We start from the raw sequence: 57,505 nt of genomic DNA on the forward strand, positions 1-57,505 counted from the left end.
CGTGTCGAAACACGGATATATCCGTATTGTGCCATTTCATCACCTCCGTTCCATGTTGCTGTCTGGCAGTTCGAACCAACTCTATCTCAAAGAGCCATATACCCATATTAAACGGCAAACGTGCAGAAAGGCATTAAACCCTTCCCTTTCCGGTCAATTTTAATCTCTTTCAACCCCCTTCTTATATCTATAGCACAATAGAATATATCATGTAAAATATACTTTTCATTCCAAACGTTTACAGATCATATACTGATATAGTTCCATTTGATTTTATATCTTATGACACCTGGCTATCTGATCTTCTCATATTATTCCATTAGATATTGACAATCGAATACCATCAGTATATAATTCTTATTGAAAATATATATGATTAAGGATTTTATTCTATGAGAGAACGTAATACAATCCAGAGGCGATTGGTGCTGAATGCTTTGAATCAATTCAAAGGCCACGCTACCGCCGATGAAATCTACCATATCGTTTCCCGTGAACATCCCAATATAAGTCGGGGAACCGTTTACCGTAATTTGCAGCGCTTATGCGACATGGGAGAGATTCGTAAGGTTGAGGTTCCCAGTGGCGCCGACTGTTATGACCATATGCTCACGGCGCATTACCACGTCAGATGTGAACAGTGCGGCCGTGTATTTGATGTAGATATGGCATATATGCCTGAACTGGAATGTTCCATTCGAGATAGGCAGGGCTTCGTCTTGACCGGGCATTCCATTATGTTCAGCGGTATCTGTCCCGAATGTCAAAAGAAACAGGATACGGAATAAGGCAAGCTGTCAGGCTTTTCTTATAAAATAATAGAGATGGAGGATAATAATGTGAGGTATGTTTGCCAAGTCTGCGGCTATATCTATGATGAGGCGAAAGAAAAAACTCTTTTCAGCGAGCTACCGGATGACTGGAGATGCCCTTTGTGCAATGCGTCCAAAGATAATTTCCAGCCGGCTGAGAAGAAGTTTGAGGATCGGCCGGAATCTGCTGCTCCCGCACAAGCGAATACAATCCAGACGAATATGGATGTGCATGGAGACAGCCTGTATTCACTGTCTATGGGACAGCTTGCGGCGCTATGTTCTAATCTTGCGCGGGGTTGCGAAAAACAGTATAAGGAACAGGAAGCAGGACTATTCCGGGAGCTTGCCGCCTACTTTACAAAGCATGTACCTGCGGTTGAGGATGCTGCCGTGGAACAGTTGGCCGCCAGATTGCAGGAAGATATCGACCGCTACCCCGCTATTCGTAGTACAGTAGATGCTGCAAAGGACCGTGGGGCCGCCAGGATCTGTGTCTGGGGCGAGAAAGTTACACGAATGCTCTCGTCGCTGGTGGAGCGCTATCTGAAAGAAGGCGAGTCCCTGTTAGCAGATACAGATATCTGGGTCTGCTCTGTTTGTGGGTTTGTATATATCGGGGAAGCCCCGCCGGAATTGTGCCCGGTCTGCAAAGTCCCAGCCTGGAAATTTGAGAAGATCGAAGGGAGGGTGTCGGCATGAAAAAACTTGCTGTCAGAAATTTGAGGCTCTGTACAAAGGACTGCCTGTGCCTGTATGTCTGCCCGACAGGCGCCACAGACACCGAGAACAGTATCATTGATGTGGATAAATGTATTGGTTGCGGCGTATGTTCCGGGGCTTGCCCCAGCGGAGCCATTAGCATGGTACCTGTAGAATATCCGCCCCAACAGCCGAAAATCGAAGCGGTCACTTCTACACTCTATGCTTTGGTGCAAAATAAAGCAGAGCAGGAAAAAATTGCTTTGCAGCTTACACAGGAAACGAAACAGGACGGTCTTTACCGGCTGATGTCAGCAGCCGCCAAATCGGAACGCCTGGTGGAAGAAGATATTATGAGGGAGGCCGGTTTTATGCTTCCCCAAAGCGGCAATGCGCACAGGTTGCTGGAAAGACTAAGGGAAAATCCTCCGTCATCGGATTTTCCGCTGGATACGGTGCAGAAACTGCTTTCACTCATTCCAAATAACGATAAACAAGGAGAGAAAAGTATGGATCAAAAGAAAAATCCCTATGCAGGTACACAGACAGAAAAGAATCTGGAGGCTGCTTTTGCCGGAGAATCCCAGGCAAGAAATAAGTATACATATTTTGCTTCCAGGGCAAAAAAGGACGGCTTTGAGCAGATCGCGTCTTTATTTGAAAAAACTGCCAATAATGAAAAAGAGCATGCCAAGATGTGGTTCAAGGAACTGGCTGGGATCGGCGATACTGCCGGCAACCTGCTGGCTGCCGCGGAGGGCGAGAATTATGAGTGGACGGATATGTACGACGGTTTTGCCAATACCGCCGATGAAGAAGGGTTCCATGAACTTGCGGAAAAATTCCGTATGGTAGCTGCCATTGAAAAGCATCATGAAGAACGGTACCGCGCCCTTCTGCATAATGTTGAAACTGCCGCGGTATTTCGGAAAAGTGAAGTCAAAGTATGGGAATGCCGCAACTGCGGGCATATCGTAACCGGCACCAACGCACCGGACATTTGTCCTGCTTGCAGTCATCCGCAGAGCTACTTTGAACTGCATGCAGAAAATTATTAATAGGCGGTCCATGACATTCCCTATCGTATCACATAGCCCTTGGAGAGGGGCTTTAATCACTACTACTTTATATCATACGAGGTAGAAAATATGAGAAGCATTACGACATTAGACCTGCAATATGCACACAGATTTTATGGATTTAAGGGTGAGGCCCAGTATTTACATGGCCATACCGGCGTCTTGACGATTGAGGTAGAGGATTCCGTCAACGATGGAGTAAACATGGTCTTCCCTTGCAATGAAATTCAGAAAACGGCATGGGATGTACTGAAGAATTTTGATCATGCTTTAGTTCTGCGGGAAGATGACCCACTGCTTCCGGCAATTCTTGATGTTTATGATAAGCAGGGCATCAAAAATGGTGCACCGCAGAACCAGATGAAAGGTGAGGCCTTCAAAACCGGTCTTGCTACTGCCTATCCCGATTGCCGTTTGGTTGTCACCAAGGAGACCATGACGGTTGAGGGCATGATCAAGATCGTTTATGACTTGCTGAAAGATAAGCTGAATATTGCAAAACTTACCTTCACCAGCGGCGTCAACGCAGCGACTGCTGAATTTGAGACGAAGAACCAGATTGACCGTTGTCCGTTATGCGGTATTGCATTGGATGAAAATGGTGTTTGCCCTAAATGCGGATACAGAAAATAACCGACTGAAACATTCTGTCTATCTACGCAAAAGGCATCTCCAACCCATTAAGGCTGGGGATGCTTTTTGATTCGTGCATCAATCATTTATGGTTATGTTTCAAATTCTGCCTGTACCCTGGTTCCAATATTTCTAAATATTCCTTACAGGTATTTATCCATGATAGCGCTTAGATTGCCCAAATCCACAGGCTTTGCAATGTGCTCATTCATCCCCGCATTCTTTGCGTGGTCAACATCTTCGGCAAAGGCGTTCGCCGTCATCGCTACAATTGGCAGTTTTCGGACATCTTTTCGATCCATATTCCGGATTGCGGCTGTCGCCTCATATCCATTCAGGTAAGGCATTTGCACATCCATAAAAATAATGTCATAATATTCTTCTTCGGATGCGCCTACCATTTCCACTGCTTCCTTGCCATTATGCGCCCATTCCACGCGTATACCGGACATTTTGATAATCTCACTCATAATTTCCGCATTGATTTCATTGTCTTCCACCAGCAAGGCACGCTTGTCCTCAAGGTGCATGTCACTGATCGTCTCCGGCTTAGCGACCAGGTGATCGTCGGTAATTTCAAGTATTTTTTTAAAGCAACGGATGACCCTGCTTTTGAATAATGGTTTGGAAATAAAGTGGTCTACTCCTGCCGCACGCGCCTCGGCTTCTATTTCAGACCAATCATAGGCGGATAAAATAATGATCGGGATATCCGGTCCCACCTCTTCCCGAATTCTTTTCGCAGTCATGAGCCCATCCATTCCGGGCATCTTCCAATCCAGTATCACAGCAAAATAATCTTCCTGGACTTGATGCCTGACGCAAATGCGCTTCACTGCTTCTTGCCCGGAGAGACACCACTCGCCTATCATTCCAATTTCATTCAGAACAAGGCTTGCGCTTTCCGCCGTAGCTTGTTCATCATCCACAACCAATACCGGCAGCCCGATCAGTTCTTCCATATATTCATGCTGTTCCTTGAGTAATTTCAAATGTATTGTAACCGTAAAACGTGATCCCCGTCCGTATTCGGATTCCACCTTGATGTCTCCGTCCATCATACGGATCAGGTTGCGGGTAATCGTCATTCCAAGGCCAGTGCCCGTTTGTTTCTGCACATCGCTGTCTTCCGCGCGGGCAAACGGCTCAAAGATCATTTTCTGAAATTCTTCCGTCATTCCAATCCCGTTGTCTTCAAAAATAAATTCATATTCTCCGTATTCCGGATTTTTCATTGGTTTTTCTTGTATACGGACATTTATTTTTCCGCCGTCCGGCGTATATTTGGCGGCATTGCCAATCAGGTTCACAAACGCCTGCTGAATCCGCAGGCTGTCCCCAATAACACATTCATGTTTGATGTCCACTACATTGACTTGTAGTTCGTGCCCATGTTCATTGATCTGCGGCAATACCATTGCAATCATATTGTCGATCAGGTCGGCCAAATTGAATTCTTCATCCTGCAGTTCCACCTTTCCCGCTTCAATCTTGCTCATATCCAGCACTTCATTGATAAGCGATAGCAGGTGCTTAGATGCTGAAGTGATCTTTCTCAGGCATTCCTGTACCCGTTCATGGTTTTCAATCTGTGTGCCGGCAATCGCCGTCATTCCAATAATAGCGTTCAGGGGCGTCCTGATATCATGGCTCATCCGCGAAAGAAATTCCGTTTTTGCCGCATTCGCGGTTTCTGCATAATTATACGCCTCCTGCATTGCCTGCTGCTGTATGAGCTTCTCTGTTTTTACCTGGTCGATGTCGAATTGGTACATAATGGCCTTAGTCGGTATTCCGTTCTTTTGTTCCACAACCTGATAACTCGTCCTCCACCAATTATGTTTTTTACAATTGGTCATGTATTCAATTTCAATACGGCGGTCTTGATACAATGCTTTTTTCAAATAGCCTATACTGGTAAACTCAATATAGGCATTCAAATAATCCGGGGCCGCTACTGCCCTGCAAACCCACTGCATTGTCTCACTATAACATCCCTCCGCAGGCAATTCCGGAACAGGCTCCGATCCCTCAAAAGAAAGCGTTGTATAAAAATCATTTTCCAAATCCACTTCAAATATTCCGATATACTCGTCCTTCAGGCACTGCAGGACATGTTCCAGCTTTCGGTGCGAATTTTCCCGCTGCTTAATATCCGTTATATCCGCAATCGTGCCAACAATCCGCTTGGTGGTTTCTTTTATGATGGAATTGGTAATCGCATACCAGCGCTTTTCCCCTGTCTTTGCGCTGTAAAGCTGTACTTGTACCGGCCTGGCGGTATTGCTTGTAAACATATTTTCCAGAATCATCACATCGCCCTTCGGGCATAATTCTTCTTTTTTCAGCCTCTCATGGAAATGTTCAAAGGTATAGCGTACTTCCTTTCCCCCACTCTCCGCAAGTGAAGGATAGATTGACAACAGGTCTTTATCTTCTTCATATTCATAAGTATACCGTTCGGAAGAAAAGACGATTTGCTGGTAACGTTCATGTGCCATATCTTTCACATAGCGTTCCGTGATATCCCGGTAAACTCCTACCGCCATTCCACTCGGGCCGCCATCTTCATTCATAATCATGCGGAATTTGAGGTCATAAATCATTTCATTTCCATCCGCAGGAATCAGCTTTACAATTCCCCCTGCTTCTTTTTCCCCATGCAGCATTGCTTCATGGATGCGGATATATTCTTTTATGGATTCCCGGGCAATGATTCCCCGGTTTACCATTTCATAAGGAATTCCTGTCTGTACCGGTTCTACATGAAATGCCTGGGCTGTCCTCTCGTCTACCAATATTTTTTGCTCATTTGTATCATAGGTGAACACTAAGCTGCCGCTCTCTTCCGCAGCAATTTGGAAGGCCTGCATACTGTTGTACAGCTTTTCATTACTTTCCTTGAGCGCCTTGTTTGCCTCCTCAAGACACCTAATCTTCTGTTCCATTTTATACCTCTTAACGTATATGCCCTTATTATTTCAATACGCTCTTACTAATCTAGTATCATGACTTTGCGCGCGGATGATGCCGCCATATATCTAAAGGCCGGATGCAGCGCCTGTATTATGAAAAGCCATACGCATTGTCTTAATATAATACCGCTTTCGTTTCTATTTTCAATATTAATATATATTTTTACGTGGTTTTTAGCAAGAGTTTACGAAGCGTTTTTATATGCACTGTCCCTTTTTATTGCGGTTTCTGCCCATAACTGATATAATCATATTCAATATTTGGCCTTGGAACAGGGGAGGAGCATCAATGGCGGAGCTCAGTTATTTGTCCAAACTTCCCTTTTGGGAACAGCTAACCGATAGCGAGAAAGAATTTGTTCAGGTAAACTCACATATACAACGCTATTCTAAAGAACAGGTTATCTTGAACAGCGATATGGAATGCCTCGGCATGTCCATGGTACTGAGCGGCGAATTGCGCGCCTGTATCCTGTCGGAAGAAGGCCGAGAGATTACCCTGTACCGGCTTCACGAAGGCGGGCTTTGCATCTTGACAGCCTCCTGCGCAGTCAAACAAATCACGTTTGAGACACAAATGACAGTATCTGCAAACTGCGATCTGCTTGTGATGGGCACAGCCGCTTTTGAAAAGCTTATCAACCAAAATATATATGTCCGCTGCTTTGCATACGAACTGCTTTGCGAACGCTTTTCATCTGTCATGTGGACGATGCAGATGATTCTGTTTAGGGGATATGACCGGCGCCTCGCTTCCTTTTTAATCGGCGAGTATGAACACACCGGCTCCCCTGTCATCCAAATGACACACGAACAGATTGCGCAGTATACCAGTTCCGCCCGCGAGGTAGTTGCGCGGATGCTCAAACGGTTTTCTGCCGACGGTCTGGTCGAGTTTAAACGGGGCAGGATTACTCTGAAAAATATAGATGCGCTCAAAGCCATGGTTTAACTGAATTTTATATAGTTCGCTGAAATGCGACCCAGTCACAGTTTTCCCTGAAACCAGGTGGTAAAATTCAATCAATAAGATCGAAAAAATTTATCAGCAGGGAGGAAAACAGATTGGGTTTTTTTGATTTATTTAAAAGCATGGATATAAACGAAGGCATAAAAAAAATGAAGGCTACAGAAGGCGCCGTACTTCTGGATGTGCGCACCAGGGAGGAATATCGGGACGCCCATATCCCCGGAAGCTTGAATATCCCTTTGGATGAACTGGAAGCCGCATCCAATAAAATCCCCGATAAAAATACGCCTGTCTTTGTACATTGTTTGAGTGGTGCAAGAAGCAGGCAGGCCGAACATATACTAAAGCATATAGGCTATACCAATATTACAGATATTGGCGGCATCAACAGCTATCGTGGGGAAACCGAAGGAGGGGCGGCGAAATGAAGGTAGTAATCGTAGGCGGGGTTGCCGGCGGCGCTTCCGCCGCCGCGCGAATCAGGCGGCTTGACGAAAGCGCGCAAATCATCGTCTTTGAGCGTACGGGCTTTATTTCCTACGCAAACTGCGGGCTTCCCTATTACGTAGGCGGGGTCATTACCGAAGAGGAAGACCTAACCCTGCAAACCCCTGAGCTCTTTTGGGACAGGTTCCGCGTAGATGTACGCGTCCGCCATGAGGTCACGGATATCGATACCGGTCAGAAAACCGTAACTGTTCGCGGGCTTGAAACGGGGAAAGTTTATGAGGAAAGCTATGATAAGTTAATCCTCTCTCCTGGTGCAAAGCCTGTGCAGCCAAATATGCCGGGCATTGACAGCGGCAGAATCTTTACCCTTCGTACGGTTGAAGATACATTGAAACTCCATCAGTTCATCGAAGCTTCACAACCAAAAAGCGCGACCGTAATTGGCGGTGGTTTTGTTGGAATCGAAGCGGCTGAAAACCTTGCCGGGTTGGGCCTGAAGGTAGCGCTTGTGGAATATGCCGATCATCTGCTGGCGCCGTTGGATTTTGACATGTCTTGCGCCGTTCACACGCAGCTTAAAGGCCACGGTATTCGTTTGATGCTTAACACAGCTGTAACGGCTTTTGAAAAGAGTGGTGACAGCATCGTTACGAAAACCGCACACGGACAGGATATTTCATCCGATATGGTATTGCTTGCCATCGGCGTTACCCCCGATACGGTACTGGCAAAAAATGCAGGATTGGAGCTTGGAGCAAAAGGCAGTATTATTGTAAACGAAAGAATGGAAACCTCTGCGCCTGATGTCTATGCTGTGGGCGACGCAGTGGAAGTAAGGCATTTTGTAACCGGGCAAAAGGCTTTGGTTTCACTTGCCGGTCCTGCCAACAAGCAGGGGCGTGTTGCAGCCGATAATGTCTGCGGTAAAAACAGTGTTTTTCATGGCCCGCAGGGTTCGTCGGTCATCAAGCTCTTCGACATGACGGCAGCTTCCACGGGTATCAATGAATCGGCGGCGAAAGCGGCAGGAATTGAGTACGAACGCATTGTTTTATCTCCCGCGTCCCACGCAGGCTATTATCCCGGCGGCAAAATAATGACAATGAAGGTGCTGTATGAAAAAGACTCTCTTCGGCTTCTCGGCGCGCAGATCGTCGGTTTTGAGGGTGTGGATAAACGGATCGATGTGCTTGCTACCGCGATTCGCGCAGGAATGAAGGCGACGGAGCTCACCGAACTTGACCTAGCTTATGCCCCGCCATATTCCTCCGCCAAGGATCCGGTCAATATGGCTGGCTTTATGATTGAAAATATCGTTACGGATAAAGTAAAGCAATTCCACCACGATGAGGTGGATACGCTCCCCCGTGACGGCAGTATAACTTTACTCGATGTAAGGACGCCTATGGAATATAAAGATGGTTGTGTCCATGGTTTTGTTAATATCCCTTTGGACGATTTACGTGAAAGGCTCGACGAGATTGCGGCGCACAGGCCCGTTTATGTTATGTGCCAAAGCGGACTCCGCAGTTATCTTGCCTGCCGTATTCTTACGCAGAACGGGTATAACTGTTATAATTTTTCCGGCGGCTACCGCTTTTACGATATGGTCAGGCAGGCAAAAAAGCAAACAGAAACGGCATATCCCTGCGGCATGGATAAATCATAAAGTCTGCTGACTGGGGAATCAGGACAACTTATGGCCAGACCGTCCAAAACAGATCCATGAAAACGCTAAGAAACCCGCTATTTAAGCGGGTTTCTTTGATGTATGGTGGAGATGAGGGGAGTCGAACCCCTGTCCGAAAGCCTGCCCAGGCAACTTTCTACAAGCTTATTGGCCTTTGTTTATTTCCCTCTTCAAAGCCCCTGGCCACAAAAACCGAAAAGAGGTAGCTTCATAAAATCTGCGCCGCCGCAAAGCTTTGGCAGCGTAGTAGCCCGTTTTAAATTGGCTCCCGATCCCCTCCCAAACAGGAAAAGAGAGGTCGGAAGGCTGCTATTTTAAATTAAGCAGCAAGCAGAGCGGGAGAACCCACCTCTGCCGTTTTGTTTGTTTTTGCGTTTATATTTAGTTGAATCTTTTTAACGCAGAGTATTCAACTGCGGCTTGCTTATTGCCCTCACAAATGCCCCCGTCGAAACCAGTACATCCCCATATTCAGTTTTTCTCGGCACAATCACGCACAGTGCCGGTATTTATATCAAAAACGGCTTTATACCCTCCGTTCCATATCGCGTTTCATGGCTTTTTCCTTTAGATCCTGCCGCTTGTCATATAAATGCTTGCCGCGGCACACTCCTATCTCGAGCTTTACCTTTCCCCGCTTCAGATACATCCTCAGTGGAACCAGCGTATATCCTTTTTGCGCGGTGAGTCCGAGGAGCTTTGTAATTTCTTTTTTATGCAGCAACAGCTTACGGACGCGCAGTGGATCACGGTTGAATATGTTCCCCTTTTCATACGGGCTGATGTGCATATTATTAACAAACGCCTCCGCATTTCTGATCTGCACATATGAATCACGCAGATTGACCTTCGCCATGCGGCACGATTTTACTTCTGTGCCGACAAGTTCGATCCCCGCCTCGTAAGAATCCTCTATGAAATACTCATGCCGCGCCTTCTTGTTTTGCGCAAGCAGCTTTTCACCAGCCATACTATTTTCCTTATTACTCTTATAACCACTATTATACTTTAATTATCCGCAAAGGTAAATTCAATTTTTGAAAGAGCGATATCTGCCGCCACTACTTTCACTTTCACCTTATCTCCGAGTGTAATTCGTTTTTTCGTATGCTCGCCGATCACGCAATATTCTTTCTCATAATACACGTAGTAATCGTCGTCAAGCTGCGCTAGTGGAATCATTCCTTCAATCGTATTGTCCAATTCAGCAAAAATACCGAACTTTGTTACGCCTGACACCACTGCCGGGAATATTTCCCCGATATGCTTCGACATATACTCCGTCATTTTCAGGTCCTGCACTGCCCGTTCCGCTTCAATCGCGTTTCGTTCCCGCGCGCTCGACTGTGCTGCCACTTCCGGCAACGCCTTCTCTAAATGCCGTATATAGCCGTCATTCAAGCGTCCATCAAGAAGCGTCTTGATAATCCGGTGTATCTGTAAATCAGGGTAACGGCGGATCGGCGAAGTAAAATGGCAATATTGATCCGCTGCGAGACCGAAATGAGAAATCGGTTCCGTTGCGTAGCGCGCCTTTTTCAGGGCTCGCAGCGTAACCGTATTGACGATTGTTTCCTCTGTGGTTCCCGCTACCTTTTCGAGTACTTCTTGGATTGCATGCGGATGGACGTTCTGGAACCCTTTCAGATGTATCCCAAAATTCCCAAGGAAAATAGCAAGTTCCTTCATGCGATCTGCGTCCGGCTGTTCATGAATGCGGTATAAAAACGGCATCTCCATATAATAATACTGTTCCGCTACCGTGATATTGGCGCGAAGCATAAATTCCTCGATCAGCTTTTCCGCATCTCCCCGCTTTCTGACGGTAACATCCGTAGGACTCCCCTTTTCATCCAGCACAATTTCCGGTTCGTCAATGTTGAAATCAATACTGCCTTTTTCAAACCGCCGTGCCCGTAAAATTTTGGCGAGTTTATTCATCTCCAAAAGAATATCCGCAATGTCGGCATATTTTTTCCGCTCTTTCGCATCGCCTTCCAGTAAACGGTTTACTCCGTCATAGGTCAGCCTGTGTGCAGAACGAATTACCGTATTCTCCACCTTCTGCGCCGTTACATTGCCCCGCGCGTCGATTTCCATGATGCAGGAAAGCGTCAGCTTATCCTCCCCGGCATTCAGTGAACAGAGTCCGTTTGAAAGCTCTTTGGGGAGCATCGGCACCACGCGGTCTACCATATAAACGCTCGTTCCGCGCCGCAGCGCCTCCTGGTCAAGCGGCGATCCCTCCCGTACATAATGGCTTACATCCGCAATATGAACGCCAAGTTCGTAATTCCCATTCCCAAGCATGCGAAGCGATATCGCATCGTCAAGATCCTTGGCATCCGCGCCGTCGATGGTGAAGACCATTTGTTTACGCAAATCAAGCCGCCCTTCCAAATCAGCCTTTTCCTGCGTTAAGGTCTGCGCCTGTCTGACACAGGCATCCGGGAACTCGGAAACAAGCCCGAAACGCCGCGCATAAGCAAGAATATCTACGCCTGCTTCTCCCGCTCTCCCGAGGATTTCCATGATCTCTCCTTCCGGGCTCTTTCCCTGATGGGCGCGCTGTGTGATATTCACGACAACCTTCTGGCCATTTTTGGCCCCGCGTGTTCGTTTCTTAGGGATATAAATATCGTCTACGCCCGGCGAATCACTCACGACAAACACCATTCCATTTTTGGCCTGTACCGTTCCTACCTCTTCCACCGGAAGAGGCGACAAAACCTTCACGACTTTTCCTTCCAGATGCTTTCCGCCCTGTTGCCGCTTAGACAGCCTGACGAGAACGTCTTCCCCATTGAAAGCGCCGCCTTTATGCGAAGGAGAAACAAAAATGTCCTCCATATTCTCTGGTGTGCGCAAAAACGCGAATCCGCCCTGTTTGCAGTCGAGCGTCCCCCGAAACAGCCCCATTGTAGACGCAAGCGCATATTTTCCGCTCTTAGTCCGTCTCACACGGTATTCCTGTTCCAATTCTCCAAGAATGCCTTTAAGCGCCTCCTGAGGCATATTCACCGCTTCGGCAAGTTCGTCAATGCCGGCATAAATCCTGTCTTCGATCTCCTGCAGGACCCGTTCTGTTTTCTCCAACTAAATATCTCCTATCTTTCATAAAAAAAACACCCGCATACCCGTGGGTGTTTTTCGATTGCGAATTTGTATTTGCTTACATCCAATACTTCTGCATGACAACAAGCAAAACCGCGAGTACCATGAAACCGATAGCGGCAATCCTTGTCAGCCGCACCAACGTCGCTTCCATACCACGCGCCTTTTTCTTTCCCCACATTGCTTCTGCTCCACCGCTAATAGCGCCGGGCACACCCGTTTTCGCTCCCGACTGGAGCAACACCACGACAATCAGAAAGCCTGAAAAAACAACCAATACTATTTTAATGATGAGAGCTAATATCTCCATAATAACCTCCGATTAAAATACATAACAAAAGTATGATAGCATGAACCGCTGTAAATTGCAACCTATTTTTTCCGCAGACGGGATAGCAGGAGGTCTTCAAGCTGTGCGTAAGTCTCCACCCTTACGACCTGCGCACGAAGCTGCCCCGCCCCTTGCATTCCCTTTACATAATGTGAAGCGTGCCCCCTCATCTGCCTCATGGCAAGCGCTTCCCCTTTTCGTTGTACGGCAAGGCGAGCCTGTCGGAGGCACATATGTATCCTTTCTTCCGGCGTAGGAAAGGTCCGCACGCTTCCCGTTTCCAGCAATTCTTTGATTTGGGTAAACAGGAAGGGATTTCCCTGTGCGCCGCGCGCTACCATCACCGCGTCACATCCCGTTTCCCGGAACATATGTACCGCATCCTGTGCGGCGAAAATATCTCCATTGCCGATCACCTTGACTTTTACAGCCTGTTTCACTTCGGCAATCATGGAAAGGTCCGCTTTTCCGCTGTAATACTGTTCCCGTGTCCTGCCATGTATCGTAATTGCGTCTGCCCCGGCGTCTTCCGCCATTTTCGCAAAAGCAACCGCATTCTTTTCTTTTTCCGTAAAACCAGCCCGGAATTTAACGCTTACCGGAACAGAAACCGCCTTTTTCAACGCGGAAATAATTTTTCCTGCAAGGATAGGTTCCCGCATAAGCGCGCTTCCTTCGCCATTGTTCACAATTTTGGGAGCAGGGCATCCCATGTTCACGTCTATTATAAACAAGCGGTCTCCAAGCAAATCACATACTTTTTTTGCAGTATCGGCAAGAATCTGTGGATCCCGCCCAAAAAGCTGCACTCCCGCTTTGTCTTCCGCATCCGAAAATTCAAGTAAATCGTGGGTACGTTCATTTTGATAGGCAATGCCTTTCGCGCTTACCATTTCCGTGAAAGTCATCTGTGCGCCGCAGGCAATGCATACCTCGCGCATTGACGCATCCGTTACCCCTGCCATTGGAGCCAGATAAATTTTCGGTTCGTCCATTTCTTTTCTCCCTGCTGCGCAGTCTTTGCATCCGCACGGCCAAAATAATAAAGCGCGCTCTATGGCGCGCTTGGCTTCTTATTCTCCCGCTTCCGTACTTTCCGCCGCACCCGGCGAAGACGTTGTCGCGGCAGCTCCGGATGATTCTTCTGCCTGTGGGGTTTCCGAAGTCTCAGGCGGAGCTGCTTTTACGAGCTTCATCCCATCGATCCTCCAAATATCCCCTACCTTGACCATAGAAAGTTCATATGTACCGTTTATCCATTCCGGTGGCTTTTCATCGCTTTGCACCGTTCCATTGTTTTCATCAGCCGGCATACTCTTATGCCCGGAAATCTCAGTAATAATATCATCTGCGGATACGGTTGCTTCGGTTTGCCACGGCCATACGATCGGCGGATTAATGTCTGCCCTCTGGTAATAATTCGTAATCTGGAACTCCTGATAGGTTGTCCCCGTCAGGACAGGATCGTTTGCAAGGAAACGCTCCGTAAAAAAGCTGTGGAGTTGTGAAGAATCCACTTTCTCCTCATCGTGCACCAATACAACTTCCGCACGCAGCGTGAGCGCATCTTTTGCCACCATTTGAATATTCATTGTGTTCATCGCGGCATAAAAGGCAATGACCACAATCGCAATAACAACGACAACAATTGCGAGCCGCGATAGTACGTATAATATACCTCTGGCAGGCTTATTGCCGCCCTCTTTTGCCACCATAACTACCTCGTTCCAGAGATCAAAGCGTGTCCTTTGGTTTCATCGTGGGGAACAGGAGCACATCCCGGATAGAGAAACAATCTGTAAGAAGCATAACCATACGGTCCACGCCAATACCCATACCGCCAGTCGGCGGCATTGCATATTCGAGTGCCGTGACAAAGTCCTCATCCATCATGTTTGCCTCATCGTCACCTTCCGCACGCTTTCTCGCCTGTTCCATAAAGCGTTCCCGCTGGTCATCCGGATCGTTAAGCTCCGAAAACGCATTGGCAAGTTCCCGGCCTGTAATAAACAATTCAAACCGCTCCACCATCGAATCCGAACCCGGTTTCTTCTTGGCAAGCGGGGAAACCTCGATCGGATAATCGTAAATAAACGTCGGTTGGATCAGGTTTTCCTCTACCTTCTGCTCGAACGCCTCGTTAAGAAGCTCCCCGCGCGAAGGCTGCCCTTCAAAGTGAATACCCGCTGCTTTCGCTGCTGCGCGCGCCTGTTCGTCCGTTTCGCACACGCCAAAATCGACGCCTGAATATTCTTTTACAGCCTCGATCATTGTCATTCGTTTCCACGGTGAACCAAGGTCAATTTCGGTTCCCTGGTAAGTGATCACATCCGAGCCGTTCACCTGCTGTGAACAGTAGCGGAACAGATTTTCGCATAAATCCATCATTCCCTTATAATCCGTATAGGCCTGATACAGCTCCACCGTTGTAAATTCCGGGTTATGCTTGGGATCCATTCCCTCGTTGCGGAAAATCCTGCCAATTTCGTACACGCGTTCAAATCCGCCCACAATAAGGCGTTTCAGGTGAAGTTCCGTGGCAATGCGCAGGTACATATCAATATCGAGCGTATTGTGGTGCGTCACAAACGGGCGCGCTGCCGCGCCTCCCGCACTCGTCTGCAGCACAGGCGTCTCCACCTCAATAAATCCCCGATTATCAAGAAAGTCACGGATGCCCCGGATAATCTTGGAACGCGCATAGAACGTATCCTTCACGTCCGGATTGACGATCAGGTCGACATACCGCTGGCGGTACCGCAGGTCCGTATCCTTAAGGCCATGCCATTTTTCCGGCAGTGGAAGCAGGGATTTGGATAATAAAACCACTTCGTGGCTTTTGACCGAGATTTCACCGGCATTCGTCTTGAATACCTCTCCCGTCACGCCTACTATATCGCCGATATCGAATTTTTTATATTCCGCGTAAGGTTCGTCACCCATCACGTCGCGGCGGGCATAAATCTGCAGCTTGCCTTTCCCGTCGAGGATATGAAAAAAGCTTGCCTTACCCATGATACGCTTGGAAATAATCCTTCCGGCGACCGATACGGTATCGCCTTCCATTTCATCAAAATGGTTCAGGATTTCGTCCGAATTGTGCGTCTTTTCAAATGTAGTAATTTCGTACGGGTCCCGTCCCGCTTCTTTCAGCGCGGTGAGCTTTTCCCTGCGCACCCGCAGAACCTCGCTCAGCTCCTGTTGTTGTTCCTTTTCCTGCTTCTCAGCCATAGCGTCCCCCTTACCTGTGGATATCCAGAATCTTTAGCTTCACAATTCCTCCGGGCGTTTCCACCTTCACAAGGTTGCCGACTTTTTTTCCAAGCAACGCACGGCCGACGGGCGATTCGTTCGAAATTTTATTCGTACTGAGGTCTGCCTCTGCGGAGCCAACAATTTTATACTCGATCTCTTCGTCATATTCCTTGTCCAGAACCTTGACCGTCGTGCCCACGTTTACACGCTGTACGTCAACATCCTCCTGGTCCACGACCGTCGCGTTCCTGAGCATGTTTTCTAGCATCACGATTTCGCCTTCGATCTTGGCCTGCTCGTTCTTAGCCTCATCATACTCGGCGTTCTCCGACAGGTCGCCAAAAGCTCTCGCCGTTTTAATCTCTTCCGCAACTTCAAGCCGTCGTACCGTTTTCAGATATTCCAGCTTTTCTTCCAGTTCTTTTACACCTTGATGTGTTAATACTACATCCTCGTTCGCCATTCGTTTACTCCTCGCCGTGCATATATGCACACTTTTCCAAATTACATGTCATTTATTATATAGAAAATATGCGTTTTGTCAAGGTAAGCGCCCCCTTTGCGGGCTCCGTGCCTGCCCCGCGGGCAATCATTCTCTCTTCCCGTCTTTGGTCTCGAGGAACTTGTCAATTTTCCCTTTTGCCCTTTGCAGCGCATTGTCGATCGATTTTTCATGCCGCCCCATAATTTTTGCAATTTGTTGATAGGAAAGACCATGCAAATAATAAGTTAATACCTGGTTTTCGAGGCTGGAAAGCATCTTGGAAATTTCTTCCTCCATGCTTGCATAGTCCTCCTGGTCAATTACGATTTCTTCCGGGTTAGAGACCTTCGATGCCGCTATAATATCAACCAGCGTGCGCTCCGATTCTTCATCATATACCGGCTTATTCAAAGAAACATACGAATTAAGCGGCTGGTGTTTTTGCCGCGTCGCTGTTTTGATCGCCGTAATAATCTGCCGTGTAATACACAGCTCCGCAAACGCACGGAAGGAAGCTTTTTTTTCCGCGTCGTAATCACGCACCGCTTTATAAAGGCCGATCATGCCTTCCTGTACGATGTCTTCTTTATCCGCGCCAATCAGGAAATAAGACCGTGCCTTTGCGCGCACAAAGTTTTTATATTTATGCAGGATATACTCAATCGCAGGGCTGCCTTCTTCCTTGTTCGCCATCGTCACAATCTGCTCGTCCGTCATAAGGGCGTATTTCTCAAATCCCGCGTGTATAATGATCTCCTGCTTTTCTTCCGGCACTAATGTATCCGGCAGTTCCTGCCTTCCTTCTTCAGCCAATTTGTTCCCCTCTTTACCTGACCAGTTCCTGCCGGCGTTTCTCATAGACGAGGATGCTTGCCGCACATGAAGCGTTAAGAGAAGTCGTCCGTCCGCCCATTTCAATTTTTACAACGAGGTCGCACAGCTCCTTGGTATGCTTTGCCACTCCCTCATCCTCTCCGCCGATGACAAGCGCCATTGCACCCGTGAGGTCTGTCGCCGAAAGGGGCTGTCCGTCCATATCCGCCGCCGCAATCCATACGTTCCGGCTCTTCAATTCCTCAATCGTCTGGTTGATATTAGTAACCTTTACCACCGGCAGATATTGCGCCGCGCCGCACGACACCTTAAACGCCGACGCGGTGAGCGATGCCGAACGCCGTTTCCCTATGATAACCCCGTGTGCACCCAGGGCTTCCGCGCTTCTGATGACCGCGCCTAGGTTATGTGGATCCTGGATATTCTCCAGAATTACAATAAACGGTTCTTCCCCGCGCACCTGCGCCAATTCAAAGATATCTTCAAGTTCACTATAGCGGAACGCCGGAATCTGCGCGGCAATCCCTTGGTGGTTTCCGGGTCTGCCATCCGGCCCCATCCCTGCGCACATGCCATCCAGCTTCGCACGCGGAACTTCCGTCACAACAAAACCGCCGCGGCGTGCAAGCATCAGCAATTCACGGATACTTCCATCCGTCAGGCCTTGCTGGACATAAATACGGTCAATTTGTTCCCCACTCTTAATTGCTTCGCGCACACTGTTGCGCCCAATTACATATTCCTGTTCATTCATGCCCGCAGCCCTCCATCAACTTCCGGTGCCGTGCGCGTACCTCTTCCGCCCTGCCGCAGCACATTTTCCCTTCGCTGCACGTTCCGCATATGCAGGACGGTCCAGCTTTACCAAAAAGATCCGGTGCTTTTTCCATAGAGAGTGCAAGCATCTGCCATGCAAGCTCACGTATTTCCCACTGTGCCCTGTTACAGCAGCGCAGTGCAAAAAAATGCAGGAGTTCGCGGGCGTTCATGGTAACGATCATCTTTGTTTCACATGCGTTCGGAAGAACGAAGCGCGCATCTTCATTTGACTTTTCTCCCGCATTCCCAAGCGCATCTACCCACTCGTCGTACCATCCCTGCATGGTTTGCATCTGTGTTTCAAACTTCGTTACGGCTTCCTGCCCCAACGCTTCGATGCTCGGTGGAATCACATATGAAAATTCGCCTTTTTTTGCACTCTGGTTCACATACCGCTGAGACTGTACGGAAAAACTGGCAATGCGGTGCCGCGTAATCTGCGCGAGAAGCGCACGCGATACTCCTTCTATTCCAAAGGAAAAGGATGCGTGCTCAATCGGCGAAAGGTGCCCCATCTGGGTCAGGCGGTCGATAAATTCCGGATTCCTGGCCGTTTTTTCAAGTTCGGATATATCCGCCTTGGAATAACACAATTTTGCTCCCATGGAAACGATCAGTTCCGGATCGGGCGTTGCTGCAAGCAGCACTGTTTTCAGCTTCGTTTTTGGCATCTTCTTTCCTCCCACTCGTCATACTTCAAAATCCAGCGTTCCGAGTATTTCGTCGATCCGCCCGGTCTGTCCTGTCAGGAACAGGTATCCAATCACCGCCTCAAGCGCGGTTGCATGCTTATAATCCGCAATGCTCATATTTTTAGGCGGCGATGGACTTTTCGCGTTCCTGCCCCGCCGGAAAATATCTGCTTCCGCTTCGGTAAACCGTTCCATCCATCGGTGCGCGAATTCTGCCTGCGCACGGGCGTTCACGAGCCGTATGCTCATGGAATGCAGCGCACCCGCATTTTTAGAACAGCCAAGCACATATTTTGTGCGGACATAAAGGTCAAACACGCTGTCGCCAATATAAGCAAGCGTAAGGGGAGGCATTTGCGCCGCCCGGTCCTCCGAAAGCCTCAAATCTTTATCAAGTCCGTTTATCATCTTACCAATCTTCCCACGCAGCAGGAAATTCCAGTCCGCAAATCGGTTGCACACTCCATAATTTTATTCCTGGCCGCTTTTATAATATTTAATTCCATTTACGATGGCTGCCGTCACCCTGTCCTGGTATTCTCCCTGCTGGAGCTTTTCTTCTTCCTCCGGATTCGTAAAAAATCCGCATTCTACCGTCACACTGGGCTGGCTGCCCGGCGCAAGCAGCCGATACCTTCCAAAGTTTACTTTGCGCGGCACTTCAATTTCAAGTTCCTCATTCATCACCGTTTGAATGCTCTCCGCAAGTTTCTTCCCCTCAACGGAATCCGTATAATAGAAAATCTGCGGGCCGCACGCATCCGCATTTTCGAAACTATTCTGATGGATCCCGATGTACATATCCGCATTCGCATCCTTTATGATCTGTTCGCGCTTCTGCATATCCGCTTCCTTGCGCTTCCCGATATCCGTTTCCCCTGCTGCCGCAATTGGTTCATCCGATTCGCGTGTCATCACTACCGTAACGCCTTCTTTTTCAAGCGCTGCTTTCAGTTTCAGGCCGATCTCGAGATTCACTTCTTTTTCATACCGCCCTGTCGATACCCCGATCGTGCCGACATCCGTATCGCCATGCCCTGGATCAACGATAACCTTCATTCCTTCAAGGCTCACAGAAGAATAACCCTGCCCGGATTCTTCTGTCCCGCATGCACACACCGCAAACAGTGTAAGCCCTGCAAGCAGGGCAAGCAACCATCGTTTCAGCCTCATTTGTTTCTCCTAAAGTTCCATGACCGGCTGCGCATTAAGGTCGAGTCCCGCGCGCCGCCCTTTCTCAAGTTCGTAATATGCGCACGACGCAATCATGACCGCGTTATCCGTACAATACTTAAATTCCGGGAAACAAAGTGTAATCCCCGTTTCTTTCGCTTTCTTTCCAAACGCTGCACGAATCTGCTCGTTCGCGGATACGCCGCCCGCCACTGCAAGTACCTGGGCGTTCGTCCGGCGCGCCGCCTCAAACGTATTTTTCACAAGGGTATCCGAAACATTTTTTAAAAACGATGCGGCGACATCCTCTTTTTTGTATTTCTGCCCCTGCTGGTCAAACTTGTGCAGTAGGTTGATCACCGCCGTCTTCAGGCCGCTGAATGAAAAATCCAGATGGTCCTCACCGCGAAAGCTGTGCGGAAATTTATATTTTGTTTCATCCCCCTGCTTTGCAAGCTCCTGCAGGTTCGGGCCGCCCGGATAAGGAAGCCCAAGGACACGCGCCACCTTATCGATGGCTTCGCCCGCCGCATCGTCCCGTGTACGGCCGAGCGTCTCATATTCCGTATAATCCTTTGCCCACACGATCTGCGTATGGCCGCCTGATGCCACAAGGCACAGAAAAGGCGGCTCAAGCTCCGGATGGGAAATATAGTTCGCGCAAATGTGCCCTGCAATATGGTGCACGGGCACCAGCGGCTTTCCCAGCGTATATGCAAGCCCCTTGGCATATGAAACGCCCGTAAGAAGCGCCCCCACAAGGCCGGGTCCGTTCGTTACCGCAATCGCATCGATCTGTTCAAAGCCGCCTGCATCCCGCACGGCAGCCTCCACGACATACGGAAGCTTCTTCACATGATTGCGCGAAGCAATTTCGGGAACAACGCCTCCGTATTCCTTATGAATCTCAATCTGCGTATAAAGCGCCTGTGAAACGACTTCGCGGCCATTCCTGACAACTGCCGCAGCCGTTTCGTCGCATGAGGTTTCAATTGCAAGTATATTGAGGTTTTCCATGCTTTCTCATCCTTTTGTAAACAATTCCCGCCGCAGCCGCGCTTCCTACCGCAATCGAAAGGAACCATGCCAGTATCCGCGCCACCATATTGGCAAAAAACGCCTCTTGGAACATACGTATCATGCGCGACACTGCCGGGTCAAGCAGCCACAGGTCATTTGTAAAAAACACATGGTGGAAGCTGACCCAGAAATTGTTGAAGTCAACCGCCGCCCACACGCCAATACATGCGAAAAATGCAAGCACCCCTACCGTCGTCCAAAAATAGCAGCGCAAAAAGGGACCGGCCGCACGCTTTTTCTTCCATAGGAAACAGCCTGTAAACAGCGCGCCGCCCACACAAAAACCGATTGTCATAAGGAGGATCGCGTTTTGATAAAGCGTCCTTACGTCAACCATGTGGTCTTTTTCGCGCTGGCTATAATATTCCTCTCCGTTCTCTATAGCCAAATCAAGCGACGAAACATTTCCCTGTAAATAGTCAAGCAGCGTATTGGTCGCCTGTTCCAAAACCGGGTCAGAAACGCCCACATACGCCGCCGTATCCATCTTTTGGTATTCTTCACGGTAAAAGTTCTTGTCAAACGCCACGCCGCTGATGCACGCTATTGCAACCGAAAGAACGATCAGCACTGTTCCTGCAGCCGCAGCCAACCCCACCCAGGCGAGCCCATGTTCTTTTGCCTGCGGCCCGTTCATTCCTCATCCAATTCCCGGATGAGGCACGCCCGAATCGGCGAACCATCCGTATCAATCTTTAGCGGAAGCGCACACAGGATATAATTGCCCGGCTCTGCCTTATCCAACTTTAAGGACTCCAATACCACAATGCCCTCGGAAAGTAAAATTTTATGTACCGCATCGTTGCCGATCGACTGCGCATCCGTTCCAATCAGGCGCACACCCGCATCCGCCAAACTACGCGCGCTTTTTTCCGTCAGCCGCGCCTCCGCATCTTCCGTCCCTTTCAGGATAACGCGCTTCGTACCGCGCGGAAGACGAAAATCCTTTTTGTTCACCAGTACGGCCTCGCCGATCAATGTGGAAAGCGGCACCTCTTTTGTCGTCTTCCCTCCGATCACAACATGCGCCGGCGCGTCGATATGCGTTCCGCTGTGTGAACCCATCGTCAGCTTCGTTACGGCATAGCCATAGTTATCCACCGTAAAAAACTGTTCGAGGCGCACATGCGGATCGCCCTCATATACCTTTGTCTCACCATTCAATTCATGGGTAATATCAATGATCTTAATTTTAAACACCTCATATTTCCAAGCTTTGCCATACCATTCCGTAGTGTCTATTATAGTGATTTTCATCTGTTTTTTCAACCGCCGCGGATATTATTCATAAATTCGTTGCAAACACCGCGCATCATACGCCATTTAACATCCGTGCAGCGCAACAAAAAAACATCTCCTTCACCCTTTGCGGGACTTTAGAGATGTTTTTTGCAAATCTTCCTGCCATTTAAATATGCTGTTTTTCAAGCTCTGCTTCAAGAATTTCGGCGGCGCATTCCACAAGTTCCGCGCACGGCCGCTTTTTATAGTAAGCCTCTGTGCGTTCTTCAGGCTTCGGGCTGCTTTTATGTTCGGAAAGTCCTAAAAGCTCGCGGCACACAATCGACCCGTTTTTTCCCCGAAACCGTTGGGCCAATTCCTGTACCCGGGCATACTGCTTTGCTTTGCCTTGCGTATCTGCCGGGGAATCGTACCCTTCCATAAGCCCCAAGACCATCAACATTCCGCTTACCGCGCCGCATACTTCGCGCAACCGCCCCATACCGCCTCCAAACGACGAACCTATTCGTGCCGCCGTTTTTTCGTCCAGTCCGAGTTCTGGCGCAAATGCAAGAATCACAGACTGGCAGCAGTTATATCCTTCCCGGAAAAGCCGTCCGGCAAGCAGCGCCTTTTCTTTCATAGTTCTTCCACTTGCCCTGCCGCACCCTCGAGCCATTCGCCGGGGAGTGTTTCAATCTTTCCATCGTCTGCCGCACGGGCAATTTCCGGATCAACCGGCACTTTCCCGAGGACCTTGAGGCCGAACTTCTCCGCAGTTTCCTCTACGCGGCTTTCGCCAAAGACCGGTATTTCTTTTCCGCAATCCGGGCATTTCAGGTAACTCATGTTTTCCACAAGGCCGATAATCGGTATATTCATCATGTTTGCCATCTTTACCGCCTTGCCAACGATCATGGACACAAGCTCCTGCGGCGAAGTTACAACGATAATACCGTCCACCGGGATGGACTGGAAAACCGTAAGCGGTACGTCGCCCGTTCCCGGCGGCATATCCACAAACATCACATCCACGTCGGACCAAATGACATCCTTCCAGAACTGTGTCACAGTGCCCGCAATCACAGGGCCGCGCCATACCACCGGGTCGCTTTCATCCGGCAGCAAAAGATTGACAGACATAATCTGAATTCCGTTTTTCGTATAGACCGGAAAAATCGTGTCCTCTGTTCCCCGCGCTTTTTCCGTTACTCCAAACATTTTGGGAATAGACGGCCCCGTAATATCCGCATCGAGGATTGCGGTGTTAAGGCCTTTGCGGCGCAGTAAAACTGCCAACATCGAGGTGACAAGCGATTTACCTACGCCTCCCTTTCCGCTGACCACACCAATTACTTTTTTAATGGTGCTGGCTTCGTGCGGCGCTTCCAGGAAATCTGCCGGGTTTTGTTCCCGCGATCCGCAGCTTTCCGAACAACTTCCGCAGTCATGTGTACAACCTTCACTCATTTTGTTCACTCCGTTTCTTTTCTTTATAATCTGAACCATTTAACGCTTCTTGTTGCTCCGAGTCCCTGATTTCCTTATTGAGAAAATAGGAAATCACTGTGCGGATTGCCACAATCGCTGCAAGACGCAGGATATCCTCAAAGGTAGGTTTGGCAATCGAGTCAATAATATCCGCTACAATCAGGACTTCAAGCGCCAACAGGATATAACCGCCGAGACTGTTTTTCGTGTCGGCAAGTTTCTTCATCCGTTCGGTCCGTCCCATTTGCCTGAAATGTGAAGTCAGAAAGTCTCTCACGCATAAAATAACTCCCCACAGGAGTATGGCGACCGAAGCAAGATATAAAACTGTTGTAATCACATCTAAACAGGGTATAAAAAATTCCATACGCTTCCCCTTTCACTACAGTCTTATAATACCCGTTCCGCTTCAAAGCAAACAGCCCGGCGGCGAAAGCGCCGCCGGACTTTTTATTCATACCATTCTATGTGCCAATATTATCTTTTGGGCAGGTTTTTGCGCGGATTGCGCAAATATTCTTTGAATTTTACGCGGAAAATGATAAAATAGGCAACCACGCATGCAAGAATATATATAATGCTTACAATGCTCCACGGGGACCTGATTCCTTCCGTGCTCATATACTCCAGAATTGATAACACCAACAGCGGTGCGCCGGTAATCCAGCAAAAAGTACGCAGCAGCTTTCTATGCGCCGCCTGCATTTCCTCCGGATAATCGTTTTCATACGCTTTGCCCGACCCCTTGATTGCATAGTATAACAGATATACCGCAATAAAGATGTCGAATATCATCATGAAATTAAAAGCGCCATCCATAATTTTTTGTTCTCCCCCTAAATTTTATTGATTTTTACGCCATCAGGCGTGTCCTTCAGTTCATAACCGCGGGCTCTCAGTTCATCCCGCAGGCGGTCTGCTTCGGCCCAGTTTTTTTCGGCACGTGCAGCCTGCCGTTTTGCGGCCATCTCCCGCACGTCTTCCGGGATTTCCTCATCCGCCTCCTGTGAGAGTATGCCCAACACATCCATAAGCGTGTCAAGTTCCGCCAAGGCCGCTTTCGCATCTTCCGTACGCCCGCCGTTCTCAAAGAGCGTGTTAACTTCCTTGATGTATTCAAAAATCCCGCCGACCGCATCCGCCGTGTTGAGGTCGTCATCCATCGCCGCTTTGAATTTCTCGCTTGCCGCCGCAATTACCGGTGCAATTTCCACCGCTTCGTCCTTCGGATGCTCCATAATAAATTTCAAGTTTTCGCGGCAGTTCAGGATACGGTCGTACGCTGTTTCCGACTGCGCAAGAAGCTCGCGCGAAAAATTGATCGGGTTCCTGTAATGTGCACTCAGCATAAAGAGGCGCACCGCCGGTCCGCGAAAATCTTTCAGGATATCACGTACGGTAAGAAAGTTGCCCTTTGACTTCGCCATCTTGATTCCATTGATATTAATGTAGCCATTGTGCATCCAATAATTTGCAAAGGGCTTCCCTGTCGCGGCTTCACTCTGGGCGATCTCGTTTTCATGGTGCGGGAACTTCAAATCCTGTCCGCCGCCGTGGATATCAAGCGTATCGCCGAGATATTTCATGCTCATTGCCGAACATTCAATATGCCATCCCGGGCGGCCATCCCCCCAGGGGCTCGGCCAAGATATCTCTCCCTCTTTTTTCGCCTTCCAAAGGGCGAAGTCCATCGGGTTCTTCTTTTCCTCGTTGACGCTGATACGCGCGCCCATTTCCAGTTCAGAAACATCCTGCCCTGAAAGTTTGCCGTAGCCCGGGAAACTTTGCGTATCGAAATATACGTCCCCATGGAGTTCATAGGCATGCCCCGTATCGACCAGCTTTTTCACCAGCGCGATAATGTCGCCAATGTGCTCTGTCGCCTTGGGATGTACAGTCGCCGGGCGGATATTAAGCGCTTTCGCATCCTTGAAGTATTCGCCGATATAGCGTTCCCCAAGCTCCTTGACCGTAATGCCTTCCTCGCTTGCCACACGTATCATTTTATCGTCCACATCGGTAAAATTCTGCACGAAATTCACCTTGTACCCGCGGTATTCCAAATATCTGCGGAGCGTATCAAACACGATAAAGGGCCGCGCATTGCCAATGTGGAAATAATTATACACCGTAGGGCCGCACGCGTAAATATTAAACTGTCCCGGATGAAGCGGGTTTAATTCCTCTTTTTGACCCGTCATCGAATTAAAAATCTTCAAATTCAAAACCTCTTGTCTGTTAAATTACCATATTTTATTATTATAATATAAGCCGGTTGAATTCACAAGGGAATTCGTCTTCGGAATAAACCAGTAAACAAAAACGCCCTTCCGCGGAATAAGTGCACTACTTCTTCTGGCAATCCGCCGAAAGATACCTCCCCAATATCCGGTATAGTCACACCGGCTGTCTTTGCGCACCATGTTTTTAGGGAACGTACAATCCCGTTTCTTGAAAGGCCTGCACACCCTTTTCCGTGTTTCTTTTTTACGCTATTTTTATTATTTACCATGTGAAAAACTGTAGAAATGGAAATATTCCGTTTTTCCGCAATAACTTTTAAGGTATTTGATCTTGCCGTCTGTATAGGCGCTTGAGGGAATTTTACAAACGCTGTCTGCAATCGTTCAAGTAAGCAATTTTATTTGGCATGCCAATATGTTTACCGGCAAAACAAAGAATTTTATTCGAGTGAAACCCATTCCTCAAGAAGCGCTTCATGAGCCTCTTTCAGATCTTCCATCTCCGTGCAGCACTTGCCCACCAATTCAAAATCCGCAGGATTTTCGGCAATCATCCTTGCAAGTTCCGCCTCGCGCGCTTCTACTTCGGCGATTTTCCGTTCCAGCCGTGAGATCCTCTCCCGCCGCCGGGCTTCCTCCGCACGGCGTTGCCGCGGATTTTTCACTTCAGCCGTCTCCTGTGCGGCGGCCACGCGCACATCCTTTTGCCTTTCCTCCGATTGTTCGGCCTCCCGCTCTTTTGCCTGTTGGTATTCGTCGAATGTCCCATCGAATTCGTTCACCTTGCCGTCCGATATTTCATAAATTTTTTCCGCAAGCGCGTTGATAAAATAGCGGTCGTGGGATACAAACAGCAAGGTTCCTTCATATTCCCTCAGCGCAGTCTCCAGGCTTTCCCGGGCAGGCAGGTCGAGGTGGTTGGTTGGCTCGTCAAGGAGCAATACGTTATATTCCCCGCACATCAGCAAGGCCAGGCCCACCTTTGCGCGTTCCCCGCCCGAAAGGTCGCCAATATGTTTATAGACTTCCTCTCCGGTAATCAGCACCCGTCCCAGCATAGAACGCGCGCCGTATTCCAGCAGGGAAGGATATGCGTCCCACACCTCCTGCAGCACGGTTTTTTCAGGCGTCATGTTTTTGTTTTCCTGGTCGTAATACCCGACAAGCGTATTTTTTCCGAAAACGATTCCATCTTCCGGTTCCCGTGCCGCCGCGACGAGCCTTTTGATTAAAGTAGATTTCCCGGTTCCGTTGTCCCCGATCACCGCGGCCTTTGCGCCGCGTTTCATCTTTAAATTCACATCGCTTGCAAGCATCTTTTCTTCCCGTCCGACAGCAAGGTCAAGCCCCCGCACCTCCAGCACATCGCTTACCGGACGCTGTGAAAAATCAAAATGAAAAGACGGCGCTTTCGATTCTGTACGCGGCTTTTTGATACGCGTCAGCTTACTCAATTGCTTCACCCGGCTTTGTGCGCTTTTCGCAGTAGAAGCGCGCGTTAAATTGCGCGCTACATAGTCTTCCATGTGCGCGATCTGCCGGGCCTGTTTTTCATATTCCTTCATCTGCCACGAAACATATTCCGCCTTGAGCTGCTTATACTGCGTATAATTTCCCGTGTATTCGGTCAACTCGCCTTCGTCGATCTCCCATATTTTCTTCGCCAGCTTATCGAGAAAGTAACGGTCGTGCGACACGATCAATACCGCGCCCTTATATCCGTTTAAATAATTCTCCAGCCACATCAACGTTTTGAAATCCAAATGATTGGTTGGTTCGTCAAGGATCAGCATCTCCGGGTCTGAAAGCAAAAGCCGCGCAATGGCAAGCCGCGTTTTTTCCCCTCCGGACAGCGTCGCAATATTGGTTTCATAGGCCTTATCAGCAAACCCCATGCCGTTCAGTATCTTCTTGATTTCTATCTCGAAATCATAGCCTCCGCCTGCCTCAAACGCGCTTTGGGCGCGCGCATATTCCATCTGAAGGATAGTATCGTCCGGAGCCTGTTCCATTTTTTTCGCAATTTCCCGCATTTTTGCCCGGGCATTGAGCGCCTCCCGGAATACGCCGCGCATCTCCTCCATGATCGTGCTCGATGCAGTGAGTCCACTGTTTTGCTCCAGGTAGCCAACTGAAAGATCCGTTTTGTGGATCACACTTCCCGCCTCCGGCCATATGCGCCTGACAAGCGTATTGAGCAGCGTCGTTTTTCCCGCGCCATTCGGGCCGATCAGCCCGATCCTATCGCCCGCGTTGATATTCGCGGTAATATTTTTTAAAATTTCCGTCTCTCCGTATGCGACGGTCACGTCTGTAAGCGATGCAAGCATTGCGTTTTTCCTCGTTTATCATTTATGATTGCCTGTATCATTATAACACAGCCCGCAAAACTTGCATCTTTAAATTCTGATGGATCTTTATACCTCTTTTCCACTCAAGCTGCGCATCTGCCGGTATATTTTCCACATGAAAGCAGCGCCTTTCATATTTAAGTGAAAGACGCTGCCTTATATTTCAATCTGCCCTTATATCTATTTCCAAAACGTTCACAGACCCCAACGGACTGATTTGACTTCCCGCGCCCGCAAATCGAGGCAGATTTTTCCATCGCGCACCTCAAGCCCCGCATACGGCTTTTCATCTATCCCACACAGCGCGGCTGTTTTAACTTGCGCGGGACCGCGATCGTCTTTACGTCGTCTGATATCTCAGAGCTGATTGGCATGTGTGACCGGCTATATATCATGTTCCGCGGGACAATCGTTGCTGAGTTAGGCGCTGACGAGGCCAATTCTGTCAATGTTCTTTCCTATGCGACTGGAAAATCCAGTTGATTCTCCGGCTATTATTTTATGTTTTTGCCCGGCGTATCCGTTCCGCTCGGCGCTGCGCTGCGCGTTCATATTCTTGTTTTTCACTTTCTGTCTGTGGAACAAACGGCTGTACGGCCTGCGGCTTTCCATCATAGCCGAGCGCTACAAAAACGAGATAGGCTGTATTGGTATGCTTTTTGGCTGTTTCTCCCATTTTCTCACTGTATACATCCACACGCACCTCAAGCGACGTACGCCCGGTCCACGTAACGGCTGCCTGAAGTGTTACGATTGCTCCAAGAGGCACCGGATGCTTAAAATCCATGCTGTCGAGCGCCGCAGTCGTCACCATGCAGCGCGCATGCCGCATCGCCGCGACTGCCCCTACGATATCTACCCACTGCATCAGCGTCCCGCCGTGCAGGTTTCCAAGCTGGTTGATGTCTTCCGACATTACGATATGCGTTGTTTCCGCATATGCTGTCTTTGTTTGTTCCATACTGTATACCCCCTTCATATACCTATTGATACCCACAAAGATTTTGATTAAGCAAGAAAATATGCGGTTATGGAAAAGGCAGCTGTTTATCAATAGGTTTGATATAGAATATTCACAATAGTAGGAAACAGGGTTATGAAGAAGATTTCATTTATGCAGCTTATTTTCCTTACGATGGCCTACTTTGCCTCCGTAAGACGTATTCCAAACATTGCGTATGCCGGCTGGGAATCCATATCCTTTATGATATTTGCCGTGCTGATGTTTGTGATTCCAATTTCGTTTGTGGCGGCGGAACTTGCTACGGCAATGCCCGAAGACGGCGGCCTCTCCGTGTGGATCGGCCGGGCCCTTTCCCCACGCTTCTTTCCCCACGCTTCGGGTTCCTCGCTGCATGGCTCGTATGGGTCCAGATGTGTTTTGGCATGGTAACGGTAGGCGCAGCCTTTGCCGATATGATCGCCACCATCACCGGGGCAAAAGCGCTCCTGTCGAATGATTTTTTCATTGGTATTATTGTTATTGCTATTTTCTGGCTGATTACATTTCTCATCATCAAAGGTGTTCCCATCACCGCCATCAGTACCTACGGCACAATCATCGGTTTATTTATTCCGCTTGCTGTTTTGCTTATTTTCGGGACAATTTTTGCCTTTACGCATAACCCGGGAGCTTTTGCCCCGTCCGCCGCGGATAAAATACTGCCCGATCTTTCAGACCTTGGAACCCTTTCAAAATTATCCGGGATCATCTTCCTGTTTGCAGGCATGGAGCAGGCTTCAAATTTTGCCAATCGTATCGATAATCCCCGTAAAAATTATCCGCGCGCCATCATTCTTGCAACCTGCCTTACCGCCGGCCTTTTTACTTATGCGGGCCTTGTTACCGACGCTCTTGTCGCGGAAGGCAATATCGCGCTTGCCGATCCCGCCCAGGCCTTTTCCGTCATATTCAGCGGCTGGAATATTCCCTGGGTTACTGCGGTCATTGCGGGTATGATCGCCCTCTCCTGTATTACGGAAATTTCGGCATGGACGGTCGGTCCTTCCCGCAGCATGCTGCGGTGTGCGCGTGAAGGTTCCCTTCCGCCTGTATTCCAAAAGACAAACCGGCATGATATTCCTGTTGCCCTGATGCTTTTGCAGGCCGTTATCGTAACGGGCATCGCGCTCATTTTTGTATTCATTCCCGGAACAAACGGAGTGTTTAACACCATCCTGACAATGGCCGTTGCTCTCTATTGCATCGTTTACATCTTTATTATTTTATCCGGAATCATCTACCGCAGGCGCCACCCGAACGAAAAACGCGCATTTCAGATTCCAGGCGGCAAAGTGGGCATGTGGGTTACTTCCATAGTTGGGCTGGCAGGCATCGCTTTCGTGATGGGTACGAGCTTTATTCCGCCGGAATCCCTCAAAACTTCTGAATATCCAACCTATATTCTGTTTATGCTGCTTGGCATTACCGTCCTTGTCGCCATACCGCTTATTATTTATCATCTGCGCAAGCCCGCATGGAAAGCGGCCGATCCCACGCCGCCCCAAGGCAGCCCGCTCAGGAAATAACACCAAAAACGGCCATCCCGCTATGGGACGGCCGTCTTTATTTTTCTCTTTCACTTTACACTTATTTTTCAGATTCCGGATTTTTCTCGAGAATAAGCCTAAAATCATCGGCAACAAGCTGGAATGTTTCCACAAGCACCGGCGAAAACGAGTGAAACACCCCGTCATGAATACGTTCCACCGCCTGCTCATGTGTATATCCTTTTGACACGATCATTTCGTCGTAACTGTGGGCAAGCCCTACCGCCTGCGCACAAATCGGGATATCGTCTCCAACCAGCCTGTCCGGGAACCCGGAGCCATCCCATTTTTCATGATGGGACCGGCAAATATTGTAACAATACCGGATATAGTCTTTGTTTTCAATATTTTTAAGGGGTTCGATCAACTGGCATCCCTTTACGGTATGCTGCTGCCAGATCAGGCGTTCTTCATCCGTAAGGTCACTGGCCCTTTCCCGTAGGATTCTCTCCGGGATCAGCAGTTCCCCAATATCATGCAGCACAGACGCAATACAGATCGTTTCAATTGTCTGCGGGGTCAATCCGTTTTTATCGTCGCTATGTTCATACAAAAATTTCAGCAGTTCCCGGGTGTAAAGACGTACACGCTGGATGTGTTCCCTTGATTCTGTCGTTTTCGTTTCCAGCACCGACGTCAGTACCGCTACAATAATCTCGTTTACATTGGAAAGTGTTTCCGCTTTCTGTTCCAGCACTTCTTCAAGGCCGTTTTGATAGCGGTATAATTCAACGACGTTTTTTACCCGCCGTTTTACGACGTCTGTTACATATGGCTTACGTACAAAATCCATCGCGCCCATCCGCAGGCATTTCTCCTCATCTTCTGCCGAGTCTGCCCCCGTAACCATGATGGCAGGCGTCCGTTTCAGGACCCCGTTGAAATTCATATATTCAAGAACCTCGTATCCGTCCATGTCCGGCATCATCACGTCAAGAAGCACCAGCGCCAAATTTTCACGCTCCCGCTCCATAATTTCTATCGCCTCTCTGCCGCCGCAGGCACAAATCGTTTCGTATTCAGGCGAAAGCAATTCCTCCAGAACCACGCGGTTCAGTTCCGCATCGTCAACAATCAACAATTTCTCTTTCATTGCAGACCTCTTCCTACTCCATTTCCTCAATAGCCTTTACTGCCGCATCATAGCGGTTGTAAACGGAATCTATATCGAAATCGGCTTCCTTATTTCGGAGCTTTTTACATACCTCATCACAACAATCCGAAAGTTCATACATCCCAAGGGTCCCGCTTGTTCCTTTTAAAGTATGTGCCGCTTCGTAAACGCCTTCCATATCGCCTTCCGAAAGGCAATCCTTTAAGCGTATCAGGCTCTCGTCCTGCAAAAATTTCTTCAAAAATTTATGGTATAATGCCTCGTTTCCGCTCATACGCCGCAGACCGTCCTGATAATCGATCCCCGCACGGTTCATTGTTTCAATTTCCATACCCTTTTCCTCCAATCATATTATGGCCTGCCTTTTTTATCATACAAAAATTTTTTCAGTGCTGCAAATATCGCTTCCGGTTCAATCGGCTTAGCCAGATGCTCGTTCATTCCGCTTTTAATTGCTTCTGCCGCATCTTCATAAAATGCGTTTGCAGTCATCGCAATGATCGCAACCGAATGCGCGTCCTTCCGTTTCAATTCCCGGATAGCCCGCGCCGCTTCATTGCCATTCATAACCGGCATATGCACGTCCATCAGAATCGCATCATAATACCCTTCTTCAGAGGCCGCAAATTTTTCTACCGCTTCTTTGCCATTATATGCGCCTTCTATCTCAAAGCCCACATGTTCGCACAATTCCCGTGCGACCTCCATGTTAAGTTCATTGTCTTCAGCAATCAGCAGCCTCCGGCCCGTGAAGTCGTAGCTTTCTGCCTGCTCTTTTTCATCCGCCGCACATGTAAGCTCTCCGCTTATATGCTGTAGAATACGGTAAATATCCGCCCGCATAACAGGCTTGGTCAGGAAATCGTCAACGCCTGCCGCAAGCGCTTCCTGTTCGATATTTTTATGATCGTAGGCTGACATCAATACAATATAAACACCCTCTAAAGCTTCCGACCTGATCCATTCCGCCGTATGGATTCCGTCTACATCCGGCATATAAAGATCGATCAAACATAAATCAAACTTCTCTTTTTTCTCCCGCATCAGCTTGACTGCTTCCACACCCGAGGATGCTGCCGACGTCTCTACGCCAAGCTGGCTGCACTGAATCTTCAAATGTTCCCGCATCTCTGCGTCATCTTCAACAATCAGCACATGGAAACTCTTAATTTCATCGGAAGTTTTTATAGATATTCCGCCTGCGTCAGCAATTTCCAACCATAACTCAAAGGAAAAAACACTGCCCATATCCGGTACGCTTTCCACTTCGATCGTCCCCCCCATGGATTCGACCAATGCTTTAGAAAGCGCCATTCCAAGCCCTGTTCCGCCATATTTCCGGTAGGTGGAACTCTGCTCCTGTTCGAATGGCTCAAACAAATGCTCCAGGAATTCTTCGTGCATTCCAATTCCAGTATCCCTGACCTCAAATTTCAGGCGAACCTGATTGCCCCTGCGGTCCATTTCTTCCACCGACATCCTGATCTTTCCGCGCTCCGGTGTAAACTTGATCGCGTTGGAAAGGAAATTCAACAATACCTGCTTAATCCGCGTATCGTCGCCTTTGACCATATCGCAGGGTGCATTTTTCAGCAGTACGTCAAAGGCCTGCTTACTTTCTTCCGCTTTTGGCTGCATAATATCCGTAATTTCGCTCAACATGGCATTCAGGCTGAATTCATGTTTTTCAATTTTCATCTTCCCGCTTTCGATTTTCGACATATCGAGAATGTCATTAATAAGATCGAGCAGGTGCAGGGTTGACATATTAAGCTTCCGCAAATGTTCCCGCATTCTTGCCGGATTTGCAAGGTCATATTCCATGGTGCGGATCGTTCCGGTCATCGCATTCATCGGCGTACGGATTTCATGGCTCATGCGTGACAGGAATTCCCGTTTGGCAATATTGGCGTTCTCCGCACGCTCCAAAGCAGACTGCAGCATTCGCTGTGTTCGGTTCCCCTCTGTAAGATCGCTTGTCACAAACACAAACTTTGTCACCCGTCCATTTTCCACAATTGGATACCGCCGGCTGGAAAGCTCTTTTTCATTTCCTGTCTTCGGATCCGTCATGATAAATTGATTCTGCTGCACCTCTCCAATGTCCGGTTTTTTGAATCCGCCTGAAAGCCGCCGAAATGTTTCGTCGTCAAGGTAAGCGCGGGCGATCCATATGTTGTTTTTATAATCTTCCGCCGAAAATCCAAGAATGCGTTCCACGTTATCGCTGATGTACTCTACACGTTCTTCCACAAGATCATAAATCATGAACACATCATCCACATTTTCCGAAATGATATGGAACAGTGCATTGTTGTGAAAAATATCCTCGTTGCGTTTTGTAATCGCATGTACACTGGTCGCAGAAACGAGTACGGCAAGCGCAATCAGGGCCGTTCCCCATACGACGGCCATCGTATTCGTCTTTGCATTGAGCTCGCTGGCCTGCTCTACATATGCATCGATCGTCATCTCTGAATAATCCGTAATTTCCTTTACACTCTTATCGGCGTTGAGATAAATAGGATAGGCGGAATCATACAGAAGCGTTTTTGCTTCTTCCCGTTTTCCTTCCCGTATCAATTGAATACAGCGGTCATGAATCGATAAAAGTTCATTTACATCGGCAATAAGCTGTTCTACAGTTTCCGGATTCCCCTCGTATTGTGTCCTCAATGTTTCCTCGAGCAATGGAATTTCATCCCGTATTTCATACATCACACCCAATTCAGCCGTCTGACTTTCGGGAAATTCATCTCCAACCAGCAAATTCATCATCGCATTGCGCGCAAACAGAATCTGCGTGCGCAGTTTCCATGCCGCATTGTTTACGGAATATGGCCGATTGTAAATCTCGGCCGTATAGACCGCAAGGTTGTCTGTATTCGCAATCGTCATGCTGGCAAACGCCGTTACTCCAATACAAATTACAACCACTACGGCAATCAGCAATGCATTGATATTCTTTGCCTTCCGGTTCTTTTTGTGCTTCATAGCCACCCACAATCCTTTATTTTCCGATCAAAAACCCAGATAAAGCAAATAGAATCCCAGTATCAGTATCGCTGCGCCAAGGACTATCTTAATCCATTTCCCAGCCTTCGCAAACTTCTCCGAACCGCCGAGTTGATTTACCGTCCCGATCCCCGCCCCTACGGCAACAATCAAGATGCTGTTTCCCACCGAATAGGTAATGAGCATTGCAACCCCAACCCCAAGCTCTATCCCGCTCGAGATTACCGCGAGGATTGCCGCAAGCACAGGCGTTACGCACGGCGAGGCAAACGCGCCGCCAAGAAGCCCAAGCAAAAAGGCGCCAACTCCACCCTTTTTGGTTGTAGTTTGCCGCACGCCGCATGCCGGAAACAGCTTGATTACATCCCACATCACAAGAGCCATAAACACCATCAGCGCGCCAAGGATCAGGTACCACCAGTTCCCCATTGCCGAAAGCTGTCTGCCAAGCAGCGCAAGCACTATGCCAATTACCGTAAAAGTCACCGTCATTCCCAAGCAAAACAACAGCGAATAAATAAGCGCGGAATGCCTGCCGCTTTTATTTCCGCTTACATATCCAATCACAAGCGGAAAAGTCGAAAGGGAACACGGCGTAAATGAAGTCAGGGCTCCTGCCACAAGCGCTATCAGCGGCCCGAGCCAAAGATTCTGTAAAATCATATCTCCCAGGCTGGAAAGAATCTGCGTCATGCCACATCCCCCGATCCCGTCAAAAGAGCCTCCTCGATAAATGAAACAAGCGCTTCCTTCGTCGCCGCGCCGGGATAATAGGTAAGGGGTGTTCCCTGCGCGTCGAGCATAACATAAAGCGGGACGCTGGAAATGCCGAATTCCTGCGCGATCTTCTTCTGCCGGTCTATATTGACCGTCGCAAACGTAATCTTTCCATCATATTGCTGCTTGAGTTCTTCCAGTACAGGTTCCATTTCCTTGCAATAAGGGCACCAGTCTGCCGTAAAGTCAATAAAAACAGGCAGGCCGTCCTCTGTCCACTCTTGCACAGCTTGCGCGGGTTCTATATCCGCCGCTTTTTCTTCCTGCGAGGTTTTTGCTAAAAAAATGCACAGTACAAGCAAAAGAACCACCGTTATAATCGTCACTTTGCCCGCTGTGCCCGATAGAAATTTTTTCATCTTCGCTCCCCTGTAAAAAAGACGCTATTCATCCGTTTTATTAATAACCAAAAACGCAAGAACAATAACTGCTTTTTTTACACATTTTTATCCGTGAAAATTCGTAAAATCAAGGGGACGGAGCATTCGCCCCGCCCCCTTTGGACAGATAGCTGCTCTTTTACGCACATAAATATAAATGCGTCCCGCTCGGCGGGATTTTTCCAAAGTACGTCTTTCGGCTGAACCCTGGTGAGATGATGTGGCAGCAAAATACACCCAACATATTATACTATAAAAATATTCCCATTGCTATGATTCATCCACAACTGTAATTTCTTCACGTACATTGCGCAGGTTCATAAAACGCTTTCGGTAACTGATTTCCCGTGCAGACATCCCATTTTGGATATTTCCCTTCCTTTTCATTTCCTTTACCGCCTTTTCTATATAACAAAAAAAGTCCCTGATGCCTTCCTGTGTCGGCTGTGCAAGATAAGAAATTCCAAGGATATCGTTGTAGATCAAAAGTTTTCCACCAGACTGCCTCGCGAAAAACAAAAATGCCGTTCCATTATATTTCAGAAGCCGACGCGCTGCATTGAGCGGTCCGGTTTTTTCGAGCTCACCGGCAAAACCGCACTTAATGCACATCAGCCTCCCTCCCGGGAAACGATTCTTCTGCGTATTCGCACCGCACCGGGGACAGGTTGTAAAAATTCCCCTCGCACTTACGAATACCGGCTTTTTAAGGCCTTTCATTTCAGCCTTATAAGCTGTCATCGCTATCAGCCGGTTAAACTCGCCCGCCGTAAGTTTTGCCGTTTCCCCGTCGTATGTAAGTTTATCGCCAATGTTGCCCATCCGGTAGGTAATAATGGAGCTTTTATGCCGCCCGGCAATTTCTACAAGCTTATTTGCCGCAGCATGCATACCATTTTTTTCGTGCAGATATCCGCCAAAAGGAATTCCGCCCTCTGCAATTACCTTTCCCCGGAGATCCGTGACAGTATAGCGCACAGCATCTTTCAGGCTGCGGGTAATTCCCATATAAGTTTCACTTTTTTCTTCCTGCGCATATTCGCACGTTACGTTTACGGAAAGATAGTATTCCCCATTTTTCCTGAGCAGGCGTGCTGTTTTAAAAATATGCGGATTTTCCAGTCCCTTGCGGAGTACGGCTTCCTGCGTTTTGCCGAAAGAAAGCGGTACGACAATATACCGTTCACGCTTATTGTCCTCTTCAAGCGGCTCTCCTCCCTCCAGTACATAACGCAGGCGGGCCGTTCCACGCCGGATCCCGCCGCGGCGTTTTTCATCTTTAACGCCCAGAAGATAAAGCTTTGCGTAAAATCTACCGTGTATTTCATCATAGAGCAGGCAATAATCCCTGTTTTTGGCATACCGTCCAAAAAACAGGGGTTTTTTGATACCGAGGCCGTTGTACATCCGGTCAAACTGCAAACGCAGCTCTTCCCGGCTGATTTCACCTTGATCAAACAATTCAAGCAATGAGAAAAAGTGCTGGTCAAAGCCTTCCTCAACTAATATTTGCGGATACCGCGCGCGCTTCTGGGTCTTGCGTAAGGAAAGCCAGGCGACCATCGCCATCGCATAATCGAGCTTAAGCGCGTCCTTAAAAGGCTGCACCCCAAATTCGTTGAGCCGTTCCATCATCTCTTTTTGTAAAAGCGCCGTAATGCGGCGTGTGCGGTAGGCGCCGCCCTCCTGCATTTCCCGCATAATTGGCTCCACATTTTCCTTTGTGTGTTCAAACAAATAGGAAAGCGCACGATTATAGCGGGAGATCGCCAGGTCAATGAGCTCCTTTTTCGTTGCCGAAGGCTTATGAAGTTTGAGAACCAACGTCCTGACTACCATTTTAGCAATACTCGAGTTCCACTTCTTTGCCCATCTGCCGGAGGATTTTTGCAATATCCTTTACCATGCGCAATTTAAGGCTGAGGTCAATTGGGAGATCCGGATTCTGGTGTGCCGGGTTGGCCGCGCGCCCCACCGTAAAATGTACGCTGGTGCAATCTTCCAAAAGCAGCTTTGCAAGCCGCGATGCACCGTCCTGCTTGAAGATATCGAACAGTTCTTCCATATCGCTTTCTTCCGACATATATTTTTGCATAATCTCATATGTCTTCGCAAGCGTCACCACGCCTTCCGTCACAAGATCGATTCCGTCGATCATACCTGTCGGCGGTACCCCCGCGTCTTTATAATCGATCTTCACGCGAAGATCCCGGCCCGAGATACGGCTCACAATCTGCGAAGTTGTACCCCCGCACACTACCTTTATGCCATCCGCGTTCAAAAGCCGCTCAACCAGCTCCTTGTCCCGCGCTGAGTCTACCGGCGGGCCTACCATGATAAACGCCGGCTGTGCGTGGCGTATTTTCGTTGTAACAAACGTCGTATCGTCCCCCGGCCGGCCGTCGTAAAGTGAATTACATGCGGAAAGCAGGAGTTTGGTCATCGCGCGGGCGGGCATTTCACGGCGGTACGCCCGGCAGGCATATTCCACAATGTTGTCCCGCTGCCATCCAAAATTCAGCGTCTGTCCTACTCCTGCATGGATCGCCCCATCCGAAAAAGCGATGCACATATCGTCCTCCTGCATGGAGAAACGGCTTTCCAGAATCTTTTTATCGCCGATTTCGATTTCCTTTTTTTCGACCGGCACTTCCTTTCCGCCGCGCAGGATAATAGCCTGTGGATTATCAAACTCCACCATGTGGGCCTTCCCCGCCGTATTGACGCGCAGAATGGTGAACGTGCAGTAAGCAAGCCCGCGCTCCGAACACACGGGCAGCGTGGAAGCGACCGTCTCTACCGTCTCATAAATATCCGCGCCTTCGGAAAGCATGGTGGCGGCGATTTTGCTGGTAAGCGTTGAAAGTATGTTTGCCTTCACACCGCTCCCCAGCCCATCCGCCAAAACAATGGTCGTCACATCTCCCTTGCGTACAATTGCCACCTTGTCTCCGCATAGCTCCTCCCCATGCTTAAACAGGCTTTCATTGCTCGTCTCAATAAATACGCTCATCTTCACTCTCCTGAATGTATTTTTTGAGGTTCGTGAGCGCAAGTTTTGTTTCCGCAGTCGTTTCTCCGAGCAAACTTGCAATCTCCTGCGCCACACGCATCTGTTTATTGATCACTTCCTGCGTAACCTCCATGGTTTCCGCACGCATTTCGCTGATCTTCTTTTGCTGGTGTTCATCCTCGGTAATATCTTTGATAAGCAGCAGGTACATAGAATTTTCCCGAATGAAAATGGTTGACTGTTTTACCGTAATTCCGAGATCCTGATAGAACACCTTGCGGTCGAAAATATTTTCTCCTGTACTGCGCACCTCGTCAATGTCGTCACAGTCGATAATCATGGACACCGGCCTGCCCACATAATTCTTTTCATTCAAATGGAACAGTTCCGCCGCGGCCTTGTTATATTCCATCAGGTTGAAATCGCTGTCCAGGATAATAATGGCATTCGGCGTGTTGTCCAACACCACATTGGAAATACTCTCCGCTTTCTCGCGCATAAACGGCAGGCACATCCTGATATCCGCTTTGCCCCGCAGCACCGCAATCGCCTTGTCGCGGCAGGTAGGATACCCGCAGCCGCCGCAGTTAAGTATTTTGTCTTCGCTCGTCTTACCCATGCGTACAAATACCTGCTGTATCTCTTCGTCACTGGGAATTCGGCGGTGCAGGGACCGGTCGTGATACTGCCGGCCGATGCCTGTTTTCGCATCTTCCGTTAAGGGCGCGCTGCATGCGGTACGGTTTTTGGCGTACTGCAGCGTACGGTCCTTAATGTGCAGAAACGGGATATCGATCTCCTTTGCACCCGGGCCGCCAAGGCAGCTGCCCGGGCAAGCGTTCATCTCCAGAAAGAAGTTTTCAAGGCCTCCTGCCTTCAGGGAATCCAATACCTCCGCACAGCGGTCAATGCCGTCCACGGCAACGCATTTATACGTCTGGCGAACAGGTTTGTCAATTGTCTGGATGATTCCCCCGGGAATCGGGTACAGACGGTTTACCGTCGCCTTCATCTCGCGTACATCCGGGTCCTCCGCCTCAAGATCCACGCCCTCTTCCTCAAGCCATTGCATCAGTTCATCAAACAAAACTACCGCGTCAATCGCCCCTTCCGACTCCTGCGCCTCGTGTATCTTTGAGATGCACGGCCCTACAAAAACCGTCTTGATACGCGGTCCATAAACCTCTTTCATCATCTTTCCGTGCGCCGTCATGGGAGCGTCTACAGGGGCAAGATAAGGAATCAGCTCCGGATAGTATTTTTCCACCAGCAACACAAGCGTCGGGCAACATGTTGTAATGATATTCTTCATCTCATGCTCCCGCATCAATTCCATAAAATTCTGGGAAACCTTTGCTGCCCCAATCGAAGTTTCCTCCACACCTGTAAAACCCAGCTTTTTCAGTGCAGAGGAAATTTTGGGGAAAGTAGCATTTTTATAGCAGCTTGCAAAGGAAGGAGCAACCGAAACGTATACCTTGTCTCCGTTTTTAATGAAGCCCTTTACTTTGTCGAGGCTGCTGTTCACATATTTTGCGTTTTGCGGGCAAGCCAAAAAGCAGTGCCCGCACAAAATACATTCTTTTTCCGTAATCTCCGCCTGTTCATTTTTAAAGGCGATTGACTTTACTTGGCAACTCCTGATGCATTTATAACAATTTTTACAGTTTGCTTCTTTAAACTGTATGATACTCATAGCCTATAACGCTCCTTTCGTCGAAACGCATCCCTCTACCCGCTTTTCCTTTCGGGCAAACCGTTCGTTCACAGATGGCTTTTTCCCCGCTTCGCAGCAGTATACTTCGATTCGCCAACCGCGCCTTTGCCCGGGCATGCCCTTCGCCTGCCAATCGCCTCCGGCTCCTATTCAGGCACACGCTTCCGGTATTCCGGAACGCGTTCCATCCTTATTTTGCCCGGTGTGCTCCACGGCCTTTTGCCTTCGGCTAAACTCATTCTGCAGGTTTCCGGCGGCACACCCCTGATAGAAAACGTTTCTATCAGGCCTTTTGCCCGGAAAAAGCAGGGATGCGCAAAGCGCGCCGGCCCGTGCCGCCGCGCCAATATACGCTTGCTATTTCATCCGAATCCTGCTCAGACTTTTTTCAATACCTGGTTCTCAAAAAAGTCCCCAACGTTATCAGTATTGACGGAAAAAATTTCATCGCCGATTTGTACGGAAACCGCATCGGTGCAATGTCCGAGACAGAACACGCCTGTAAGCTCTACTTTGTCCCCCAGCTTATTGTCCTCGATCATCTCCTGCAGCTCGCTTACCACATTGTAAGAACCCTTCAAATGGCATGCGCTCCCAATACAAATGTTGATTGTCATCATTTTACATTTTCCTCCCTTTTACTATAATCCACATGCAGCAGCTCGTGGATTTTGTTCTTCAAAATTCCGCCGTACAGGGCCATCATGACCGGATTTTCCTCCGAACGCTTTACCTGCGACAGCTTATCTGCATCATAGAGGCCTTTCGCGCGTTCTTCCTTTCCTTCCCTGCGCGTAAATGGCTGTCCCGCGCCTGCGATACAGCCGCCCGGGCACGCCATGACCTCCACAAAATCATATTCCGCTTCGCCAATTTCGATCTGTTCGATCAATTTTTCCGCATTTGCAAGACCGTTTACCACAGCGATTTTCACGCGGCCTTCTCCATACGGAATGCTCGCTTCTTTGATCCCGTCCATACCGCGTACGCCCGTATAAGCAATATTATGCAGCATATTATTGCTTTTATCATCTACCACCCGGCGAATTACCGCTTCCGCTACGCCGCCGGTGACGCCAAAAATCACGCCCGCGCCGGAGGTAATGCCAAACGGCATATCCGCTGCTTCCGGGTCGATATCCTCAAATACAATGCCGGCTTGCTTCAAAATGCTGGCAAACTCCTGCGTGGTAATAACCCCGTCCGTATCCCGCGACCCGTCTTCATAAATAAATTCCGGCCGGACCTGCTCGTCCTTTTTCGCCGTACATGGCATGATCGCAAACACAACCGTTTCCTTTCCATCCACCGCCTGCACCTGTTTAAAGTGCTCTTTGATCACAGCGGAAAAAATCTGCATCGGCGATTTGCACGTAGAAATCTGTTCTACCAACTCCGGGTGCGTATGCTCGGCATATTTTACCCATGCCGGGCAGCAGGAAGTAAACAGCGGAAGTTTTGTCCCTGCTTTATATTTCTTCACAAACTCCTTGGATTCCTCCATTACGGTGAGATCCGCTCCCATGGTTGTGTCGTATACTTCGTCTACCCCCATCTTCCGCAGCGCTCCTACAATCTTACCCGCGACGTTCGTGCCCGGTTCGAGACCGAACTCATCCCCCAGCGCCACGCGGACAGCCGGAGCAAACTGCACCACCACGCGCTTGGAATCGTCATAAATCGCGTCCCAGAATTTCTGCGTACAGTTGCGAATGACGATCGCGCCCGTCGGGCATACCGACGCACACTGGCCGCAATTGACGCAGTTCGTTTCAGAAAGGGGCTTTCCCCATGCCGTCGAAACCGTCATGTTCGATCCGCGGTGCGCAAAATCAATCGCGCCTACATTCTGGATTTCCGAACACATGCGCACGCAATCGCCGCATAGGATGCATTTGGACGAATCCCGGATAATGGAGAGAGCCGAATCATCGACCTCTGTTTCCTTTTTGGTGTTTTCAAAACGCACGCTGTCGATCCCAAAGCGAAGCGCCAGTTCCTGCAAACGGCATTTCCCGTTTTTGGGGCATGTCGTACAGTCCCGGCAATGGCTTGCGAGCAAAAGCTCTAAAATCATTTTCCGGTAACGGAAAAGCTGCGGCGTATTGGTCTTGATTTTCATTTTATCACGCGGCGGCGTGGAACAGGAAGCAATAACGCCGCCCCATTCGTCTTCCACCACACACATACGGCATGCGCCGTAAATAGATAATTCGGAATAATAGCAGAAGGTAGGCAGGTCAATGCCCGCCTTGCGGATTACCGCAAGGATATTCTGTTCCTTATCAAAATTGACGATTTGCCCATCTATGATCATGTGTTTTTTATCAGTCATGCCACTCATTTCCTTTCAGTCCCGGCTCAAAATTCTTCAACGATTGCACCAAAGCTGCATGCCTCTTCGCATGCGCCGCATTTGACACACTTTTCCGCATCAATCACAAACGGCTTTTTGATCTCTCCGCTGATCGCGCCCACCGGGCATTGGCGCGCACACTTGCTGCAGCCCTTGCATTTTTCTTCCACAATAACATATTGCTTCATTGCCTGGCAATTTTTGGCAAGGCACTTTTTATCCACAACATGCGCCAAATATTCATCCCTGAAATATTTCATCGTGCTGATTACGGGCGACGGCGCTGTCTTCCCAAGGCCGCACAAAGCAGTTTTGGAAATCATATCCGCAAGCTCCTCGAGCATATCGAGGTCTTCTTTGTTTCCTTTTCCCGCAACGATGCGTTCCAATATCTCGAGCATCCTCAGCGTGCCTTCACGGCAGGGGACGCATTTCCCGCACGATTCGTTCTGGGTAAAATTCATAAAGAACCGTGCCACTTCCACCATGCAGTTATCTTCGTCCATTACCACAAGGCCGCCCGAACCGATCATTGCCCCCTTTTTCTTCAGGGAATCAAAATCCATAGGCATATCGAGATGCTCTTCCGTCATGCAGCCGCCGGATGGGCCGCCAATCTGCACTGCCTTGAATTTTTTGCCGTTCTTAATGCCGCCGCCGATGTCAAAGATAACCTCACGCAGCGTTGTACCCATCGGTACTTCTATGAGACCCGTATTATTTACGTTGCCTGTAAGGGCAAACGCTTTTGTTCCCGGGCTGTTTTCTGTTCCCATGCCACGGAACCAATCCGAACCGTTCAAAATAATCATGGGAATATTGGCATAGGTCTCCACGTTCGACAGCACCGTAGGCTTGCCGAACAAGCCCTGTTCCACCGTACGCGGCGGTTTTACCCTCGGCATACCCCGGTTGCCCTCGATGGAAGCGGTAAGCGCGCTTCCCTCGCCGCATACGAACGCGCCCGCGCCCTGGTTGATCCTGAGGGTGAAATCAAATCCGCTGTCTAAGATGTTGTCTCCCAGCAATCCCTGTTTTTCCGCTGCGGAAATTGCGGTCTGCAGGCGTTTTACAGCCAACGGGTATTCCGCACGAACGTAGATATATCCCTCGTGCGCGCCCGTCGCAATTCCGGCAATCATCATGCCTTCGATCATCTTATGCGGATCGCCTTCCATAATACTCCGGTCCATGAACGCGCCCGGGTCTCCTTCGTCGCCGTTGCATACCACAAACTTCCGGACTTCTTTCTGCTTTGCTACTTGTTGGAGCTTTCGTCCCGTGGGGAAGCCGCCGCCCCCGCGCCCCCGCAGCCCGGAGTCCATCACTTCCTGCACGATATCATCCGTTTTCATCTCAAACAGCGCTTTTGCCACCGCCTGATATCCGCCGCGTGCAATGTATTCTTCAATCGCTTCTGCATCCGTATGACCGCAGTTAGAAAGCACCATACGCGTCTGTTTCTTGTAAAATGGTATTTCTTCTTCCGTTGCGTACGCCTTGCCATCCTGGTGGAAAAGCAGCCGCTCCACCGGCTCGTCTCCCTTGAGGCTCTTTTCAAGAATTTCCTCGCAGTCTTCCGGCTTTACCTTCACATAAAGCCATCCAAACGGCTCTATCCGAAGAAGCGGGCCCATTTCGCAGAATCCGTGACAGCCGCTCTTTTTAAACGCAATTTCCTCGTGCGGTTCTTTTTTCAGCTCTACCGATACGGGAAGCCCCGCTTCCTGTGCAAGATCCTTCAGGCGGCTGAATATTTCGAGCGAACCTCCCGCGACACAGCCGGTTCCCGCACAAACCAATACTTTTTTGTACTGCGCCTCCATAGATTTCTTATATTGATTCTTAAATATATTTAATTCTTTTACGTTATGTATCATTATCCGTTCCTTCCGTAAATTATACGCAAATACAGCGTCCGCAATTTTTAAAGCCAAACGCGCCTTTACTTCAATGTATCGACCAATTCGCATGCCGAATCGGGCGTCATCGCCGGGTAGACCTTATCGTTCACCGTAAGTACGGGAGCAAGGCCGCATGCTCCGAGGCACGAAACCGTCTCAACCGTGTAGAGCATGTCGTCTGTCGTTTTCTTTTGCTCGGAAAGCCCGAGCTTTTTACGGAGGGCTTCAAGAATCGGGATCGACTTTCTGACATGGCACGCCGTCCCGTCACAAATCTTGATTACATATTTTCCTTTTGGTTCAAGAGAAAAATTTTCATAAAACGTTGCGATGGAGTATATTTTCGCTTCCCCTACGTGCAGCTTTTCCGCCACATAGCAAAGCGCTTCCTCGGGAAGATAGCGATATTCCTTTTGTATTGCCTGTAAAATGGGAATAATTTCCGATTTCTTGTTGTGCTCGGACAGTATCCCATCCAAAGCCTGCTTCATCTCTGCGTTCTCCAAATCCAAAACCTCCTGATTTTCATTGCGCCCCCCGGCGCCGAACATTGTTAAATATTTAACATGCTCTTTTATTGTATCTTTTTCTATAAAAAATATCAATCTCTATCCGGGATTTTTTAAGAAGAATTTGTAAATTTTCCGTAACGTCCTTTCGTGTGTAAAAACGCCTTGAAACAGGCATTTTTCTAAATTTCGGTACAAGTGTTGTTTGTCCTGACAAACTGACAATCTATATTTTTTATGGCCGCGCCGCAAATTAGCCGCAAGCAACCATATGGACTGGTGCCAATTTTTAGCTGCCATACAATAAAAAACCGCCCGTTCTTTTTCCGGAACGGACGGCCCTGTTTTGATTTTTTCAGTTTTGCAGGCAACCTGCCTTTTCACTCCGGCCCCTGACACATCCGGAAGCCATTTTCCTCAAACATCCTGCGCGCATCCTGTGGAGTAAATCCATTCCAGTCCGCTTCCGCGTATGACCCGTCACGCGGAATGGAGCCCGTCTCCACCACAAGCACATTCGCGCCGGAGCGAACCGCCTCCTGTGTTGGCGGATGGGAACAAATATCCAGGGTACTATTCCCGCCCGCAAGCCGGGTGACTGCCGTTATCTGGGCAAGCCTCCTGTCCGTAAGCTGCGGTATATTTCCAAGCGGCGTTCCCTTTACGGGCACGCGTGCCATCGCGCCCGATACCTTTGCTCCGTAATGAATGGCCGATAGAATAATATCCGCAATCTCTTCATTGCTGTGCTCCGGGCCGATGGGTTCCACGAGGTATACAAGATCAAGCGGTGAATTTTTCACTGCTTCAAGGGTACTAAGCCTTTCCTGTGGATCAAAGTGGGTATCCCTTCCTTCGCCAAGGCGCAGGGAATGATAAATAAAATCAATTCCCGACCGCTTAAGCATCTTCGCCGTTTCAAGATCAAATTCCCCTACATTGAGTCCCAATTCATAGGGACCGTGCACGCGGCCGCGTATCTTTTGGGCCAGCGCCGCAAGGTCTTTGAGGTCATAATACTCTGTTGTGCGCAGCACAATCCAACGCACGCCTGCAGCGTTAAAACCATGGACCAGACGAATGATCTCTTCCTCCGTAAACTTTTCCTGCCGCTTGGTAAGGCCCCATTCTTCCCCGAGCGAACAAAAAGCACAATTCATGGCGCACGGTGCAAAATCCACGCCAATTGCAGCCCATAAATAAGCACGGTTTCCCGTTTTTGCAGTAGACACGCGCCGCGCTGCGCTGCCGAGCTCCTCATATTGTTCGTCCGGAAGCGCAAGCAACGCGACAATTTCATTTTTGGAGAGAATGCGCCCACTGGTTGCCGCTTCTTCTGCAAAGCGGATGATCTCTTCCATTACAACACCTGCTGCAAAACTTCCTTGACCTCACACACAATTTTGGGACATAAGGTGGTCAGGAGCCCTTCATCCATAATTTTTTGCATTTCCTCGGTTTTTGAAAGATCATATCCAAGAAGCTCCCTGCAAATGAGCGTACCGCGCTTTTCTTTGAATTTCGTCTGAAACTCGTTTAATTTCGCAAGCATTTCATTTTTTGTATCCGAGTCGTTCGGCTCGCTGTGGCCATATTTACAGCCGATGGCCATAAGTGCGCCGCTTACTGCGCCGCAGGTATCGCCCTGCCACATGCCTCCGCCAAAGCAGGCCGCCAGTTTTGCTGCCTCCTCCCTGCTCATCCCGAGCTCTTGCGCACAGTCCATCAGTATAACCTGCGAGCAATCAAATCCTTCGCCAAACTGTTTTAAAACTTCTGCTTCTTTCATATTTGCCGTCCCCCATTTTGATATTGATCCATATTCCAGATAGAGTCTTTCATTAGACCTTATCTATATTATCACTATACTCGCGCCGCTTCCGTCCTTCAATGAACGATCCCGTTATTTTTTGTACTATTTCATTTCCTATGCAAAAATCCATTCAGGAATTTTTCTGTTTTATTTTTCCTACTGTTATTTCCAGTCTCCTGTACTACATTTTATCGTTTGCTAATACATCGCCTGTTCCAGCGATCAGCTTCAAAATAAGCTTGGAGTGATCGATTGTCTTAGAGACGCCACTTTCCGCGCCAATCAAACCCCAAGGAATCCCATAGGGCCAGTTGACTCCATGTAGGATGTTGCCCGGTTTGGCGGCGGCTGGTGTGCAAAAATGTAAATGGACCGGACTTTTCGTCCGGTCCGTTTTTTGTTATTTGCAATAGCAGGCAATCGCCTCGCTGATAAACTCCGCCAAACCTTCTCCGTAACGGTTGATATATTCCACAAAGCGTTTATCTGCAAGATACATTTTCCCCAGGCCCGCGAGGATTTCATTGGTGCATGCATAATAATTTGCCGTAATATACTGCTGCCAGTCCCGCACCAGCGCCTGCACCTTTTCATCTTCCGCCGGAAGCTCCATATGTTCCGCGAATTTGCAGAACCGTGCGCCCATCTCGGTTTCAAGGCGCATCCAGTCGCTTTTGCCATATCCAGCCGTTTTTTCTTTGCTTTGCTGGTAGGCTGCGCTTCCGCCCCAGCGTTCCTCCGCCTCGCGCGCATATTCCTGCCGGACCGCTTCGATCCTGCTTGCGTCAAATTCCTGAAAACTCATATCCGTTCCTCCTTTCAACGTTTTATCGATAAGGCGCACCAGGTTCGTCAAACGTTCCCGTTTCATTTCCAGCAATTCCCTCTGCTTTAGAAGCGCCTCCCGTTCATCGAAGTCAGGATTCTCCATGATCTTTTTGATCTCCTTCAGCGGAAAGCCAAGCTCCCGGAAAAATAAAATTTGCTGCAGCCGCATGAGCTCCGTTTCCCCGTAAATGCGGTATCCAGCCTCCGTTACCGCGTTCGGGCAAAGAAGGCCGATCCCGTCGTAATAATGCAGTGTGCGCACACTGACTCCCGCAAGCCGCGCTGTTTCTTTTATCGTCATGTCATCACCTTCCTTCGATATCTGTATCATATCCTATGACGCAACGTCAGGGTCAAGCTTTTTTATTTTCGCAAACAAAAACGGCCCGGGGATTCCCCAGGCCGCCTTATATCCCTGTTTAACCGATCGGTTTTGCATTCGCCAATAAATAACGCTCCGCTTCCGCAGACCAAAGGCCGTTGGATTTTTCTACAATCTTTGCAAGCTCTGCAAACATCGGTTCACTTTTACCCAGTTCTGCGAAATCGTCAATTGCCACAAGCGGCATATCGATCTGCGTATAGATCAGCTTTTTCCCTCCGGGGATATCATGCAGCTTGAGTGTCACCTCAGGTACGCAGTTAAGGCCGCCCACATGCGTAATCATTACGGAAGGCTCGAGCTGGCCCGCGCCCATCATTTTGAGCACCTCGCGCATATCCTGCGTGTTGCCGCCGGAATTGCTGCATACATGCGTTGCCGCATAGTGGACATCGTAGAAGTTGAACTCCGCCTTGAATTCCGTATTCGTCGGGCCCGCAAAGAAATTGAGGCAGCCATCCATTCCGAGGATGTTGTCGCCCATTTCCACAACCGGTTTCACCGGCGCCATAACATAAACGTCGTCATAGCCCGTGCCGCCGGAAAGCCCCATAACATATGCTTCATCCTTCTCTGCCGTATTCACATAATGCAGTTCAACGCCCTGCTTTTTAGCTTCTTCTACTGTGAAAAGGGCCTCCGCACGCGCAAGCCTTACCGGGTCAATATCCGTTACAACGAGGAGAGCGGGCTTTCTGTCCGCATGCAGCGCATAGTCGATGGTTCCAAGCCCCATCGGGCCGACGCCCGCCAGAAGCGCCATCTTTCCGCCCTCTTTGATCCCCATTTCATGCACATAGGAACCGAACTTTGTGTGGTAGTTTACATGCGCGCCGCCCGCGATGCAGCTCATTGGCTCGGCGAGCGATCCGTGATAAAACGCTTCTCCGTCGTATTTCAGGAAACAATCCGTTTCAAACGCCTCGGAAGGAATAATGATATATGTCGCGTCCCCGCCATAGAAAGGATAGGAATATCCCGGCGCTTCCAACGATCCTTTATAGAACATCGCCGGTTGTACCGTGAATTTATCGCCCGGCTTGGCAAGATGCGCCACATTTTTGCCCGTTTTAACGACTTCACCGCAAAATTCATGTCCAATGATGACCGGGTTTTCCGCCACATTATCCGGTACGCGCTTGTGGTCTCCCCCTTGGAGCGCCGCCTTATAGCTGGACATACACAGGCTGTCCGATATAACCTTGGCCAGCATTTCATCATCCGTGATTTCCGGCAATTCAAACTCTTCCAACCTCAAATCCGATTTTCCATACAACCTAACTGCTTTTGTTTTCATTATTTTCCTCCAAATCCTGGATTTTTAAATACCCCGCTGCACCCGTCAGCGGTATTATACGATTTCTACATTTCTGCGCTTTGCCTCACGCACGATTTCCTCGTCTAAATTGTCGTCGGACACAAGCACGTCAATATCTTCCATATAAGCAAATGTAAACGGCATAATTTTGTCAATCTTTTTACTGTCCATCAGCACGATTGTTTTACGCGCACGGTTCACCACTTCCTTTTTAATTTCACATTCCGTATACGTGCCGCTTGTGAAGCCGTTCTCTACCGAAAATCCGCTTGCCGCCATAAAAGCGATGTCAATATTCACTTCGCGGATAAAATTGCACGAATTAATACCAGATACGGAAATCGTGTTGCGGTTTACCTGTCCGCCGATCAAAGTAACGCTTGGTTTCTGTTTTTTGATTAATTCCATTGCAATATTCACGCCGGAAGTCATAATAGAAAGATATTCATCTTCCATTTCCCGTGTAAACAACATCAGTGTGGTGCCGGCATCCACATAGATCGACCGCCCGCGCTCAATAAACTGAAGCGCTTTTTTGGCAATCGTGTATTTCTCCGCTACGTTTTCAAGGGCCCGTTCTGAATAAATATCCTCCGCTGCAATGGAAAGCCTGCTCATCGCCACCGCACCGCCGCGGGTACGCTTTACATAGCCGTTATCTTCCAGATATTTCAAATCGCGGCGCAGTGTCATGCTTGAACAATCCGGAAAATGCTGTTCCAGATCCTTCAGCTTTACTTCGCCGCGTTCGCGCAGCAATTCCTTGATTTCTTCCCGTCTTTCTGTGTTCATAACACTTTCCCCATATTGTTTTTTCATATTGTAACACAAAAATGTTCATTTCTCAACAAATTTGTGAACATTTTTGACATTTTTGATCACTTTACTTCTCCTGCAGCAGGCTTATATAAAAAAATTTTTTATCTTTTTGTTTTTGAACAATTTCCTGCAAAATACGCCAAAAGCGATAATTACGCTTTTTTTAAATGAACGCAGGTTCACAGAGCCTTGCAATATCAAAATAGCGCATTAAAAAGGGATTTTTTGCCTTGACAACCTTCTCTGAAATCCGTATTATTTTATTAAATGAACTATGGTTCGTATTAAAAAACGTAGCGAACCGGCAATCAGCCGTCCGAAACCGGGCGTTTGCATATTGTTATATTATTAATGTAAAGGACTTATATTGGAGGTTTTATTATGGCACTTAAGAACTCGATCAAAAGCGCGGGCGCTAATGTTGCGTTCTCTGCGGCATTCAAGTATCTGGAAAAAGATCCGGTCAAGAACCTGCCGAAGCTCCTGAAATGGGCGGACGGTTTTACGAAGGGCAACCAGTGGAACAAATCCGTTAAAAATTTCCAGGATTGGTGGGAACAGCAAACCTGGCAGGGCGTTTTGATGAAACGCGTCCTCACCGATGTAAATGTAAACTATCTGAAGCGCTTCATCCTCAACTTCTTCCTGAATTCCGGCGTAAAGGGTATGCCGATCGCTCAGGCAAAGGGTAAGGAAATGGGCGTCAACATTCCGTGGGCCATCCTGATGGATCCCACTTCTGCCTGCAACCTGAAATGTATCGGCTGCTGGGCTGCCGAATATGGCAAGCACTATAACCTGACTTATGAAAAGATGGATGAAATCATCACGCAGGGCAAGGAACTCGGCATTTATGTCTACCTGTTCTCGGGCGGTGAACCGCTAGTCCGTAAAAAAGACTTGATCCGTCTTGCGGAAAAACATTCAGACTGTGCGTTCGGCGCATTTACGAATGCAACCTTGATCGACGAAGACTTCGTACAGGATCTCCTGCGCGTAGGTAACTTCACATTCATGATTTCTGTGGAAGGCACGCCGGAGGAAACAGACGCACGCCGCGGCGAAGGCACGTACGATAAGGTTATGAAGGCGATGAAGCTCTTGAAGGATGCCGGTATTCCGTTTGGTTATTCCGCTTGTTACCATAGCCAGAACTATAAAACCATCGCGAGCGACGAATGGAACGATACGATGATCGAAGCAGGATGCCTGTTCGGTTGGCTGTTCACCTATATGCCGATCGGTAAGGATGCTGTTATGGATCTGTGCGTAACGCCTGAACAAAGGGCACATATGTACCAACGGGTACGTGAAATGCGCGAATACAAGCCGATCTTCATCCTCGACTTCTGGAATGACGGCGAGTATGTTGGCGGATGTATCGCAGGTGGGCGCCGTTATTTCCACATCAACTCCAACGGCGACTGCGAACCGTGCGCGTTCATCCACTATGCAACGCACAACATCAACGAATGCACGCTTGAAGAAGCACTCGGCAGCCCGCTCTTCCGTAAATACCAGGAAGGCCAGCCGTTCTCTGATAACCTGCTGCGGCCGTGCCCGCTGCTCGATAATCCGGATGGCCTGCGCAAAGCAGTCAACGAATCCGGCGCACATCCAACGCAGGACCTCGACCTCGAAGGTGTTGACGTGCTGACGGCGAAGACGGACAAGATCGCTGAGAAATGGAAAGTCAAGGCAGATGAAATCTGGTCCTGCGGCCATTTCCCGTTCAACGGCGTAATCAACGCGGCAATGGACAAGCGAGTGGATACCACGAACGGCCAGGGTGCTGCGGCATGCGGCAACTGCGGACATGTTCCGTGTGACCGTGCTACGGAAGTCCCGGAGCATCTCAAATAGTAAAAAGCCCATTCTACGGCACAACCCCAATCGGTTGTGCCGTATTTTTTGCCCGCGTTTTTGTATTCCGGGAATTTTTCCGTTTACAATTCCTTCTCCTGCTCTGTATAATGAAACTATCCATGATTGGAATCAAACAGGCAAAATAGGCAGGAGAAAAATTATGTTACTTGTTACACGGGAAAGCATTTCTGGCAAGACACTGGAAGAACTCGGAATCGTCTCCGGGAGTACGGTTCAAAGTGTGCACATTGGCAAAGATTTTATGGCCGGGTTCAAGACGCTTGTAGGCGGCGAATTGACCTCCTACACAGAAATGATGCAGGAAGCGCGGAAGATCGCCACCGGGCGCATGGTCGCGGAAGCCTCGTCCCTCGGCGCGGATGCCATTATCTGCATGCGTTACGCTTCTTCGTCCATCACGCAGGGTGCAGCAGAAATCATTGCGTATGGAACCGCCGTAAAATTCAAAGACTGATTTTTCCGGAAAGGAATCATCTTGGAAGACATCATATCTACCTTCCCAACCGCCCTCGAAATCATTGGGTTGCTCGCTTTTAGCGTTTCGGGTGTCATTGCCGCTCTGCAAAAGCATCTTGACCTGATGGGGATTATTGTGCTTGCGATTACCACAGCCTGCGGCGGTGGTATTTTGCGCGATATTCTCCTGCAAAATGGAATTCCCGTTTTCTTTACAAATTATTCCTACATTACTACTGTGATTATTGCCATCATCGGCACCCTTGTGATCAACAAACTATATTCACGCCATAAAACGCTGCGCAAATATAACGTCAGCCGTATCCTTGACGTAGCTGACGCCATTGGCCTTGCAACTTTTGGCACATCTGCCGCCCTGATGGTGGTCGATCAGGGCGGGAATATGCTTACCTGCGTATTTATCTGCACAATTACCGGCTGCGGCGGCGGAATCCTGCGGGATATCCTGGTTCAGCGTATGCCGATCATTTTCTCCGGCACGATTTATGCCGCTTGTTGTATCGCGGGCTCTATTGCCATGTATTTCCTCCACGATGCTTGTTTCCTTCCGCGCGAACTTATCACCGCCATATGTTTTTGCCTTATTCTTGGTCTTCGTTTTCTCGGCATATTTAAAGGGATTGGCCTGCCAAAAATTCAATATCATGCGGAGTAGCGATTTCTTGCCCTGAAGATTTCTGCCCAAAAATCATTTCCTTTTTCGGATAAACGTCCGCTGCAAGGGCTGCTTCCCTTTTCATCTTTCCTGTCCATATGTTCCTTGACGCGCATCTGGTATTATTATACAATACCAGCAGGGATACCCTTCCCCACGAAAGGGCGAAACGCTATGAATGACGATTTGTTGTATATTGAGTTGAGAAATGCACTGATGCGGAAAATTTATGATGGCGTGTATGCGGCGGGAGAGCCAATCCCTTCTGAACGTTCTCTCTCAGAGCTTTACGGCCTCAGCCGTGTGACTGTAAGAAAAGCGCTTCATCTGCTCGCTCAACAGGGCGTTATCCACAAACAGATTGGCGTGGGAAATACCGTTTCGCTGGAGCGTACCAGCTATCTCGGCACGCTCGATCAAATCGCACTGGTTGCACCTGCGCAGCGTACATTTTTCTCTTTGTTCCTGGACCATTTCCAGAAAATTGCCGGCGCATCGGATGCGCTTGTCTTTTTTATCCAGCAATCAGAACGCGAACGCATTGAAGATACGCTCTTTCGTTTACTCCTGCACGGTATCCATAATTGCGTCATTTGGCTTGATTACAAGATTTTGGATCCTATTTACATTGAGCGCCTGCGCGTCCTCGGAATGAATCTGGTATTTTTTGATATTCCCGTATCTACTCCATATGCGGATAACGTCATTCTGGACAACCGCGATGCAATCCATTCCCTTTGCCGTTATCTGGAAAAAAACGGCAAACCGCCTATTGCCTATGTTGGGCGTGAAAATACCTCCCCCACCAGTTTCTTTGAACGGGAGTGTGCTTTTTCCTCGGAAATGCCGCATTCCGTAATTCTTCATATCCCTTGGTTCCACAGCGGCTATCTTGCCGAACATATGAATCGGTTTATCTGGGATACCCTATACCCGCGGCATCGGCCGGGCAGCCTCCTGTGCAGCGATGGAGAAATCGGCGTCGCCTTAAAAAAAGCATTGCTTCATCACGGAATCAACGACATCCTCGTAGCCAGCATAGACGATTTGCCAGAGGCAAAAGAACTTCCGCTGACGGTTTACAGCCAACCCTATCATCTTTTTGCACGGCAAGTTTTCGATTGCCTTGCAACACAAAATTCCAGTGCGGATTGGCAGGCGAAAACCTACCGCATCAAGGGAGAGTTAATCGTAAGGTAAGGCCTCTTATGCAATTCCCTTCCTCATATTCTTTTATCTGCGAACGCGAAAAAACGGGGCGGATATGGTATCCGTCCCGTTTTGCACCTTCTTTTCTATTTACGGCTGCATTTGCTGGCCGCCCGTCACGTTGAGGGCCTGGCCTGTCATATAGGACGCGTCATCGCTGGCGATAAACACAAGGCAGTTGGCAATATCTTCGTACTGGCAGCCGCGTTTCATCGGCACCTGGTTGATATACTTCTGGCGTACCTCTTCTTCCGTGATTCCCTGATTCTTTGCATACTGTTTGAAGAGGCTGTTTACCCAAAGCGGACTATCCAACATGTTGCCGGGGCAGATTGCGTTTATACGGATATTATCTTCCGCAAGCTCAAGCGCAAGGCTCTCTACAAGGCCAATGCCGCCAAATTTCGAGGAAGCGTAAGCGGAATTTTTCGCTGAACCTTTTTTGCCTGACTTACTGTTAATCTGTACAATACTGCCATATCCCTGCTTTTTCATGACTGGGATCGCGGCTTTTACCGTATTGAAAAATCCGCACAGGTTCACATCAATCACCAGTTTCCATTTCTCAGGATCAAATTCCTCGATCGCGCCGGAAAGGACAATTGCCGCATTGGCGACAAGGATATCAACTTTGCCGTACTGATCGACAGCCGCCTGGATCAATGCCTCACAATCTTCATATTTCGTCACGTCGAGCTTCACCGCGATTGCATCCGCGAGCAGCTTCGCCGTCTCCTGCGCGCCTTCGTAATTCATGTCGCCCACAACAACCTTTGCACCCTCGTCCGAGCATCTCTGTGCAAGCGCCTGGCCAAGGCCTTGGGCCGCTCCCGTAATCACAACTACTTTGTCCTTAAACTTCATACACCGTTCCATTGTTTCTCCTCCCTTGTATTACACAAGTTTTTCTATAAATTCCGCCAGCGTTTTCGCGCTATGCTTTTTTCCCCATTTCTTTTGCGCCCGCTCCATCTCCCTCAGCTTAAAATTGTTGAGGCGAAGCTGCATAATAACCTGGCTTACGGATTGATACTGGCTGCAATGCACCGCGAGCGAATGATTGAGCAGGAAGGCCAGGTTCATATTTTCCACGCCCGGCATAGGTTTCATCAACAGCAGGGGTTTTCTTTTCGCAATCGTTTCCGATGTAGAAAGCCCGCCCGGTTTTGTAATAATGATATCAGCCGCATCCATATAGGCTTCCATATTATCTACAAACCCCAATACCCGCACGTCGTTTTTATATTCGACCGCGGAAAGCCTGCTTTTCAGATGCTTGTTGGAGCCGCACACCGCAACAAGCTGCACGTCATCCATCTGGTCCACATCCTGCATAACCGGCGTCATGCCTGCAAATCCCATGCCGCCCGAAGTAAGCAATATAACAAATTTTTCGGGATCAAGCCCCAGTTTTTCGCGTGCCTCGTTTCGGGATATTGCCCGCGCAAATTTTGGATCAACCGGAATTCCTGTGGGAAGGATTTTGTTTTCCGGAATACCGCGCTGGGTAAACTCTGGAATCAGCAGTTCATTTGGCGCCACAAAATAGTCCATCGCCGTATATTCCCAAAAAGGATGCAGGGAATAGTCCGTTACAATGCCAATGCTCTTAATCCGGTCGTCATAGGTCCCCGCTTCCTTCAAGGCGGTAATCAGCATGGCTGTCATCACAATGGAACATACAATCACGTCCGGCTTCTCTTCGTCTATATATTTTTGGAGTTTGCTTTTTGCAAGATTGGCAAAAGCCCACGGGAAATATAATTTCATATCCGCGCGGCCGTTGGCTTTTTCCGCTCCTTTGTAAATTGTCTCGTTTAATTTGGGAATAAAACGCCCCATGGCCGCATAGCCTTTGTCAAATCCAAGGCCGATCGCTTTGTTCAGAAATTTATAGGTGTCGAGAATATCGCATTGATGCCCTCTTTTCAAGAGCGCGGCACGCAGCGCTTTACTCGTCGAGTTGTGCCCCTGCCCGACAGTCATACTCAATACAAGTACCTTCATCGTCCATCCTCTCGTCTGATTCGTTTACCCCGCATTAAATATAGCATAAATACAGTCTATTATCAACGTTAACCTATAACGGCCTCCCCTGTTTTCATCCTGCCAATCTCCATTTGCTCTCTGCGATAACTGCAAATAAAATTAAGACGCCGTGTGTTTGTCTTCACACCGCGTCTTAACTTCAGTTATTTTTTCCATACAAACATTTATAGGAAAAACCAGAAGGGCAATCTCTCCTCTTTTTTGCAGAACCATAACGTTCAATAGAGATTCTACCCGGTTTCCGTTTTTTACGGTTATCCTTCTGGTTAATTCCCCGTTTTATGCTGCCTGTTCATTCACCCTCTCCATGTTTGTCTAAAACAGGCGCATAGAG

At 48.8% G+C, this 57,505-nt stretch carries 56 protein-coding genes, 1 other RNA gene and 1 pseudogene; 15 read left to right on the forward strand and 43 right to left on the reverse strand.

Annotation, left to right across the window (positions count from 1 at the left end):
* Positions 1–392 precede the first annotated feature (392 nt).
* The 5 genes and pseudogenes from H8S18_RS13780 (at position 393) to H8S18_RS13795 (ending at position 3,226) form a co-directional block, all read left to right on the forward strand.
* A complete protein-coding gene (locus H8S18_RS13780) occupies positions 393–788 on the forward strand; it encodes a Fur family transcriptional regulator (RefSeq protein WP_186858866.1) in 396 nt (131 codons plus the stop codon).
* 51 nt (positions 789–839) lie between these two features.
* Positions 840–1,514, forward strand: a complete 675-nt coding sequence (locus H8S18_RS13785) for a rubredoxin-like domain-containing protein (RefSeq protein ID WP_186858867.1) — start codon at positions 840–842, stop codon at positions 1,512–1,514.
* Positions 1,511–1,669, forward strand: a pseudogene (locus H8S18_RS15145) (4Fe-4S binding protein); the annotation flags it as partial. The gene H8S18_RS13785 and the pseudogene H8S18_RS15145, both read left to right, overlap by 4 nt.
* A gap of 354 nt (positions 1,670–2,023) precedes the next feature.
* Positions 2,024–2,572 carry a rubrerythrin gene (gene rbr / locus H8S18_RS15150; protein ID WP_243165176.1) on the forward strand — a complete coding sequence of 183 codons (549 nt, stop codon included), beginning with the start codon at positions 2,024–2,026 and terminating at the stop codon, positions 2,570–2,572.
* Between the two features lie 90 nt (positions 2,573–2,662).
* Positions 2,663–3,226: a 6-pyruvoyl trahydropterin synthase family protein gene (locus tag H8S18_RS13795; protein WP_186858869.1), complete on the forward strand. Its 564-nt coding sequence runs from the start codon at positions 2,663–2,665 to the stop codon at positions 3,224–3,226.
* 143 nt (positions 3,227–3,369) lie between these two features.
* Here the strand turns inward: H8S18_RS13795 and H8S18_RS13800 are convergent, their stop codons facing one another.
* Positions 3,370–6,174 carry a hybrid sensor histidine kinase/response regulator gene (locus tag H8S18_RS13800; RefSeq protein ID WP_186858870.1) on the reverse strand — a complete coding sequence of 935 codons (2,805 nt, stop codon included), beginning with the start codon at positions 6,172–6,174 and terminating at the stop codon, positions 3,370–3,372.
* 316 nt (positions 6,175–6,490) lie between these two features.
* On the opposite strand from H8S18_RS13800, the gene H8S18_RS13805 reads away from it, so the two are divergent.
* From H8S18_RS13805 to H8S18_RS13815, 3 genes are all read left to right on the forward strand, one after another.
* Positions 6,491–7,153, forward strand: coding sequence for a Crp/Fnr family transcriptional regulator (locus H8S18_RS13805; RefSeq protein WP_186858871.1), 663 nt, complete (start codon positions 6,491–6,493; stop codon positions 7,151–7,153).
* A gap of 113 nt (positions 7,154–7,266) precedes the next feature.
* Positions 7,267–7,599, forward strand: coding sequence for a rhodanese-like domain-containing protein (locus H8S18_RS13810; protein WP_186858872.1), 333 nt, complete (start codon positions 7,267–7,269; stop codon positions 7,597–7,599).
* Complete coding sequence (locus tag H8S18_RS13815) at positions 7,596–9,290, forward strand: FAD-dependent oxidoreductase (protein ID WP_186858873.1); 1,695 nt, start codon at positions 7,596–7,598, stop codon at positions 9,288–9,290. Before H8S18_RS13810 ends, H8S18_RS13815 begins: the two co-directional genes overlap by 4 nt.
* A gap of 103 nt (positions 9,291–9,393) precedes the next feature.
* On the opposite strand, the gene ssrA is transcribed toward H8S18_RS13815, so the two are convergent.
* The 22 genes from ssrA to H8S18_RS13925 form a co-directional block, all read right to left on the reverse strand.
* Positions 9,394–9,778, reverse strand: a transfer-messenger RNA (tmRNA) gene (gene ssrA / locus H8S18_RS13820).
* 59 nt (positions 9,779–9,837) lie between these two features.
* Entirely contained in the window at positions 9,838–10,281 is a 444-nt protein-coding gene (gene smpB / locus H8S18_RS13825; RefSeq protein WP_186858874.1) for an SsrA-binding protein SmpB, read from the reverse strand.
* 38 nt (positions 10,282–10,319) lie between these two features.
* The gene (rnr, locus tag H8S18_RS13830) at positions 10,320–12,407 is read right to left on the reverse strand and encodes a ribonuclease R (protein WP_186858875.1); all 2,088 of its coding nucleotides are present in this window, start codon (positions 12,405–12,407) and stop codon (positions 10,320–10,322) included.
* A 76-nt stretch (positions 12,408–12,483) separates the two neighbouring features.
* Complete coding sequence (gene secG, locus H8S18_RS13835; RefSeq protein WP_186858876.1) at positions 12,484–12,735, reverse strand: preprotein translocase subunit SecG; 252 nt, start codon at positions 12,733–12,735, stop codon at positions 12,484–12,486.
* Positions 12,736–12,797: 62 nt separating this feature from the next.
* On the reverse strand, positions 12,798–13,751 hold the full coding sequence (dusB, locus tag H8S18_RS13840; protein WP_186858877.1) for a tRNA dihydrouridine synthase DusB: 954 nt from the start codon (positions 13,749–13,751) through the stop codon (positions 12,798–12,800).
* Positions 13,752–13,829: 78 nt separating this feature from the next.
* Entirely contained in the window at positions 13,830–14,471 is a 642-nt protein-coding gene (locus H8S18_RS13845) for a hypothetical protein (protein ID WP_186858878.1), read from the reverse strand.
* Between the two features lie 19 nt (positions 14,472–14,490).
* Complete coding sequence (gene lysS / locus H8S18_RS13850) at positions 14,491–15,987, reverse strand: lysine--tRNA ligase (protein ID WP_186858879.1); 1,497 nt, start codon at positions 15,985–15,987, stop codon at positions 14,491–14,493.
* 10 nt (positions 15,988–15,997) lie between these two features.
* The gene (greA, locus tag H8S18_RS13855; RefSeq protein ID WP_186858880.1) at positions 15,998–16,474 is read right to left on the reverse strand and encodes a transcription elongation factor GreA; all 477 of its coding nucleotides are present in this window, start codon (positions 16,472–16,474) and stop codon (positions 15,998–16,000) included.
* Positions 16,475–16,600: 126 nt separating this feature from the next.
* Positions 16,601–17,212 (reverse strand): RNA polymerase sporulation sigma factor SigH, encoded by a 612-nt coding sequence (gene sigH, locus H8S18_RS13860; RefSeq protein WP_243165177.1) that lies wholly within the window; start codon positions 17,210–17,212, stop codon positions 16,601–16,603.
* A gap of 109 nt (positions 17,213–17,321) precedes the next feature.
* Positions 17,322–18,083, reverse strand: coding sequence for a 23S rRNA (guanosine(2251)-2'-O)-methyltransferase RlmB (rlmB, locus tag H8S18_RS13865; protein WP_186858882.1), 762 nt, complete (start codon positions 18,081–18,083; stop codon positions 17,322–17,324).
* Positions 18,076–18,819 (reverse strand): FAD-dependent thymidylate synthase, encoded by a 744-nt coding sequence (gene thyX / locus H8S18_RS13870; RefSeq protein ID WP_186858883.1) that lies wholly within the window; start codon positions 18,817–18,819, stop codon positions 18,076–18,078. The genes rlmB and thyX overlap by 8 nt, the downstream gene beginning before the upstream one ends.
* Positions 18,820–18,837: 18 nt before the next feature.
* The gene (locus H8S18_RS13875) at positions 18,838–19,248 is read right to left on the reverse strand and encodes a Mini-ribonuclease 3 (RefSeq protein WP_243165174.1); all 411 of its coding nucleotides are present in this window, start codon (positions 19,246–19,248) and stop codon (positions 18,838–18,840) included.
* Positions 19,249–19,311: 63 nt separating this feature from the next.
* Entirely contained in the window at positions 19,312–20,013 is a 702-nt protein-coding gene (locus H8S18_RS13880) for an N-acetylmuramoyl-L-alanine amidase family protein (protein WP_186858884.1), read from the reverse strand.
* Between the two features lie 9 nt (positions 20,014–20,022).
* Entirely contained in the window at positions 20,023–21,030 is a 1,008-nt protein-coding gene (gene tsaD / locus H8S18_RS13885; protein WP_186858885.1) for a tRNA (adenosine(37)-N6)-threonylcarbamoyltransferase complex transferase subunit TsaD, read from the reverse strand.
* Entirely contained in the window at positions 21,002–21,730 is a 729-nt protein-coding gene (locus tag H8S18_RS13890) for a TIGR01906 family membrane protein (RefSeq protein WP_186858886.1), read from the reverse strand. Before H8S18_RS13890 ends, tsaD begins: the two co-directional genes overlap by 29 nt.
* Positions 21,727–22,350, reverse strand: a complete 624-nt coding sequence (locus H8S18_RS13895; RefSeq protein ID WP_186858887.1) for a cyclase family protein — start codon at positions 22,348–22,350, stop codon at positions 21,727–21,729. Before H8S18_RS13895 ends, H8S18_RS13890 begins: the two co-directional genes overlap by 4 nt.
* Positions 22,351–22,501: 151 nt before the next feature.
* Complete coding sequence (locus H8S18_RS13900) at positions 22,502–22,957, reverse strand: C-GCAxxG-C-C family protein (RefSeq protein ID WP_186858888.1); 456 nt, start codon at positions 22,955–22,957, stop codon at positions 22,502–22,504.
* Positions 22,954–23,784: an Mrp/NBP35 family ATP-binding protein gene (locus H8S18_RS13905; RefSeq protein WP_186858889.1), complete on the reverse strand. Its 831-nt coding sequence runs from the start codon at positions 23,782–23,784 to the stop codon at positions 22,954–22,956. The genes H8S18_RS13900 and H8S18_RS13905 overlap by 4 nt, the downstream gene beginning before the upstream one ends.
* Positions 23,777–24,172 (reverse strand): DUF1622 domain-containing protein, encoded by a 396-nt coding sequence (locus H8S18_RS13910; protein ID WP_186858890.1) that lies wholly within the window; start codon positions 24,170–24,172, stop codon positions 23,777–23,779. The genes H8S18_RS13905 and H8S18_RS13910 overlap by 8 nt, the downstream gene beginning before the upstream one ends.
* A 110-nt stretch (positions 24,173–24,282) precedes the next feature.
* Complete coding sequence (locus tag H8S18_RS13915) at positions 24,283–24,624, reverse strand: hypothetical protein (RefSeq protein WP_186858891.1); 342 nt, start codon at positions 24,622–24,624, stop codon at positions 24,283–24,285.
* 17 nt (positions 24,625–24,641) lie between these two features.
* Positions 24,642–26,024: a cysteine--tRNA ligase gene (cysS, locus tag H8S18_RS13920; RefSeq protein WP_186858892.1), complete on the reverse strand. Its 1,383-nt coding sequence runs from the start codon at positions 26,022–26,024 to the stop codon at positions 24,642–24,644.
* Positions 26,025–26,488: 464 nt separating this feature from the next.
* Positions 26,489–28,378 carry an ABC-F family ATP-binding cassette domain-containing protein gene (locus H8S18_RS13925; protein ID WP_186858893.1) on the reverse strand — a complete coding sequence of 630 codons (1,890 nt, stop codon included), beginning with the start codon at positions 28,376–28,378 and terminating at the stop codon, positions 26,489–26,491.
* A 339-nt stretch (positions 28,379–28,717) separates the two neighbouring features.
* Between H8S18_RS13925 and H8S18_RS14525 the strand changes: the two genes are divergently transcribed.
* Positions 28,718–28,882 carry a hypothetical protein gene (locus H8S18_RS14525; RefSeq protein WP_207721779.1) on the forward strand — a complete coding sequence of 55 codons (165 nt, stop codon included), beginning with the start codon at positions 28,718–28,720 and terminating at the stop codon, positions 28,880–28,882.
* Between the two features lie 16 nt (positions 28,883–28,898).
* Here the strand turns inward: H8S18_RS14525 and H8S18_RS13930 are convergent, their stop codons facing one another.
* Positions 28,899–29,360, reverse strand: coding sequence for an acyl-CoA thioesterase (locus H8S18_RS13930; RefSeq protein ID WP_186858894.1), 462 nt, complete (start codon positions 29,358–29,360; stop codon positions 28,899–28,901).
* 135 nt (positions 29,361–29,495) lie between these two features.
* Between H8S18_RS13930 and H8S18_RS14885 the strand changes: the two genes are divergently transcribed.
* Together H8S18_RS14885 and H8S18_RS13940 are read left to right on the forward strand one after the other, a co-directional pair.
* Positions 29,496–29,792, forward strand: a complete 297-nt coding sequence (locus tag H8S18_RS14885) for an amino acid permease (protein ID WP_186858895.1) — start codon at positions 29,496–29,498, stop codon at positions 29,790–29,792.
* Positions 29,774–30,928: an amino acid permease gene (locus H8S18_RS13940; protein ID WP_279288485.1), complete on the forward strand. Its 1,155-nt coding sequence runs from the start codon at positions 29,774–29,776 to the stop codon at positions 30,926–30,928. Before H8S18_RS14885 ends, H8S18_RS13940 begins: the two co-directional genes overlap by 19 nt.
* Positions 30,929–30,989: 61 nt before the next feature.
* On the opposite strand, the gene H8S18_RS13945 is transcribed toward H8S18_RS13940, so the two are convergent.
* From H8S18_RS13945 to H8S18_RS14025, 17 genes are all read right to left on the reverse strand, one after another.
* Positions 30,990–32,042, reverse strand: a complete 1,053-nt coding sequence (locus H8S18_RS13945; protein WP_186858897.1) for an HD domain-containing phosphohydrolase — start codon at positions 32,040–32,042, stop codon at positions 30,990–30,992.
* A gap of 13 nt (positions 32,043–32,055) precedes the next feature.
* The gene (locus tag H8S18_RS13950; RefSeq protein WP_186858898.1) at positions 32,056–32,394 is read right to left on the reverse strand and encodes an Hpt domain-containing protein; all 339 of its coding nucleotides are present in this window, start codon (positions 32,392–32,394) and stop codon (positions 32,056–32,058) included.
* 20 nt (positions 32,395–32,414) lie between these two features.
* A complete protein-coding gene (locus H8S18_RS13955; protein ID WP_186858899.1) occupies positions 32,415–35,057 on the reverse strand; it encodes a response regulator in 2,643 nt (880 codons plus the stop codon).
* Positions 35,058–35,084: 27 nt separating this feature from the next.
* Entirely contained in the window at positions 35,085–35,771 is a 687-nt protein-coding gene (locus H8S18_RS13960) for a cytochrome c biogenesis CcdA family protein (protein WP_186858900.1), read from the reverse strand.
* The gene (locus tag H8S18_RS13965; protein ID WP_186858901.1) at positions 35,768–36,214 is read right to left on the reverse strand and encodes a thioredoxin family protein; all 447 of its coding nucleotides are present in this window, start codon (positions 36,212–36,214) and stop codon (positions 35,768–35,770) included. Before H8S18_RS13965 ends, H8S18_RS13960 begins: the two co-directional genes overlap by 4 nt.
* A gap of 291 nt (positions 36,215–36,505) precedes the next feature.
* On the reverse strand, positions 36,506–38,074 hold the full coding sequence (locus H8S18_RS13970; protein WP_186858902.1) for a hypothetical protein: 1,569 nt from the start codon (positions 38,072–38,074) through the stop codon (positions 36,506–36,508).
* A 1-nt stretch (position 38,075) separates the two neighbouring features.
* The gene (locus H8S18_RS13975; protein ID WP_186858903.1) at positions 38,076–39,248 is read right to left on the reverse strand and encodes a SpoIIE family protein phosphatase; all 1,173 of its coding nucleotides are present in this window, start codon (positions 39,246–39,248) and stop codon (positions 38,076–38,078) included.
* Positions 39,232–40,944, reverse strand: coding sequence for a [Fe-Fe] hydrogenase large subunit C-terminal domain-containing protein (locus H8S18_RS13980; protein WP_186858904.1), 1,713 nt, complete (start codon positions 40,942–40,944; stop codon positions 39,232–39,234). The genes H8S18_RS13975 and H8S18_RS13980 overlap by 17 nt, the downstream gene beginning before the upstream one ends.
* A gap of 398 nt (positions 40,945–41,342) precedes the next feature.
* A complete protein-coding gene (locus H8S18_RS13985) occupies positions 41,343–41,585 on the reverse strand; it encodes an NAD(P)H-dependent oxidoreductase subunit E (RefSeq protein ID WP_186858905.1) in 243 nt (80 codons plus the stop codon).
* The gene (locus H8S18_RS13990) at positions 41,582–43,300 is read right to left on the reverse strand and encodes a [FeFe] hydrogenase, group A (protein ID WP_186858906.1); all 1,719 of its coding nucleotides are present in this window, start codon (positions 43,298–43,300) and stop codon (positions 41,582–41,584) included. The genes H8S18_RS13985 and H8S18_RS13990 overlap by 4 nt, the downstream gene beginning before the upstream one ends.
* Before the next feature lie 26 nt (positions 43,301–43,326).
* On the reverse strand, positions 43,327–45,201 hold the full coding sequence (locus H8S18_RS13995) for an NADH-quinone oxidoreductase subunit NuoF (RefSeq protein ID WP_186858907.1): 1,875 nt from the start codon (positions 45,199–45,201) through the stop codon (positions 43,327–43,329).
* Positions 45,202–45,266: 65 nt separating this feature from the next.
* Entirely contained in the window at positions 45,267–45,716 is a 450-nt protein-coding gene (locus tag H8S18_RS14000) for a complex I 24 kDa subunit family protein (RefSeq protein ID WP_243165178.1), read from the reverse strand.
* Positions 45,717–46,114: 398 nt separating this feature from the next.
* Positions 46,115–47,095, reverse strand: coding sequence for a radical SAM protein (locus tag H8S18_RS14005; RefSeq protein ID WP_186858908.1), 981 nt, complete (start codon positions 47,093–47,095; stop codon positions 46,115–46,117).
* Positions 47,095–47,523 carry a C-GCAxxG-C-C family protein gene (locus H8S18_RS14010; protein ID WP_186858909.1) on the reverse strand — a complete coding sequence of 143 codons (429 nt, stop codon included), beginning with the start codon at positions 47,521–47,523 and terminating at the stop codon, positions 47,095–47,097. Before H8S18_RS14010 ends, H8S18_RS14005 begins: the two co-directional genes overlap by 1 nt.
* A gap of 424 nt (positions 47,524–47,947) precedes the next feature.
* Positions 47,948–48,676, reverse strand: a complete 729-nt coding sequence (locus H8S18_RS14015) for a MerR family transcriptional regulator (protein ID WP_186858910.1) — start codon at positions 48,674–48,676, stop codon at positions 47,948–47,950.
* Positions 48,677–48,794: 118 nt separating this feature from the next.
* Positions 48,795–50,054 (reverse strand): zinc-binding dehydrogenase, encoded by a 1,260-nt coding sequence (locus H8S18_RS14020; protein WP_186858911.1) that lies wholly within the window; start codon positions 50,052–50,054, stop codon positions 48,795–48,797.
* A 54-nt stretch (positions 50,055–50,108) separates the two neighbouring features.
* A complete protein-coding gene (locus H8S18_RS14025; RefSeq protein WP_186858912.1) occupies positions 50,109–50,867 on the reverse strand; it encodes a DeoR/GlpR family DNA-binding transcription regulator in 759 nt (252 codons plus the stop codon).
* A gap of 408 nt (positions 50,868–51,275) precedes the next feature.
* On the opposite strand from H8S18_RS14025, the gene H8S18_RS14030 reads away from it, so the two are divergent.
* The 4 genes from H8S18_RS14030 (at position 51,276) to H8S18_RS14045 (ending at position 55,113) form a co-directional block, all read left to right on the forward strand.
* Positions 51,276–52,757: a radical SAM protein gene (locus tag H8S18_RS14030; protein WP_186858913.1), complete on the forward strand. Its 1,482-nt coding sequence runs from the start codon at positions 51,276–51,278 to the stop codon at positions 52,755–52,757.
* Positions 52,758–52,920: 163 nt separating this feature from the next.
* Entirely contained in the window at positions 52,921–53,235 is a 315-nt protein-coding gene (locus H8S18_RS14035; protein WP_186858914.1) for a YbjQ family protein, read from the forward strand.
* A gap of 21 nt (positions 53,236–53,256) precedes the next feature.
* A complete protein-coding gene (locus H8S18_RS14040) occupies positions 53,257–53,913 on the forward strand; it encodes a trimeric intracellular cation channel family protein (protein ID WP_186858915.1) in 657 nt (218 codons plus the stop codon).
* Between the two features lie 174 nt (positions 53,914–54,087).
* Entirely contained in the window at positions 54,088–55,113 is a 1,026-nt protein-coding gene (locus H8S18_RS14045) for a GntR family transcriptional regulator (RefSeq protein ID WP_186858916.1), read from the forward strand.
* Between the two features lie 99 nt (positions 55,114–55,212).
* Here the strand turns inward: H8S18_RS14045 and srlD are convergent, their stop codons facing one another.
* Positions 55,213–55,986 (reverse strand): sorbitol-6-phosphate dehydrogenase, encoded by a 774-nt coding sequence (gene srlD / locus H8S18_RS14050; protein WP_186858969.1) that lies wholly within the window; start codon positions 55,984–55,986, stop codon positions 55,213–55,215.
* 30 nt (positions 55,987–56,016) lie between these two features.
* Complete coding sequence (locus H8S18_RS14055; RefSeq protein ID WP_186858917.1) at positions 56,017–57,129, reverse strand: MGDG synthase family glycosyltransferase; 1,113 nt, start codon at positions 57,127–57,129, stop codon at positions 56,017–56,019.
* Positions 57,130–57,505: the final 376 nt, after the last annotated feature.

The sequence above is a fragment of the Christensenella tenuis genome (assembly GCF_014287795.1).
GTDB lineage: Bacteria > Bacillota > Clostridia > Christensenellales > Christensenellaceae > Christensenella > Christensenella tenuis.

Excerpts from the sequence above, each read along its gene's own strand:
- H8S18_RS13780 (WP_186858866.1), top strand. The coding sequence starts at position 393 with ATGAGAGAACGTAATACAATCCAGAGGCGATTGGTGCTGAATGCTTTG.
- rbr (WP_243165176.1), top strand. The coding sequence starts at position 2,024 with ATGGATCAAAAGAAAAATCCCTATGCAGGTACACAGACAGAAAAGAAT.
- H8S18_RS13795 (WP_186858869.1), top strand. The coding sequence starts at position 2,663 with ATGAGAAGCATTACGACATTAGACCTGCAATATGCACACAGATTTTAT.
- H8S18_RS13800 (WP_186858870.1), bottom strand. The coding sequence starts at position 6,174 with ATGGAACAGAAGATTAGGTGTCTTGAGGAGGCAAACAAGGCGCTCAAG.
- H8S18_RS13805 (WP_186858871.1), top strand. The coding sequence starts at position 6,491 with ATGGCGGAGCTCAGTTATTTGTCCAAACTTCCCTTTTGGGAACAGCTA.
- H8S18_RS13815 (WP_186858873.1), top strand. The coding sequence starts at position 7,596 with ATGAAGGTAGTAATCGTAGGCGGGGTTGCCGGCGGCGCTTCCGCCGCC.
- smpB (WP_186858874.1), bottom strand. The coding sequence starts at position 10,281 with ATGGCTGGTGAAAAGCTGCTTGCGCAAAACAAGAAGGCGCGGCATGAG.
- secG (WP_186858876.1), bottom strand. The coding sequence starts at position 12,735 with ATGGAGATATTAGCTCTCATCATTAAAATAGTATTGGTTGTTTTTTCA.
- dusB (WP_186858877.1), bottom strand. The coding sequence starts at position 13,751 with ATGGACGAACCGAAAATTTATCTGGCTCCAATGGCAGGGGTAACGGAT.
- H8S18_RS13845 (WP_186858878.1), bottom strand. The coding sequence starts at position 14,471 with ATGGTGGCAAAAGAGGGCGGCAATAAGCCTGCCAGAGGTATATTATAC.
- lysS (WP_186858879.1), bottom strand. The coding sequence starts at position 15,987 with ATGGCTGAGAAGCAGGAAAAGGAACAACAACAGGAGCTGAGCGAGGTT.
- greA (WP_186858880.1), bottom strand. The coding sequence starts at position 16,474 with ATGGCGAACGAGGATGTAGTATTAACACATCAAGGTGTAAAAGAACTG.
- sigH (WP_243165177.1), bottom strand. The coding sequence starts at position 17,212 with ATGACGGACGAGCAGATTGTGACGATGGCGAACAAGGAAGAAGGCAGC.
- rlmB (WP_186858882.1), bottom strand. The coding sequence starts at position 18,083 with ATGAATGAACAGGAATATGTAATTGGGCGCAACAGTGTGCGCGAAGCA.
- thyX (WP_186858883.1), bottom strand. The coding sequence starts at position 18,819 with ATGCCAAAAACGAAGCTGAAAACAGTGCTGCTTGCAGCAACGCCCGAT.
- H8S18_RS13875 (WP_243165174.1), bottom strand. The coding sequence starts at position 19,248 with ATGATAAACGGACTTGATAAAGATTTGAGGCTTTCGGAGGACCGGGCG.
- H8S18_RS13880 (WP_186858884.1), bottom strand. The coding sequence starts at position 20,013 with ATGAGGCTGAAACGATGGTTGCTTGCCCTGCTTGCAGGGCTTACACTG.
- tsaD (WP_186858885.1), bottom strand. The coding sequence starts at position 21,030 with ATGGAAAACCTCAATATACTTGCAATTGAAACCTCATGCGACGAAACG.
- H8S18_RS13890 (WP_186858886.1), bottom strand. The coding sequence starts at position 21,730 with ATGAACGGGCCGCAGGCAAAAGAACATGGGCTCGCCTGGGTGGGGTTG.
- H8S18_RS13895 (WP_186858887.1), bottom strand. The coding sequence starts at position 22,350 with ATGAAAATCACTATAATAGACACTACGGAATGGTATGGCAAAGCTTGG.
- H8S18_RS13900 (WP_186858888.1), bottom strand. The coding sequence starts at position 22,957 with ATGAAAGAAAAGGCGCTGCTTGCCGGACGGCTTTTCCGGGAAGGATAT.
- H8S18_RS13905 (WP_186858889.1), bottom strand. The coding sequence starts at position 23,784 with ATGAGTGAAGGTTGTACACATGACTGCGGAAGTTGTTCGGAAAGCTGC.
- H8S18_RS13910 (WP_186858890.1), bottom strand. The coding sequence starts at position 24,172 with ATGGAATTTTTTATACCCTGTTTAGATGTGATTACAACAGTTTTATAT.
- H8S18_RS13915 (WP_186858891.1), bottom strand. The coding sequence starts at position 24,624 with ATGGATGGCGCTTTTAATTTCATGATGATATTCGACATCTTTATTGCG.
- H8S18_RS13925 (WP_186858893.1), bottom strand. The coding sequence starts at position 28,378 with ATGCTTGCATCGCTTACAGACGTGACCGTCGCATACGGAGAGACGGAA.
- H8S18_RS13930 (WP_186858894.1), bottom strand. The coding sequence starts at position 29,360 with ATGGAACAAACAAAGACAGCATATGCGGAAACAACGCATATCGTAATG.
- H8S18_RS14885 (WP_186858895.1), top strand. The coding sequence starts at position 29,496 with ATGAAGAAGATTTCATTTATGCAGCTTATTTTCCTTACGATGGCCTAC.
- H8S18_RS13940 (WP_279288485.1), top strand. The coding sequence starts at position 29,774 with ATGTGTTTTGGCATGGTAACGGTAGGCGCAGCCTTTGCCGATATGATC.
- H8S18_RS13945 (WP_186858897.1), bottom strand. The coding sequence starts at position 32,042 with ATGAAAGAGAAATTGTTGATTGTTGACGATGCGGAACTGAACCGCGTG.
- H8S18_RS13950 (WP_186858898.1), bottom strand. The coding sequence starts at position 32,394 with ATGGAAATTGAAACAATGAACCGTGCGGGGATCGATTATCAGGACGGT.
- H8S18_RS13955 (WP_186858899.1), bottom strand. The coding sequence starts at position 35,057 with ATGAAGCACAAAAAGAACCGGAAGGCAAAGAATATCAATGCATTGCTG.
- H8S18_RS13960 (WP_186858900.1), bottom strand. The coding sequence starts at position 35,771 with ATGACGCAGATTCTTTCCAGCCTGGGAGATATGATTTTACAGAATCTT.
- H8S18_RS13965 (WP_186858901.1), bottom strand. The coding sequence starts at position 36,214 with ATGAAAAAATTTCTATCGGGCACAGCGGGCAAAGTGACGATTATAACG.
- H8S18_RS13970 (WP_186858902.1), bottom strand. The coding sequence starts at position 38,074 with ATGGTAGTCAGGACGTTGGTTCTCAAACTTCATAAGCCTTCGGCAACG.
- H8S18_RS13975 (WP_186858903.1), bottom strand. The coding sequence starts at position 39,248 with ATGAGCGTATTTATTGAGACGAGCAATGAAAGCCTGTTTAAGCATGGG.
- H8S18_RS13980 (WP_186858904.1), bottom strand. The coding sequence starts at position 40,944 with ATGAGTATCATACAGTTTAAAGAAGCAAACTGTAAAAATTGTTATAAA.
- H8S18_RS13985 (WP_186858905.1), bottom strand. The coding sequence starts at position 41,585 with ATGATGACAATCAACATTTGTATTGGGAGCGCATGCCATTTGAAGGGT.
- H8S18_RS13990 (WP_186858906.1), bottom strand. The coding sequence starts at position 43,300 with ATGACTGATAAAAAACACATGATCATAGATGGGCAAATCGTCAATTTT.
- H8S18_RS13995 (WP_186858907.1), bottom strand. The coding sequence starts at position 45,201 with ATGATACATAACGTAAAAGAATTAAATATATTTAAGAATCAATATAAG.
- H8S18_RS14000 (WP_243165178.1), bottom strand. The coding sequence starts at position 45,716 with ATGAAGCAGGCTTTGGATGGGATACTGTCCGAGCACAACAAGAAATCG.
- H8S18_RS14005 (WP_186858908.1), bottom strand. The coding sequence starts at position 47,095 with ATGGAAGAGATCATCCGCTTTGCAGAAGAAGCGGCAACCAGTGGGCGC.
- H8S18_RS14010 (WP_186858909.1), bottom strand. The coding sequence starts at position 47,523 with ATGAAAGAAGCAGAAGTTTTAAAACAGTTTGGCGAAGGATTTGATTGC.
- H8S18_RS14015 (WP_186858910.1), bottom strand. The coding sequence starts at position 48,676 with ATGACGATAAAAGAAACAGCGCGGCTTGCGGGAGTCAGTGTGCGCACA.
- H8S18_RS14020 (WP_186858911.1), bottom strand. The coding sequence starts at position 50,054 with ATGAAAACAAAAGCAGTTAGGTTGTATGGAAAATCGGATTTGAGGTTG.
- H8S18_RS14025 (WP_186858912.1), bottom strand. The coding sequence starts at position 50,867 with ATGAACACAGAAAGACGGGAAGAAATCAAGGAATTGCTGCGCGAACGC.
- H8S18_RS14030 (WP_186858913.1), top strand. The coding sequence starts at position 51,276 with ATGGCACTTAAGAACTCGATCAAAAGCGCGGGCGCTAATGTTGCGTTC.
- H8S18_RS14035 (WP_186858914.1), top strand. The coding sequence starts at position 52,921 with ATGTTACTTGTTACACGGGAAAGCATTTCTGGCAAGACACTGGAAGAA.
- H8S18_RS14045 (WP_186858916.1), top strand. The coding sequence starts at position 54,088 with ATGAATGACGATTTGTTGTATATTGAGTTGAGAAATGCACTGATGCGG.
- srlD (WP_186858969.1), bottom strand. The coding sequence starts at position 55,986 with ATGAAGTTTAAGGACAAAGTAGTTGTGATTACGGGAGCGGCCCAAGGC.
- H8S18_RS14055 (WP_186858917.1), bottom strand. The coding sequence starts at position 57,129 with ATGAAGGTACTTGTATTGAGTATGACTGTCGGGCAGGGGCACAACTCG.